General features: G+C 70.0%; 53 protein-coding genes (2 of these 53 running past the window's edge). 25 read left to right on the forward strand and 28 right to left on the reverse strand.

Features of this window, described 5'->3' with window-relative positions; translation table 11 throughout:
- On the forward strand, positions 1-79 hold the 3' end of the coding sequence (locus ACAM42_RS31530) for a tripartite tricarboxylate transporter substrate binding protein (RefSeq protein ID WP_095747757.1). 881 nt of this gene lie to the left of the window's left edge; the window shows 79 of its 960 coding nt (coding positions 882-960); the start codon falls outside the window, past its left edge; its stop codon occupies positions 77-79.
- 48 nt (positions 80-127) lie between these two features.
- On the opposite strand, the gene ACAM42_RS31535 is transcribed toward ACAM42_RS31530, so the two are convergent.
- Both ACAM42_RS31535 and ACAM42_RS31540 read right to left on the reverse strand, forming a co-directional pair.
- Positions 128-1,063, reverse strand: coding sequence for a hypothetical protein (locus ACAM42_RS31535; protein WP_143599183.1), 936 nt, complete (start codon positions 1,061-1,063; stop codon positions 128-130).
- A 207-nt stretch (positions 1,064-1,270) separates the two neighbouring features.
- Positions 1,271-1,963 carry an ArsR/SmtB family transcription factor gene (locus ACAM42_RS31540; protein WP_369630493.1) on the reverse strand — a complete coding sequence of 231 codons (693 nt, stop codon included), beginning with the start codon at positions 1,961-1,963 and terminating at the stop codon, positions 1,271-1,273.
- 83 nt (positions 1,964-2,046) lie between these two features.
- Here ACAM42_RS31540 and ACAM42_RS31545 point away from each other — a divergent pair, with 83 nt between their 5' ends.
- Positions 2,047-3,210: a cytochrome P450 gene (locus ACAM42_RS31545; protein ID WP_369630494.1), complete on the forward strand. Its 1,164-nt coding sequence runs from the start codon at positions 2,047-2,049 to the stop codon at positions 3,208-3,210.
- 1 nt (position 3,211) lies between these two features.
- Here the strand turns inward: ACAM42_RS31545 and ACAM42_RS31550 are convergent, their stop codons facing one another.
- A complete protein-coding gene (locus ACAM42_RS31550) occupies positions 3,212-4,177 on the reverse strand; it encodes a pyridoxamine 5'-phosphate oxidase family protein (protein ID WP_369630495.1) in 966 nt (321 codons plus the stop codon).
- Entirely contained in the window at positions 4,174-4,842 is a 669-nt protein-coding gene (locus ACAM42_RS31555) for a glutathione S-transferase family protein (RefSeq protein WP_369630496.1), read from the reverse strand. The genes ACAM42_RS31550 and ACAM42_RS31555 overlap by 4 nt, the downstream gene beginning before the upstream one ends.
- Positions 4,843-4,947: 105 nt before the next feature.
- On the opposite strand from ACAM42_RS31555, the gene ACAM42_RS31560 reads away from it, so the two are divergent.
- From ACAM42_RS31560 to ACAM42_RS31590, 7 genes are all read left to right on the forward strand, one after another.
- Positions 4,948-5,838 carry a LysR family transcriptional regulator gene (locus ACAM42_RS31560; RefSeq protein WP_369630497.1) on the forward strand — a complete coding sequence of 297 codons (891 nt, stop codon included), beginning with the start codon at positions 4,948-4,950 and terminating at the stop codon, positions 5,836-5,838.
- A 38-nt stretch (positions 5,839-5,876) separates the two neighbouring features.
- Complete coding sequence (locus ACAM42_RS31565; protein WP_062481101.1) at positions 5,877-6,842, forward strand: ATP-binding cassette domain-containing protein; 966 nt, start codon at positions 5,877-5,879, stop codon at positions 6,840-6,842.
- 11 nt (positions 6,843-6,853) lie between these two features.
- Positions 6,854-7,702, forward strand: a complete 849-nt coding sequence (locus tag ACAM42_RS31570) for an ABC transporter permease (RefSeq protein WP_369630498.1) — start codon at positions 6,854-6,856, stop codon at positions 7,700-7,702.
- An 833-nt stretch (positions 7,703-8,535) separates the two neighbouring features.
- Entirely contained in the window at positions 8,536-8,988 is a 453-nt protein-coding gene (locus ACAM42_RS31575) for a MarR family winged helix-turn-helix transcriptional regulator (protein ID WP_095950280.1), read from the forward strand.
- Between the two features lie 81 nt (positions 8,989-9,069).
- Positions 9,070-9,495: an organic hydroperoxide resistance protein gene (locus ACAM42_RS31580; RefSeq protein ID WP_062481095.1), complete on the forward strand. Its 426-nt coding sequence runs from the start codon at positions 9,070-9,072 to the stop codon at positions 9,493-9,495.
- A gap of 189 nt (positions 9,496-9,684) precedes the next feature.
- Positions 9,685-10,803 carry a DUF2855 family protein gene (locus ACAM42_RS31585; RefSeq protein ID WP_369630499.1) on the forward strand — a complete coding sequence of 373 codons (1,119 nt, stop codon included), beginning with the start codon at positions 9,685-9,687 and terminating at the stop codon, positions 10,801-10,803.
- Positions 10,804-10,836: 33 nt separating this feature from the next.
- Positions 10,837-11,880 carry a serine/threonine protein kinase gene (locus ACAM42_RS31590; protein WP_369630500.1) on the forward strand — a complete coding sequence of 348 codons (1,044 nt, stop codon included), beginning with the start codon at positions 10,837-10,839 and terminating at the stop codon, positions 11,878-11,880.
- Here the strand turns inward: ACAM42_RS31590 and ACAM42_RS31595 are convergent, their stop codons facing one another.
- Positions 11,881-12,777, reverse strand: a complete 897-nt coding sequence (locus ACAM42_RS31595) for a LysR family transcriptional regulator (protein WP_369630501.1) — start codon at positions 12,775-12,777, stop codon at positions 11,881-11,883. It lies immediately after the preceding gene.
- 90 nt (positions 12,778-12,867) lie between these two features.
- Between ACAM42_RS31595 and ACAM42_RS31600 the strand changes: the two genes are divergently transcribed.
- Genes ACAM42_RS31600 through ACAM42_RS31620 form a run of 5 tightly spaced genes read left to right on the forward strand, consistent with a single transcriptional unit; the run spans position 12,868 to position 18,215 of the window.
- A complete protein-coding gene (locus tag ACAM42_RS31600) occupies positions 12,868-14,577 on the forward strand; it encodes an acyl-CoA dehydrogenase family protein (protein ID WP_062481089.1) in 1,710 nt (569 codons plus the stop codon).
- Positions 14,578-14,611: 34 nt separating this feature from the next.
- On the forward strand, positions 14,612-15,601 hold the full coding sequence (locus tag ACAM42_RS31605) for a Bug family tripartite tricarboxylate transporter substrate binding protein (RefSeq protein WP_369630502.1): 990 nt from the start codon (positions 14,612-14,614) through the stop codon (positions 15,599-15,601).
- A gap of 37 nt (positions 15,602-15,638) precedes the next feature.
- Complete coding sequence (locus ACAM42_RS31610) at positions 15,639-16,607, forward strand: tripartite tricarboxylate transporter substrate binding protein (RefSeq protein ID WP_369630503.1); 969 nt, start codon at positions 15,639-15,641, stop codon at positions 16,605-16,607.
- A gap of 16 nt (positions 16,608-16,623) precedes the next feature.
- On the forward strand, positions 16,624-17,070 hold the full coding sequence (locus tag ACAM42_RS31615) for a PaaI family thioesterase (RefSeq protein WP_369630504.1): 447 nt from the start codon (positions 16,624-16,626) through the stop codon (positions 17,068-17,070).
- Positions 17,067-18,215 carry a CaiB/BaiF CoA transferase family protein gene (locus ACAM42_RS31620; RefSeq protein WP_369630505.1) on the forward strand — a complete coding sequence of 383 codons (1,149 nt, stop codon included), beginning with the start codon at positions 17,067-17,069 and terminating at the stop codon, positions 18,213-18,215. The genes ACAM42_RS31615 and ACAM42_RS31620 overlap by 4 nt, the downstream gene beginning before the upstream one ends.
- A 12-nt stretch (positions 18,216-18,227) precedes the next feature.
- Here the strand turns inward: ACAM42_RS31620 and ACAM42_RS31625 are convergent, their stop codons facing one another.
- From ACAM42_RS31625 to ACAM42_RS31670, 10 genes are all read right to left on the reverse strand, one after another.
- On the reverse strand, positions 18,228-19,217 hold the full coding sequence (locus tag ACAM42_RS31625; protein ID WP_369630506.1) for a Bug family tripartite tricarboxylate transporter substrate binding protein: 990 nt from the start codon (positions 19,215-19,217) through the stop codon (positions 18,228-18,230).
- Positions 19,214-20,428 (reverse strand): VWA domain-containing protein, encoded by a 1,215-nt coding sequence (locus ACAM42_RS31630; RefSeq protein ID WP_369630507.1) that lies wholly within the window; start codon positions 20,426-20,428, stop codon positions 19,214-19,216. The genes ACAM42_RS31625 and ACAM42_RS31630 overlap by 4 nt, the downstream gene beginning before the upstream one ends.
- Entirely contained in the window at positions 20,425-22,773 is a 2,349-nt protein-coding gene (locus ACAM42_RS31635; protein WP_369630508.1) for a DUF5682 family protein, read from the reverse strand. The genes ACAM42_RS31630 and ACAM42_RS31635 overlap by 4 nt, the downstream gene beginning before the upstream one ends.
- A 13-nt stretch (positions 22,774-22,786) precedes the next feature.
- Positions 22,787-23,866, reverse strand: a complete 1,080-nt coding sequence (locus ACAM42_RS31640; RefSeq protein WP_369630509.1) for an AAA family ATPase — start codon at positions 23,864-23,866, stop codon at positions 22,787-22,789.
- A complete protein-coding gene (locus ACAM42_RS31645) occupies positions 23,863-25,425 on the reverse strand; it encodes a DUF5691 domain-containing protein (protein ID WP_369630510.1) in 1,563 nt (520 codons plus the stop codon). Before ACAM42_RS31645 ends, ACAM42_RS31640 begins: the two co-directional genes overlap by 4 nt.
- Positions 25,422-26,771 (reverse strand): SWIM zinc finger domain-containing protein, encoded by a 1,350-nt coding sequence (locus ACAM42_RS31650; protein WP_369630511.1) that lies wholly within the window; start codon positions 26,769-26,771, stop codon positions 25,422-25,424. The genes ACAM42_RS31645 and ACAM42_RS31650 overlap by 4 nt, the downstream gene beginning before the upstream one ends.
- A 58-nt stretch (positions 26,772-26,829) precedes the next feature.
- Positions 26,830-27,396: a hypothetical protein gene (locus tag ACAM42_RS31655; protein ID WP_369630512.1), complete on the reverse strand. Its 567-nt coding sequence runs from the start codon at positions 27,394-27,396 to the stop codon at positions 26,830-26,832.
- Positions 27,393-29,429 (reverse strand): molecular chaperone HtpG, encoded by a 2,037-nt coding sequence (gene htpG / locus ACAM42_RS31660; protein ID WP_369630513.1) that lies wholly within the window; start codon positions 29,427-29,429, stop codon positions 27,393-27,395. Before htpG ends, ACAM42_RS31655 begins: the two co-directional genes overlap by 4 nt.
- A 158-nt stretch (positions 29,430-29,587) precedes the next feature.
- Positions 29,588-30,637, reverse strand: coding sequence for an ABC transporter substrate-binding protein (locus ACAM42_RS31665; RefSeq protein ID WP_253252561.1), 1,050 nt, complete (start codon positions 30,635-30,637; stop codon positions 29,588-29,590).
- A gap of 67 nt (positions 30,638-30,704) precedes the next feature.
- Positions 30,705-31,613 (reverse strand): LysR substrate-binding domain-containing protein, encoded by a 909-nt coding sequence (locus ACAM42_RS31670; RefSeq protein ID WP_369630514.1) that lies wholly within the window; start codon positions 31,611-31,613, stop codon positions 30,705-30,707.
- Between the two features lie 101 nt (positions 31,614-31,714).
- Between ACAM42_RS31670 and ACAM42_RS31675 the strand changes: the two genes are divergently transcribed.
- Complete coding sequence (locus ACAM42_RS31675; RefSeq protein ID WP_369630515.1) at positions 31,715-32,728, forward strand: NAD(P)-dependent alcohol dehydrogenase; 1,014 nt, start codon at positions 31,715-31,717, stop codon at positions 32,726-32,728.
- 188 nt (positions 32,729-32,916) lie between these two features.
- Positions 32,917-33,621, forward strand: coding sequence for an aquaporin Z (gene aqpZ / locus ACAM42_RS31680; RefSeq protein WP_095747097.1), 705 nt, complete (start codon positions 32,917-32,919; stop codon positions 33,619-33,621).
- Positions 33,622-33,645: 24 nt separating this feature from the next.
- Here the strand turns inward: aqpZ and ACAM42_RS31685 are convergent, their stop codons facing one another.
- The 5 genes from ACAM42_RS31685 to ACAM42_RS31705 all read right to left on the reverse strand — a co-directional run bounded on the left by ACAM42_RS31685 (position 33,646) and on the right by ACAM42_RS31705 (position 38,185).
- On the reverse strand, positions 33,646-33,984 hold the full coding sequence (locus ACAM42_RS31685; protein WP_369630516.1) for a hypothetical protein: 339 nt from the start codon (positions 33,982-33,984) through the stop codon (positions 33,646-33,648).
- 142 nt (positions 33,985-34,126) lie between these two features.
- Complete coding sequence (locus ACAM42_RS31690; RefSeq protein WP_369630517.1) at positions 34,127-35,488, reverse strand: sensor histidine kinase; 1,362 nt, start codon at positions 35,486-35,488, stop codon at positions 34,127-34,129.
- Positions 35,485-36,141 (reverse strand): response regulator transcription factor, encoded by a 657-nt coding sequence (locus tag ACAM42_RS31695; protein ID WP_099793665.1) that lies wholly within the window; start codon positions 36,139-36,141, stop codon positions 35,485-35,487. The genes ACAM42_RS31690 and ACAM42_RS31695 overlap by 4 nt, the downstream gene beginning before the upstream one ends.
- A gap of 87 nt (positions 36,142-36,228) precedes the next feature.
- A complete protein-coding gene (locus ACAM42_RS31700) occupies positions 36,229-37,341 on the reverse strand; it encodes a winged helix DNA-binding domain-containing protein (RefSeq protein WP_369630518.1) in 1,113 nt (370 codons plus the stop codon).
- 10 nt (positions 37,342-37,351) lie between these two features.
- Positions 37,352-38,185 (reverse strand): pseudouridine synthase, encoded by an 834-nt coding sequence (locus ACAM42_RS31705; RefSeq protein ID WP_062480682.1) that lies wholly within the window; start codon positions 38,183-38,185, stop codon positions 37,352-37,354.
- A gap of 163 nt (positions 38,186-38,348) precedes the next feature.
- Between ACAM42_RS31705 and ACAM42_RS31710 the strand changes: the two genes are divergently transcribed.
- From ACAM42_RS31710 to ACAM42_RS31735, 6 genes are all read left to right on the forward strand, one after another.
- Positions 38,349-39,425 (forward strand): bifunctional nicotinamide-nucleotide adenylyltransferase/Nudix hydroxylase, encoded by a 1,077-nt coding sequence (locus ACAM42_RS31710; RefSeq protein ID WP_062480685.1) that lies wholly within the window; start codon positions 38,349-38,351, stop codon positions 39,423-39,425.
- Positions 39,426-39,490: 65 nt separating this feature from the next.
- A complete protein-coding gene (locus tag ACAM42_RS31715; protein ID WP_139700490.1) occupies positions 39,491-40,936 on the forward strand; it encodes a nicotinate phosphoribosyltransferase in 1,446 nt (481 codons plus the stop codon).
- Positions 40,937-41,020: 84 nt separating this feature from the next.
- Positions 41,021-42,163: a glycosyltransferase gene (locus ACAM42_RS31720; protein WP_369630519.1), complete on the forward strand. Its 1,143-nt coding sequence runs from the start codon at positions 41,021-41,023 to the stop codon at positions 42,161-42,163.
- Positions 42,160-42,660, forward strand: a complete 501-nt coding sequence (locus ACAM42_RS31725; protein WP_095747101.1) for a hypothetical protein — start codon at positions 42,160-42,162, stop codon at positions 42,658-42,660. The genes ACAM42_RS31720 and ACAM42_RS31725 overlap by 4 nt, the downstream gene beginning before the upstream one ends.
- On the forward strand, positions 42,657-43,196 hold the full coding sequence (locus ACAM42_RS31730; protein ID WP_070063032.1) for a dual specificity protein phosphatase family protein: 540 nt from the start codon (positions 42,657-42,659) through the stop codon (positions 43,194-43,196). The genes ACAM42_RS31725 and ACAM42_RS31730 overlap by 4 nt, the downstream gene beginning before the upstream one ends.
- Positions 43,197-43,285: 89 nt before the next feature.
- Positions 43,286-44,416 (forward strand): zinc-binding dehydrogenase, encoded by a 1,131-nt coding sequence (locus ACAM42_RS31735; RefSeq protein WP_369630520.1) that lies wholly within the window; start codon positions 43,286-43,288, stop codon positions 44,414-44,416.
- A 73-nt stretch (positions 44,417-44,489) separates the two neighbouring features.
- Here the strand turns inward: ACAM42_RS31735 and ACAM42_RS31740 are convergent, their stop codons facing one another.
- Both ACAM42_RS31740 and ACAM42_RS31745 read right to left on the reverse strand, forming a co-directional pair.
- Positions 44,490-45,125, reverse strand: a complete 636-nt coding sequence (locus ACAM42_RS31740; protein WP_369630521.1) for a TetR/AcrR family transcriptional regulator — start codon at positions 45,123-45,125, stop codon at positions 44,490-44,492.
- Between the two features lie 62 nt (positions 45,126-45,187).
- Positions 45,188-46,423 carry a CaiB/BaiF CoA transferase family protein gene (locus ACAM42_RS31745; RefSeq protein WP_369630522.1) on the reverse strand — a complete coding sequence of 412 codons (1,236 nt, stop codon included), beginning with the start codon at positions 46,421-46,423 and terminating at the stop codon, positions 45,188-45,190.
- Between the two features lie 100 nt (positions 46,424-46,523).
- Here ACAM42_RS31745 and ACAM42_RS31750 point away from each other — a divergent pair, with 100 nt between their 5' ends.
- Genes ACAM42_RS31750 through ACAM42_RS31760 form a run of 3 tightly spaced genes read left to right on the forward strand, consistent with a single transcriptional unit; the run spans position 46,524 to position 49,498 of the window.
- Positions 46,524-47,519 (forward strand): Bug family tripartite tricarboxylate transporter substrate binding protein, encoded by a 996-nt coding sequence (locus tag ACAM42_RS31750; RefSeq protein WP_369630523.1) that lies wholly within the window; start codon positions 46,524-46,526, stop codon positions 47,517-47,519.
- Positions 47,516-48,286 (forward strand): enoyl-CoA hydratase/isomerase family protein, encoded by a 771-nt coding sequence (locus ACAM42_RS31755; protein WP_369630524.1) that lies wholly within the window; start codon positions 47,516-47,518, stop codon positions 48,284-48,286. Before ACAM42_RS31750 ends, ACAM42_RS31755 begins: the two co-directional genes overlap by 4 nt.
- 45 nt (positions 48,287-48,331) lie before the next feature.
- Positions 48,332-49,498 (forward strand): acyl-CoA dehydrogenase family protein, encoded by a 1,167-nt coding sequence (locus ACAM42_RS31760; RefSeq protein ID WP_369630525.1) that lies wholly within the window; start codon positions 48,332-48,334, stop codon positions 49,496-49,498.
- A gap of 27 nt (positions 49,499-49,525) precedes the next feature.
- On the opposite strand, the gene kdpE is transcribed toward ACAM42_RS31760, so the two are convergent.
- The 6 genes in view from kdpE to kdpB are tightly spaced (at most 13 nt apart) and all read right to left on the reverse strand, a layout consistent with a single transcriptional unit that may run on beyond the window.
- Positions 49,526-50,227 (reverse strand): two-component system response regulator KdpE, encoded by a 702-nt coding sequence (kdpE, locus tag ACAM42_RS31765; RefSeq protein ID WP_062480698.1) that lies wholly within the window; start codon positions 50,225-50,227, stop codon positions 49,526-49,528.
- Between the two features lie 8 nt (positions 50,228-50,235).
- Positions 50,236-52,980 carry a DUF4118 domain-containing protein gene (locus ACAM42_RS31770; RefSeq protein ID WP_369630526.1) on the reverse strand — a complete coding sequence of 915 codons (2,745 nt, stop codon included), beginning with the start codon at positions 52,978-52,980 and terminating at the stop codon, positions 50,236-50,238.
- Between the two features lie 13 nt (positions 52,981-52,993).
- Positions 52,994-53,125: a hypothetical protein gene (locus ACAM42_RS31775; RefSeq protein WP_255221096.1), complete on the reverse strand. Its 132-nt coding sequence runs from the start codon at positions 53,123-53,125 to the stop codon at positions 52,994-52,996.
- On the reverse strand, positions 53,115-53,471 hold the full coding sequence (locus ACAM42_RS31780; protein ID WP_062473825.1) for a hypothetical protein: 357 nt from the start codon (positions 53,469-53,471) through the stop codon (positions 53,115-53,117). The genes ACAM42_RS31775 and ACAM42_RS31780 overlap by 11 nt, the downstream gene beginning before the upstream one ends.
- 13 nt (positions 53,472-53,484) lie before the next feature.
- A complete protein-coding gene (kdpC, locus tag ACAM42_RS31785) occupies positions 53,485-54,078 on the reverse strand; it encodes a potassium-transporting ATPase subunit KdpC (RefSeq protein ID WP_369630527.1) in 594 nt (197 codons plus the stop codon).
- A 13-nt stretch (positions 54,079-54,091) separates the two neighbouring features.
- Positions 54,092-55,221 carry the 3' portion of a potassium-transporting ATPase subunit KdpB gene (gene kdpB / locus ACAM42_RS31790; RefSeq protein ID WP_369630528.1) on the reverse strand. Its footprint extends 979 nt past the window's final position, so only the last 1,130 of its 2,109 coding nucleotides appear in the window; its start codon lies beyond the right edge, outside the window — the gene reads right to left on this strand; it ends in the stop codon at positions 54,092-54,094.

Consider the following 55,221-nt stretch of genomic DNA (forward strand, 5'->3'; position numbering starts at 1 on the left):
GAAGGACTTCGAGAGCTTTCTCGAACTCGACACCGCCATGGCGGGCCCGCTGATCTATCTGCTCAAGCTGAAGGCCTGAGCCTCGGGCCCGTGTGAGGGACCTTTCCTTCGCGATGCCTTCGCCTGGTCAGCACAGCCACCAGCGGCTGCAGTTCGTGGCAATGCGGAATATCCGCTTCGGTGAGATGCCGCCATTGGCGATGTACTCATAGGATGTCGCACCCTTGGCACCTTCCGCATTGAGCAGGGCCAGGAACTTGGTTTCGTCGCTGCCGCCCGTCGCATCATCGACCACGTAGTAGTAGTAACTCGTCGACGCGTTGTTCACCTTGACGTAGTAAGGGGTACCGCCGTTGAGGAAGAAGGGGATGAAGCCCTTGAGCCCCATCGCGTTGAGCTGGTCCAGCCGCTCCTGCAACGAAGACACACGGGGGGCCGGCGATTCGTAGGTGCAGACATCGCTGGCACCCTCCTGCCGCATCATGCGCGTCTCGAACACACCGCTCGCCAACCGGCAATAGCCTTGCGCACCCGCCGCGTTCAGGCGGCTCAGCGAGCCGCTGACGTCGGCGTCGATGGCGACCTTCATGTACCCATAGGTCGCCGTTTCCGCCGTGGGCTTTCCGTAGAGGGATCGCAGCGTGCCCTCACCGATGACCATGAACAACGCCATCGAGACGAAGCTGGCCGCGGAGTGGCCGTTGGGGGCCACCACCGTGTCCATCGACCAGAGGTAGGCATCGGTCGACGAAGCCCTGGTAAAGATGCCATTGCCTGTGTCGGGATAGAACGAGCCGGTGTAGTAGTAGCCAGCGAACGCCGGGCTGTTCAGCTGGTCCAGCACCAGCCCCCGGAAGCGCGGATCGAAGGGACTGATCTTGTCCTCGACCTTGCCCAGCTTGTAGGTGTAGGTGGTGACCGGGCCGGGCTGAGGACCGGTGATGGGCGCAGGGTCCGTGCCGGGTTGCGTGACAGGCCCGGCGGGAGGCGCCGCTTCCGTTCCGGGGTTTGCGCCCGGATCGCCGCCCGCACCGGATGCCGGCACTGCCGCCCCTGGCGGCATGGCGAGTCCGACGAGTCCACCCCCACTACCTCCGCCGCCGCCTCCACCGCCACATGCGCCTAGAACCACGCAGCACACGGCTGCCCACCACTTGGTTGCCACAGTTCCATCCTCCCGATTTGGTGCAGGATCATAAGTGGGCTGCGGCCCATCCGGTTTGGAGTTTTCCCGGTCAGGACACCGAGCTTCTTCGTGTGTCTCCGGCAGTCAGTTGAACAACTCCGGCATCTCCCGCTGCGCCTTCGGCGTCAGCGTGAGCGCGCGTCCGTCGAGCTCTTGCCGCACCCAGCCGCGCCGCAGCGACAGCTGCAGCCACGCGGCCCCGAGCGCGCCGCCCAGGTGCGGGCGGCGTTCGCTCCAGTCGAGGCAGGCGCAGGCGAAGCGGCGGCGCGAGCGGCGCACGGCGTCGACCTCGACGCCCAGGCTCTCCAGCGCGATGGCGCCGTCGGGCGTGAGTTCGTACGAGCCGCTCGCAAGGCCGCTGAGCCAGCCCTGCGCATGCAGCCGGTCGTGCAGCGCGACGCCCGCGGTGCCGGCCATGTGGTCGTAGCAGGTGCGGGCGCTGCGCAGGCGGCTCGGCGTGTTCGGCTGGAACGCCGCCGCGGGGCGCGGGGCGCCGGCCACCACCATGAGGCTTTCGAGCGCGGCGGCCACGTCGTCGCTGGCCAGGCGGAAGTAGCGATGCTTGCCCTGCACGAGCACCTCGACCAGCCGCTCCTCCTTCAGGCGCGCGAGGTGCGCGCTCGCGGTCGAGGCGGCCACCTCGGCCACGGTGGCCAGTTCGGTGGCGGTGCGGGCGTGGCCGTCCATCAGGCAGTTCAGCATGCGGGCGCGGGCCGGCTCGGCGATGGCGCCGGCGAGGCGGGCGAGCTGGAAGTCGGAAGCGGTGGTGTCGTCCATGCGGGCATCCTAAGGCGGCGGCGCATCCCACACTTCGTTCGCGACCGAAGTGTGCCGGCGCCTGCGAACGCACACTGCACGCCATGACTACCGCTGTACTCGCCCACCCCGCCGATCCGGTCGCCGCCGCCACGCATGCCGACCCGTACCCGTACTACGCCACGCTGCGCGACGGCCCGCCGCTCGCGTGGCACGAGGGCCTGCGCGTGTGGGTCGCAAGCCGCGCCGATGTCGTCATGCAGGTGCTGCAGGCCCACGGCGCGCTGCGCGTGCGCCCCGCCGCCGAGCCCGTGCCGCGCGCGATCGTGGGCAGCCCTGCCGGCGAGGTGTTCGGGCACTTGGTGCGCATGAACGATGGCCCCGCGCACCAGGCGCACCGGCCGGCACTGCAGCGCGCGCTGGCCGGGCTCGACCTGCAGGCGGCGCACGCCGCCGCGCTCGACGTGGCGCGGCAGGTGCCGCCGCAGGCGCCGCTGTCCGAGGCGCTGTTCTCGCTGCCCGTGCGGGCGATGGCGCACCTGCTCGGCTTCGACGGTTCATCACTGCCGCAGGTGGACCGCTGGATGCGCGATTTCGTCGCCTGCCTTTCGCCGCTGTCGAACGCCGACCAGCTGCAGGCAGCGAGCGTGGCGGCCGGCGCGCTGATGAACCGCTTCGAAACCCTGAGCGCGAACGCTTCGCCGCGCGACGGCACGCTGCTGGCGGCGGTGCTGGCCGAAAGCGCGGCGAGCGCGCCGCTCTCGCGCGCGCTGCTGGCGAACCTCGTGGGCCTGCTCTCGCAGACCTGCGATGCCACGGCAGGCCTGCTGGGCAACAGCCTCGTTGCGCTGGCGCGCCAGCCTGCACTGCGCCCGCTGGCTCGCACGCGCGACGGGCTGCTCGCCATCGTGGAGGAGACGGCGCGCCACGACCCGTCGGTGCAGAACACGCGCCGCTTCGCGATCGATCCCGTCGAGATCGCCGGCACCTCGCTGGCGGCGGGCGAAGCGGTGCTGGTGCTGCTGGCCTCGGCGCAGCGCGATCCGGCGTTCAACCCCGAGCCCGACCGCTTCATGCCCGTGCGCGCGCAGCGCCGCGTGCTTGGCTTCGGCCATGGCATGCATGCGTGCCCTGGGCAGGCGCTGGCCTGCACGCTGGCCGCTGCTGGCCTCGAAGCGCTGTTGCGCCGACCCAGCGCCTCCGATCTCGACACGCTCGACTGGCACTACCGCCCGTCGGTCAACGGGCGCATCCCCGTCTTCGACTGAGTCAGTGCGCGGCCCAGCGCCCCGTGCCCGCCAGGTGCGGCGACAACGCGGCCTCGCCCCAGCGCAGCGGCAGCGCGGCCGGACGGCGCAGTGCGCGCGTGACATGAAAGCGCATCAGCCGCTCCGCGCCCTCGAACGCCGCCACTTCAGGCCCCTCCGTGACGATCTTCGCCGTGGCGCTCAGGTGCAGCAGCTCACCGGTGTCGAAATCGACGAACAGCAGGCCCGCGCGCGGATGCGCCTGCAGGTTGCCGAGCGTGTTGAAGAAGCGGTTGCCGTTGAAGTCGGGCACCGTGAGCACGCCGCCCGCATCGACGCGCACGAAGCCCGGCCGTCCGCCGCGGTGCGACACGTCGACGCCGTGCGAGCGCGCATCGGCCGCGTCGCCCGCCGCCACCGCGTCGGGGTACGCCGTGGCGATGAACAGCGTGTCGGACGCGCCGATGAGCCGTTCGGCCGCGAGGTCGAGCGTGTCGAGCCACTGCGCGGCGGGCTCGTTGGCCGGCGGTGCGGCGAACACCGGCTCACGCGCCTGGATGTAGCGCGGGCAGTTGCCGAAGCTTTGCTGCACCTCGACCATGAAGCCCGCCGCATCGAGCGCCTCGACCGTGCCGTTCATGCGGTTGCGCCGCCGCGTGTGCGGCTGGATGCCCAGCAGCCCGAGCGTGGCGCCGGGCGCGAGCTGGGCCGCGAGCGGATCGCCGGCGCCCGGCAGCGCATCGATGCGCAGGTGCGTCGCATCCGGCGAGTGCGCAAAGCCGGCCGGCGCCGCGAGCATGCTGGCCCACGGCTGCAGCTCGGCATCGAGGCTGCCGACCACGAGGAACGGCAGCAGCGAGAAGAACTCGCGGTGCTGGTCGGGCATGTAGTCGCGGATCACGCGCGGGCCCATCGCCTCCATCTGCTCGCGCGAGCCCACGAGCGACTGCAGCGCGCGCTCGCCGGCGTGGAAGGGCGCGGCGATCATGACGCCACCGCCAAGCCTACTGACGAACGCACCATCGGCACGAACCCCGGCGAGGCTTCCACGCGCGCCAGCCAGGCGCGCAGCTGTGGATAGGCGTCGAGCGACACGCTGCCCTCGGGCGCATGGGCCACGTAGGCGTAGTTCGCGATGTCGGCCAGCGTGGCCGACGGGCCCGCGAGGAAGGGCTGCTCGGACAGGCAGGTCTCCATCACCGCGAGCAGCGCGTGCGAGCGCTTGACGGTCTCGGTGCGGTCGGCGTCCACGCCGAACAGCACCATGATGCGCGCCGCCGCCGGGCCGTAGGCCAGCGGGCCGGCCGCCACCGAGAACCAGCGCTGCACGCGCGCCGCGCCCACCGGGTCGCGCGGCATCCAGCGCGCCGGGTCCGGGGCGTAGCGTTCGTTGAGGTACACGAGGATGGCGTTGGAGTCGGCCAGCGTGACCTCGCCGTCCTCGATCACCGGCACCTGGCCGAAGGGGTTGCGCGCCAGGAACTCCGGCGTGCGGTGCTCGCGCTGACGCAGGTTGAGCTCGACGATCTCGAAGGGCAGGCCCAGCACCGAGAGGAAGAAGCGCACGCGGTGCACGTGGCCCGAGATGGCGCTGCCGAAGAGCTGGATGGGCTGGGCGGGCTGACGCTGGGCGGTGGTGGTGTTCTCGGTCATGAGGAGTCCTTCGGGTGGGTATGGCCTCGATTCTTCTCTCTTCCACCAAATGAATGAATAGCCTTTGCCGGATTTGACTGCTGCGTTTTCCGGTTTAATCGCGCCATGGATCGCTTCAAGGCCATGCAGACCTTCGTGCAGATTGCCGACCAGGGCAGCCTGACCCGCGCCGCCGAGGCGCTCGGCAGTTCACTGCCCGCCGTGGTGCGCGCGCTCGCCGCGCTCGAGGCGCACCTGGGCGTGCGCCTGTTTCACCGCACCACGCGGCGCCTGTCGCTCACCGAGGAAGGCCGCCACTACCTGCCGAGCGCGCGCGAGGTGCTGCTCGCGGCCGACGCCGCCGACCAGGCGCTGAAGGCCGAGGCGCGCGAGCCCGCGGGGCAGCTGGTCATCACCGCGCCGGTGCTGTTCGGCCACATGTACGTGGCGCCCGCCATCGTGCGTTTCATGCAGCGCCACGAGAAGGTGCGCTGCAGCGTGCGGCTGCACGACCGCACCGTGAACCTGCTCGAGGAGGGCATCGACGTCGGCATTCGCATCAGCCCGCTCGAAGACTCGTCGCTGGTGGCGCAGACGCTGGGCACCATCCGCCGCGTGGTGGCGGCCAGCCCCGCCTTCCTGGCGCAGCACGGCGTGCCGCGCCATCCGCGCGACCTGGCGGGCGCACCCTGCGTGCGCGGGCGCATCGATGCACCGCCGCAATGGGCGTTCCGCGACGGCGGCAAGACCGTGCACGTGACACCCGACAACCGACTGGAGTTCAACCACCTCGCGCCCGCCATCGAGGCCTGCGCCGCCGGCATGGGCTTCGGCACTTTCTTCTCCTACCAGGTGCTGCCGCATGTGGCACAGGGCCGGCTGCAGCTGGTGCTCGAAGACTACGAGCCCGCGCCCCGGCCCGTGAGCGTGATCTACCCGAACGCGCGGCTGCTGCCGGCGCGCACGCGGGCCTTCATCGACTGGATGAAAACCGAGTTCAGCGGCTTGCGCATGTAGCTGCTGCGCCAATCGGCCGGCTGCGTCAGAATGGCCGCGTGCCATCCCACACCACCCCCTCCTCGCCTTCCTCTTCGTCTTCTTCCCCGTTGTTCCAGGTCCGTGGGCTGCGCAAGCGCTACGGCGAGACCACGGTCGTCGACGACCTCTCGTTCGAGATCGCGCCCGGCGAGTGCCTGGGCGTGATCGGGCCGAACGGCGCGGGCAAGACCACCACCATCCGCATGTGCCTGGGCCTCACCGCGCCCGACGGCGGCAGCATCGAGGCGCTGGGCCTGCAGATGCCGCGCGACGCGCTGGCGATCAAGGCGCAGCTGGGCGTGGTGTCGCAGTTCGACACCCTCGACCCCGACTTCAGCTGCGCCGAGAACCTCGTGGTGTACGGCCGCTACTTCGGCTTCAGCAAAGCGCATGTGCGTGCGCGCGTGCCGCAGCTGCTGGAGTTCGCCGCGCTCTCGCACAAGGCCGACGCCAAGCCCGGCGAGCTGTCGGGCGGCATGCGTCGGCGCCTGTCGCTGGCGCGCGCGCTGGTGAACGACCCCAAGTTGCTGTTGCTCGACGAGCCCACCACCGGGCTTGACCCGCAGGCGCGGCACCTGATGTGGGAGCGGTTGCAGGTGCTGTTGCAGCAGGGCAAGTCGATCCTGTTGACCACGCACTTCATGGACGAAGCCGAGCGCCTGTGTTCGCGGCTGCTGGTGCTCGACCACGGCCGCAAGATCGCCGAGGGCCGTCCGCGTGACCTGATTGCCGAGCATCTGGAGCCTGATGTGGTCGAGGTGTATGGCAATGGGGCGCTGTCGCTGGCCGGGTCGGCCGAGCTGCAGGCGCTGGCTGCGCGCGTGGAGGTGAGCGGGGAGACGGTGTTCTTCTATACGCAGGATGCGCGGCGTCTGCTCGACGCGCTGACGCAGCACGGCGGGCTGCGCACCTTCCATCGGCCGGCCAACCTGGAAGATCTTTTCCTCAAGCTCACCGGTCGGCAGATTCGCCAGGATGGCTAGGCCTTCTTTCTATGAACACAACCACTGCTTCTTCTGCCGTTTCTCCCGAGACGCCTGTGCCGCCTTCACCCTCTGTGTGGCGCGCGCCTGAGCTGTCGATGCGGTGGTGGCCGGTGTTTTTGCGCAACCTGCTGGTGTGGCGCAAGCTGGCGCTGCCTAGCCTGATCGGGAACATCGCGGAGCCGCTGATCTGGCTTGTGGCGTTTGGCTACGGGATGGGCGCTCTCGTTGGGCAGGTGACGGTGGATGGCACGCAGGTGCCCTACATCCTGTTCCTGGCGAGTGGGTCGATCTGCATGAGCGCGATGAATGCGGCGAGCTTCGAGGCGCTGTATTCGGCGTTTTCTCGGATGCATGTGCAGAAGACGTGGGACGGGATCATGAATGCGCCGGTGGGGCTGGATGACATCGTGCTTGCGGAGATGTTGTGGGCGGCGTTCAAGTCGATCTTTACTGTGACTGCGATCTTGTTTGTGATGCTCGGGCTTGGGATCAGTCACAGCCCCAAGTTGATCGTGGCCTGGACGGTGTTGATTGGGTGTGGGATCACGTTTTCTTCTGTGGCGTTGATCTTCAATGCGTTGGCTAAGGGGTATGACTTTTTTACCTATTACTTCACGCTGTTCATGACGCCGATGATGTTTTTGAGTGGGGTGTTTTTTCCGCTGGAGCAGTTGCCTTCTGTTGTGCGTTCTGTGGCTGCCTGGTTGCCTTTGACCAATGCTGTTGCTTTGGTGCGGCCGTTGTTTATGGATCGGTGGCCTGAGGGGTGGTGGGTGCATGCGGGTGTTTTGGTTGTGTATGCGGTTGTTGCTTTCTGGATTGCTTTGGCTTTGACTCGGAAGCGGTTTCGGGGGTGATTTTTAGAGGGTGACCTGGTTTGCTTCCCGAGGCCGGGTCTCGCCCCGGCGGGCGACCTACTTTTCTTTGCTTCGCCAAAGAAACGTAGGCAAAAGAAAGGCGACCCTGCTGTCTGCGTCCCTCCGCTTCGCTACGGGCAACCTGCGGTGCTCGCGTTTCGCGGGGTCTCGCCCAAACTCGCTTCGCTCAAACAAGGGCGAGCCCTGATCCGCGAAACGCTGCGCTCCTCGGCGCATACAGAAGGGATTTGGATACCTACGGGCCATCGCTTCGCTCGGCCAGTGGGCCGCAGCAGGCGCTGCGCGCCTGCTGCGGCGGGGATTGGTCATGGCGTTGGTCCTTGCATGAGCGCATGCGTGTGCGTTCATACAGATGCGGATGTGCCCACCACCACCACGGCCACAGCCACCACGAGCACGAGCACGAGCACGAGCACGAGCACGAGCACGAGCACGAGCACGAGCACGAGCACAAACGCAGGCTTCGGCTGTTGGTAGTTCCCGGGCCGAGCGAAGCGACGGCCCGCCCGGTATCAAAGCCCCTCTGGCTGCGCCGAGGAGCGCAGCGTTTCGCGGATCAGGGCTCGCAGCTGTTTGAGCGAAGCGAGTTCTGCGAGACCCCGCGAAACGCGAGCACCGCAGGTTGCCCGTAGCGAAGCGAAGGGTCGCAGACAGTGGGGTCGCCTTTCTTTGCTTACTTTCTTTGGCGAAGCAAAGAAAGTAAGTCGCCCGCCGGGGCGAGTCCCGGCCTCGGGAAGCAAAACGACCACCACCCCAAGTCACCCAAAACAACTACATTGCACACAATTCAATTGCGAACTACAATTCAATCCATGCCAACGAAACCCAACACAGACGACCTGCTCAAGCTAGACAACCAGCTCTGCTTCGCCGTCTACTCCGCCTCCTTGGCAATGACCCGTCTCTACAAGCCGTTGCTGGAAAAGCTCCAGCTCACTTACCCCCAATACCTCGTGATGCTCGCCCTCTGGGAGCAAGACGGCCCCACCGTCTCCGCCCTAGGCGAGCGTCTCTCTTTGGACTCCGGCACCCTCACCCCGCTGCTAAAGCGCCTAGAAGCCAACGGCTACGTAGCCCGAGTCCGCGACGTCGCAGACGAGCGCCGCGTCCACATCACGCTCACCACCGCAGGCCGCAAGCTCAAGTCCCGTGCCGCCAACGTCCCCGAGTGCCTCATGGCCGCCGCCGAATGCTCCGTCCCCGAGCTGATCGCCCTCACGCAGCAGATCCAGACCCTGCGCGACCGCATCCGCAAAGCCGCCTGACAAACAACCCATCCAGAGTTCTCCCCGGCTTCGTGAGAAGAAGCCCTTTCATCACCACTCCCCTGACCAAAGGAAATCACCATGACCACCAAGCTCGACAAAGTTCTCTACACCGCAGAAGCCCACACCGTCGGCGGCCGTGACGGCGCCGGCAAGTCCAGCGACGGCGCCATCGACGTCAAGCTGAGCTCGCCCGGCTCGGGCAAGCCCGGCACCAACCCCGAGCAGCTGTTCGCGGTCGGCTACGCCGCCTGCTTCATCGGCGCCATGAAGGCCGTCGGCCCGAAGATCAGTGTCAAGGTGCCGGAAGAAGTCGCCATCGACTCGAAGGTCTCCCTCGGCCCGACGAACGGCGGCGCGGCCTACGGCATCTCGGTGCAACTGGCGATCTCGCTGCCCGGCCTGGACGACGCACAGAAGAAGCTGCTGGTCGACACGGCTCACCAGGTCTGCCCCTACTCGAACGCCACCCGCGGCAACATCGACGTGGAACTGACCATCGTCTGATTCCGCCCTGACGGTTTCACGAAAAAAGCGCCCCGGCCCCAAGCCCGGGCGCTTTTTTCATGTCTGTCTCACGGGTGACGCCGAAACGCGCGCCGAGATAGCGCCTTTCACCAAGCTTGGCTAATGTGGTCGCACGTCTCGCCCGTCCCGCCCACCCGTCTTCAACACACACCCGCGGAGATCGACCCCATGAGCACCACCCACCTCCTGATCCGCAAAGACCAGCTGGCCACCACGCGCCTGCACACCGACACCACCGACCGGCCGCTGGCCGACGGCCAGGTGCGCGTGCGCATCGACAGCTTTGCGCTCACCTCCAACAACATCACCTACGCCGCCTTCGGCGATGCGATGAGCTACTGGCAGTTCTTCCCCTCCGAGGAAGAAGGCTGGGGCAGCATCCCGGTGTGGGGCTTCGCCAGCGTGGTGCAGTCGCAGCACCCGGGCGTGGCCGTGGGCGAACGGATCTACGGCTACTGGCCGATGTCCACGAGCGCGGTGCTCAGCCCCGACCGGCTCTCGCCCTCGCGCTTCACCGACGCGGCGGCGCACCGCGCCGAGCTGCCCGCGGTCTACAACCAGTACTTCCGCTGCAACGCCGACCCGCTGTACACCACCGACACCGAAGACCTGCAGGCGCTGCTGCGCCCGCTGTTCATCACCTCGTGGCTGATCGACGACTTCATGGCCGACAACGACTTCTTCGGCGCCACCACCATGCTGCTGTCGAGCGCCTCGAGCAAGACGGCCTACGGCACGGCCTTCCAGCTGCACCAGCGCGACGGCATCGAGGTGCTCGGCCTCACCTCGCCCGCCAACGTGGCCTTCTGCCAGAGCCTGGGCTGCTACGACCGCGTGGTGACCTACGACGCGCTCGACACCATCGCCGCCGACACGCCCTGCGTGTACATCGACTTCGCCGGCAACGGCGAGCTGCGCACCGCGATCCACGAGCGCTTCACGAACCTCAAGTACAGCAGCTCGATCGGCGGCACGCACGTGGAGCAGCTCGCCGCCAAGGGCGCGGGCAAGAGCCTGACCGGGCCGCGCGCCACGCTGTTCTTTGCGCCGGCGCAGATCAAGAAGCGCACCACCGAATGGGGCGCCGACGAGTTCGGCCGGCGCATGGTGGCCGCGTGGCACCGCTTCCTGGCCACGGTGACCGACACCAGCAACCCCTGGCTGCACACCGAGCACCACCACGGCGGCGAGGCGGTGCAGGCCGCCTACGCGCAGGTGCTGGCCGGCAAGGGCGACCCCCGCACGGGCCATATCCTTTCGCTTTACAAACAAGCGGGCGCTCGCTGACCCGCAAGGGGCCCATGTGGCGACAATCGCCGCATGACCCCTTCTTCTGTCGCGCCCGCGAACACCCATCCTTACGAGAGCCTCACGCCTGACGTGGTGCTCGACGCGCTCGCGACACTCGGCCTGCACGGCGATGGCCGCCTCACCGGCCTGAACTCCTATGAAAACCGGGTCTACCAGGTCTACCTGGAAGACCCGAACCCTCATCCTGCGGTGGTGCTCAAGTTCTACCGCCCCGGCCGCTGGAGCGAGGCCGAGATCCTCGAAGAGCACGCCTTCTCGCTCGAACTGGCCGCCGGCGAGGTGCCGGCCGTGCCGCCGCTGGCCTTCGACGGCAAGACGCTGCACCACCACGCCGGCTTTGCCTTCAGCGTGAGCCCCTACCGCGGCGGGCGCGCGCCCGAGCTGGACAACTTCGAGGTGCTCGAATGGGTGGGCCGCTTCCTGGCCCGCATCCACACGGTGGGCAGCGCCAAGCCCTTCGAGGCCCGCCCCGCGCTCGACCTGCAGACCTTCGGCCTGGACTCGCGCGACTGGCTGCTCGAGAACGACAAGATCCCGCTCGACATGCAGCGCGACTGGGAAAAGACCTGCAACGAGGCGCTGGACATGGTCCGCGCCACCGCCCTGGCACTGCAGCCGCCGGCCTCCGACTTCAAGCCCCGCAAGCTGCGCCTGCACGGCGACGTGCACCCCGGCAACATCCTGTGGACGCCCACCGACCGCCCCGGCGGCGGCCCGCACTTCGTCGACCTGGACGACGCGCGCACGGGCTTCGCGGTGCAAGACCTGTGGATGCTGCTGTCGGGCGACCGCGCGCAGCGCACGGCGCAGCTGTCGGGCCTGCTCGACGGCTACGAGCAGTTCCGCGAATTCGACCGCCGCGAGCTGGCGCTCATCGAGCCGCTGCGCACGCTGCGGCTCATCCACTACAGCGCCTGGCTGGCGCGCCGCTGGGAAGACCCGATCTTCCCGATCAACTTCCCGTGGTTCGGCTCCAGCGACTACTGGAAGGGCCAGATCCTCGTGCTGGAAGACCAGTGCGAGCAGATGGCCGAAGAGCCGCTCTACGCGTGATCACTGAACGGCGTTCGCGGCAAGGCTCTGCGCCACGCCTTCGAGCAGCCGCTCGACCAGCACATTGACCGGCCCGGTGCGCCACACGCCGTAAGCCTCCGACTGCGCCACCGCGCGGTCGAGCGGGCGGAACACCGCGCCGCGCAGCGCCGAGTGCCGCATCGCCTGCGGCACCAGCGCCACGCCCATGCCCTGCGACACCAGCGACACCACGGCCAGCCAGTGCCGCACCTCGTGGCGCACCTCGGGCAGGAAACCCGCCTCGGCGCAGATCGACAGGATGCGCTCGTGGTAGTCGGGTGAGGCTTCGCGCGAGAACAGCACGAAGGGCTGCGCACGCAGGTCGGCCGGCGCCAGCACGCGCTTGCGCGCCAGCGCATGGCCCGCGGGCAGGCAGGCCACGAAGGGCTCCGACAACAGCAGCCGGTGCTGCAGCTCGGCCGGCATGCGGCTGGTGTGGACAAAGCCCAGGTCGAGCCGGTCGTGCAGCAGCTCGGCGATCTGCACGCCGGAGTTGAGTTCGCTCAGCGTGATGCGCACCGCCGGATGCCGCGCCTGGAACGCGCGCAGCGCGGGCGGCAGGCCGCGGTAGAGCATGGCACCCACGAAGCCGATGCGCAGCCGGCCCGCCGAACCGGTGGCCACGTCGCGCGCCTCCAGCGCGGCTTCTTCGGCCTGCAGCAGCACGCGCCGCGCCGACACTCGCAACGCCTCGCCCGCCGGCGTGAGCCGCACCTCCTTGCTGTTGCGCTCGAACAGGCGCGCGCCCACCGAGTCTTCGAGCTGGCGGATCGCCACCGACAGCGGCGGCTGCGAAATGGCCAGCCGCCGCGCGGCGCGTCCGAAGTGCAGCTCTTCGGCGAGCACGGAGAAGTAGCGCAGGTGCCGCAGTTCCATGAATAGTCAAATCAAATCGTACGAGACCAAATCAATATTAGACACGGATCGTTGCCAACTCAACAATGCGGCGAACCAGGAGACGCCCGCATGCCCACACCCGCTGCTTCCGCTGCCACAGCCGCCGCGCACCCGATCCCCGATCGCCACGGCCAGAACCTCTTCACCACCGACACCGAGCTGCACACGCTGCTCGCGCTGTACCTGCCCGAGGCCCTGCGCACCCACATGCGCCCGCACTTCGAGCGCCTGGGCGGCCTGGCGGGCGGCCTGCTGGACGACCTGGCCGGCACCGCCGACCGCAACCCGCCCACGCTGAAGCAGCGCACGCGCACCGGCATCGACGAGCAGAAGGTCATCAAGCACCCGGCCTATGTCGAGATGGAGCGCCTGGCGCTCAGCGAGTTCGGCCTGGCCGCCATCTCGCACCGCGACGAGACGCTGGGCTGGGCCGGCAAGATGCCGCCGCTGGTCAAGTACGTGCTGACCTACCTGTTCGTGCAGGCCGAGTTCGGCCTGTGCTGCCCGGTCTCGATGACCGACTCGCTCACGCGCACGCTGAAGAAGTTCGGCGCGCCCGAGCTGGTCGCCAAGTACCTGCCGCGCTTGACCTCGCTCGACTTCGACGAGCTCGCGCAGGGCGCGATGTTCATGACCGAGCAAGCCGCCGGCTCCGACATCGCCGCCACCGCCACCACCGCGCAGCGCCAGGCCGACGGCAGCTGGCGCCTGGCCGGCGACAAGTGGTTCTGCTCCAACCCCGACGCCGGCTTTGCGATGGTGCTGGCGCGCGCCGACGACGCGCCCGCGGGCATGAAGGGCGTGTCGCTGTTCCTGCTGCCGCGCGAGCTCGACGACGGCAGCCTCAACCACTACCGCATCATCCGGCTCAAGGACAAGCTGGGCACGCGCTCGATGGCCAGCGGCGAGATCCGCCTCGAAGGCGCGGTGGCCTACCTCGTGGGCGAGGAAGGCCGCGGCTTCCAGCAGATGGCCGACATGGTCAACAACTCGCGCCTGTCCAACGGCGTGCGTTCCGCCGGCCTGATGCGCCGCGCGGTGGCCGAGGCCGAGTACATCGCCTCCGAGCGCCGTGCCTTCGGCCGCGCGCTCGAGCAGATGCCGCTGATGCAGCGCCAGCTCGACAAACTGCGCGTGCCGTCCGAGCAGGCCCGCACCATGGTCTGCCAGACCGCGCAGGCGCTCGCGCGCTCCGACGCCGGCGAGCCCGATGCGTATGCGCTGCTGCGCATCCTCACGCCGCTCATCAAGTTCCGCGCCTGCCGCGATGCGCGCCAGGTCACGGGCGACGCGATGGAAGTGCGCGGCGGCTGCGGCTACATCGAGGAGTGGAGCGACCCGCGCCTCGTGCGCGACGCGCACCTGGGCTCGATCTGGGAAGGCACCAGCAACATCGTCGCGCTGGACGTGATCCGCGCCGTGAAGCGCGAAGGCTCGCTGCCCGTGCTGCGTGCGCACGTCGAGAAGCTGATCGGCGACGCCACCGAACTCACGCCGGCCTTCGCCGCCGCGCTGCGCGACACCATGGCGCGCGCCTGCGCCCTGGCCGAGACCGCCGCGCGCGAAGGCGGCGACGTGCTCGCGCGCCAGGCCGCCTCGGCGCTGTACCACTGCACGAGTGCCGCCGCGATGGCGTGGGAGGCCTCGGCCGGGGGTTCCGCCGCGCGCCTGCGCTGGGCGCAGCTGGTGCTGCTGCACCGCGTGCTGCCGCGCGATCCGCTGGCGCCCGACGCACTGCCCGCCGACTGGCACGCCGCCCTGGTGCGCACGGCCGCCTGAGCCCCTTTTTCGAGAACAACGGAGACAACCACCCATGCGACAACGACTCAGCCTCATCCTCGGCACCGCCTGCGCCGCGCTGCTGCTGGCAGCCACGCCCGCCGTGCACGCCCAGCCCGGCGCCTTCCCGACCAAGCCCATGACGCTGGTCGTGCCCTTCCCGCCCGGCGGCCCGACCGACGCGATGGCGCGCACGCTCGCCGCCGAGCTGCGCGACAAGCTCGGCCAGCCCATGATCGTGGAGAACCGCGCGGGCGCCGGCGGCAACATCGGCGCCGACTACGTGGCGCGCGCCGAGGCCGACGGCCACACGCTGCTGTTCGGCACCTCGGGCCCGCTGGCCATCAACGTGAGCCTGTACCGCAAGATCAGCTACGACCCGACCAGGAGCTTCGCGCCCGTGATCCAGGTCGGCTACCTGCCGAACATCCTGGTGGTGAACCCGGCCCTGCCGGTGAAGAACGTGGCCGAGCTGGTCGCCTATGCCAAGGCCAACCCGGGCAAGCTCAGCTACGCCTCGTCGGGCAACGGCGCCTCGTCGCACCTGGCGGGCGTGCTGTTCAACTCGGTGGCCGGCACCGACCTGCTGCACGTGCCCTACAAGGGCACGGGCCCGGCGCTCAACGACCTGCTGGGCAACCAGGTCAGCATGACCTTCACCGACATCCTCACCGCGCTGCCCTACGTCAAGGCCGGCAAGCTGCGCGCACTCGGCGTGGCCACCTCGGCGCGCTCGCAGGCGCTGCCCGAGGTGCCCACCATCACCGAGCAGCTGCACAAGCCCTACGACGTGAACGTGTTCTTCGGCATCGTTGCGCCCGCCGGCACGCCGGCCGACCGCGTGACCAAACTCAACCACGCGTTCGCCGAGGTGCTCAACTCGCCGAAGGTCAAGCAGATGTTCGCCGCGCAGGGCCTGGAAGCCACGGCGGACACCTCGCCGCAGAAGCTCGCGCAGTTCATCGGCAGCGAAACGGCCAAGTGGAAGGACGTGGTGAAGAAGTCCGGCGCGCAGCTCGACTGACCGCCACGGCTCACAAGAAAAACAAGGAGACAAGAAGATGAAGACGCAACGGCTGTCACGCCTGATCGCCCTCGCCGCGCTGTTCACCGCCGCCGGCGCCGCCACCGCAGAGACCTACCCGCAACGCCCCGTCACGCTGATCGTTCCATATGCCGCGGGCGGCCCCACCGACCAGCACCTGCGCGCCGTGGCAGAAGAAGCCGGTAAGGCCCTAGGCCAGCCCGTGGTGCTCGACAACCGCCCCGGCGCGAGCGGCACCAACGGCGCCGCCGCGCTGGTGCGCGCCGCGCCCGACGGCTACACGCTGGCCGTGCTGCCGGCCTCGGTCTACCGCGAGCCCTTCATCAACAAGGTGGCCTTCGACCCCGCGCGCAGTTTCTCGTACGTGGTGATGCTGTCCGACTACACCTTCGGCCTCGCGGTGAAGGCCGACGCGCCGTGGAAGACCTGGCAGGACTTCGCGGCCGACGCCGCGCGCCGCCCGGGCAAGCTCAACGTGGGCGCCACCGGCGCCGTGGGCACGCCGCGCATCGTGATGGACGAGGCCGCCGAGATGGCGAAGGTCCAGCTCAACATGGTGCCCTTCAAGGGCGACGCCGAAGTGACCAACGCCATCCTCGGCGGCCACATCGACGCCGCGCCGCTGTCGGGCGTGGCCGTGCCGCACATCGACGCGGGCAAGATGCGCTACCTCGTGATGCTCACGCCGCAACGCGTCAAGCGCTACCCGCAGGTGCCCACGTTGCGCGAACAGGGCGTGGACGCGGTCATCGATTCGCCCTACGGCATCGCCGGCCCCGCCGGCATGGACCCGGCGCGCGTGAAGACCGTGCACGACGCCTTCCGCAAGGCGCTGGCATCGCCCGCCGGCCTGCGCGTGCTGGAGCAGCTGAACCAGCAGGCCAACGCGATGGACCCCGAGCAGTACCGCCGCTACGCGCTGGCCACCACCGCGCGCGAGAAGGAGCGCGTGGCGCGCCTGCGCCAGCGCGGCCTGCTCGACTGATCACGGAGTGCGCCGCATGCAGGACCCCGCTTTCACCAACGAGCCGCCCGGCGTGCTGTTCGGCCTGCCCATGCCGATGGCGCGCGCCTTCGCGCTGCGCGGCGAGGCCATCGGCGACGAGCGCGCACGCGTGCGCATGCCCTACAGCGCCAACCACACCAACAGCCGCGGCGACGTGCACGGCGGCGCGATCGCCGTGCTGTTCGACTGCGCGCTCTCCAGCGCCGTGCGCTCCCACGCGCCCACGGCCTTCGGCGTGGTCACCGTCGACATCACGGTGCACTACACCGCGCCCTGCGCCGGCGACGTGATCGCCACCGCCGTGTGCGAGCGGCGCGGCCGTGCGATGTGCTTCGCGCGCGGCGAGGCGCGCAACGCCGACGGCGAGCTGCTCGCGCTGGCCACCGGCACCTTCAAGCTGGTGCCGCGCACCGCTCCCTCTTCTTCCGAGTCCACCCCATGACCACCGCTTCCCCTTCGACCGGCGCCCTCGCGGGCATCCGCGTGCTCGACATCTCGCGCATCCTCGGCGGCCCCTACTGCGGCCAGATCCTCGGCGACCACGGCGCCGACGTGCTCAAGGTCGAGCCGCCGCAGGGCGACGACACGCGCACCTGGGGCCCGCCCTTCAAGGAAGGCGTGGCCTCGTACTACCACGGGCTGAACCGCAACAAGCGCGTGCAGCACCTGGACTTCTCGACCGAGGAAGGCCGCGAGGCGCTGCTGGCGCTGGTGGCCGAGGCCGACGTGCTGATCGAGAACTTCAAGACCGGCACGATGGAACGCTGGGGCATCGGTTACGAGGCGCTGTCGCAGCGCTTTCCGCGCCTCGTGTGGTGCCGCGTGTCGGGCTTCGGCGCCGACGGCCCGCTGGGCGCGCTGCCGGGCTACGACGCCGCCGTGCAGGCCATGACCGGCATCATGAGCATCAACGGCGAGGCCGACGGCGGCCCGCTGCGCGTGGGCCTGCCGGTGGTCGACATGGTGACGGGGCTGAACGCGGTGATCGGCGTGCTGCTCGCGCTGCAAGAGCGCCACCGCAGCGGACGCGGCCAGTTCGTGGAGGCGGCGCTGTACGACAGCGGTCTCTCGCTGCTGCACCCGCACGCGGCCAACTGGTTCATGGACGGCACGGCGCCGCGCCGCACGGGCAACGCGCACCCCAACATCTACCCCTACGACGCGCTGGCCACGGGCACCGACCCGATCTTCGTGGCCGTGGGCAACGACCGCCAGTTCGCGAGCTTCTGCCGCTGCATCGGCCTGCCCGCGCTGGCCGACGACCCGCTGTACCGCACCGCCGGCGCACGCTCGGTGAACCGCGACGGCCTCAAGCAGCAGCTTGAAGCCGCCCTCGCCGCCTTCGACGGCCGCACGCTGGTCGACCAACTGATGGCCGCCGGCGTGCCCGCCGCGCCGGTGCTGCCGGTGGCGGCGGCGTTGCAGCACCCGCACACGCTGCACCGCGAGATGGTGGTGGAGATGGAAGGCGGCTACCGCGGCATCGGCGCGCCGGTGAAGCTCAGCCGCACGCCGGCCAGCTACCGCCATGCGCCGCTGACGCCGGGCGACGCCTTCCTGCCGAGCGACGACAGCGCGGAGCGCTGATCTGTCGCGCGCTCAGTCGAGCGAGAGCTTGAGCGCGCGGATCAGCGGATGCCAGCGCGCCGACTCGCGCGCCAGCAGCGTTTCGAACTCGGCCGGCGTGCCGCCCACCGGCTCGACGCCGGCCTCGGCCAGGCGGCGCTGCACCACCGGGTTGTGCAGCGCACTGGCCACCGTGCGCTGCAGCCGCGCCACCACCTCGAGCGGCGTGCCCGCGGGCGCCACGAGGCCATGGAAGATCGCGGCCTCGACCTTCGGCAGGCCCAGTTCCGCGAAGGTCGGCACGCCCGGCCATTGCGCCAGGCGCGCAGGGTTCGCCACCGCCAGCACGCGCAGCCGGCCGCCCTGGATGAAGCGGCGCGCCGTGGCGAGCTCGCCCATCGCGAACGGCAACTGGCCGCCCGCCACCTCGACCAGCGCGGGCCCGGCGCTGCGGTAGGGCACGTGCACCATCTCCAGCCCGGCCTCGCGCGCCAGCAGCGCCATCGCGAGGTGCTGCGCGCTGCCGTTGCCGGCCGAGGCAAAACTGAAGCGGCCCGGAAAGGCGCGCGCGTCCTCGATGAAGGCACGCGCATCGCGCACGCCGCTGGCCGGGCCGACCAGCAGCACCATCGGCAGCCGCACCAGTTGCGTGACCGGCGTGAAATCGCGCGACGGGCTGTAGCTCAGGCTGCGGTACAGCGCCGGGTTGAACACCCACATGCCGTTGTCGGCCGACAGCACGGTGTGGCCGTCGGCCGGTGCGCGCGCGGCCTCGAGGGCGGCGAGCGCGGTGTTGCCGCCAGGGCGGTTCTCGATCTGCACCGGCTGGCCCGTGTCGATGGTGAGCTGGGCACCGATGGCGCGCGCGACGACGTCGGCGATCGCGCCCGTCGGGAACGGCACGATCCAGCGGATCGGCCGCGCGGTGTCGTCGGGCTGTTGTGCCCAGGCGGTGCCCGCCGCCAGCCCCAGGAATGCGGCCAGCCGCCGCCGTTTCAGGTCCGGCAGGCGGCGCGGCGTCACGGCGCGGCCCGGCTGGTCTTCAGGCCCTGCCCCGCGGCCCAGGTCGACACGTCCTCGCGCTTGATGGCCGCGGCCATGAGGCCGGGGAACGCATCGGGCGTGCAGGCGAACGAGGGCACGCCCAGCGCAGCGAGCTTGGCGGCCAGGTCGCGGTCGTACGAGGGCGCGCCCTCGTCGCTGAGCGCCAGCAGCGCGATGAACTGCACGCCGGCCTCCACCAGCTGGTGGGCGCGGCGCAGCAGGCCGTCTTCCACGCCGCCTTCGTACAGGTCGGAGATGAGGATCAGGATGGTGTTGCGCGGCTCGCGCACCAGCGTCTGGCAGTAGCCCACGGCGCCGTTGATGTCGGTGCCGCCGCCCAGCTGCACGCCGAACAGCAGGTCGACCGGGTCCTGCAGCTGCTCGGTCATGTCGACCACGGCAGTGTCGAACACCACCAGCTTGGTCGACACCGCCGGCAGGCTCGCCATCACCGCGCCGAAGATGCTCGAATAGACCACCGACGCGGCCATGGAGCCGCTCTGGTCGATGCACAGGATCACTTCGCGCTGCGGCTGGCGCGCCTTGCGCCCGTAGCCCACCAGCGTCTGCGGCACCACGGTGCGGTACTCGGGCTGCCAGTGGCGCAGGTTGGCGCGGATGGTGCGGTGCCAGTCGATCTCCGAATGGCGCGGGCGGCGGTTGCGCTGGCTGCGGTTGAGCGCGCCGCTCACGGCGCTGCGCATCGGCTCCTCGAGCTTCTTCATGAGCTCGTCGACCACCTTGCGCACCACGGCGCGCGCCGTGTCCTTGGTGCCGGCCGGGATCACGCTCGCCAGCGCCACGAGGTTGGCCACCAGGTGCACGTCGGGCTGCGCGTTCTCGAGCATCTCGGGCTGCAGCAGCATCTGGCGCAGGTTCAGGCGCTCCATCGCGTCGCGCTGCATCACCTGCACCACCTGGCTCGGAAAGTACTTGCGGATGTCGCCGAGCCAGCGTGCCACGCTGGGCGCCGAATCGCCCCGGCCGCCGCGCTGCCCGCCCTGGCCCAGGCCGCGCCGGCCATCGGCTTCGTAGAGCGCGGCGAGTGCCTGGTCGATCTCGCGCACGCGGCCTTCGATGGCGCCGCAACTCGCGTTGGCTTCGCTGCCGAGCACGAGGCGCCAGCGTTGCAGGCGGTCGGTGGGCGGCAGGGTTTCTTCGTCGTCGGTGGGCGTTGGATTCGCGCTCATGCCTTCACTCCCAGCAGTTCCCGCAGCAGCGGCAGCGCGAGCACCGCGCGTGATTCGTCCCAGTCGGTGGCGGCCACGGCGGACGGCAAGGTGCCGCCGACCGCGCCGCGCTTGGCGCGTTCGCCGAGCGCGCGCCGGTCGGCGCCCGAGAAGTCCGCGAAGCTGCGCCGCACCAGCGGCAGCACCTGCACGAAGTGTTCTTCGCCGAGCCCCGCGAGCCAGCCGTCGACCAGCGACCACACGGCATCGTCGTGCAGCAGCACCATCGCGTTGCGGTTGAGAAAGCCCTCGAGCCAGGCCGCCGCATCGGTGGGCGGCGCGCCGGCCGAGAGGTTGCGCGCGAGTTGCTGCGAGGCGCCGTCGCTGTCGATCTGCGCGTCGTCGAGCAGCAGCCGGCAGCTCACGCCGCGCAGCAGCGGCGCGCCGGTTTCGCCGAAGGCGATGGCGCGCAATGCGTTGCGCCAGGCGGTGGTCGTTTCTTCGCCGTCGCGCAGGCGCACCGCGTCGTGCGCGCCGATGAGGCGGGTGCGCAGCGACTCGGCGGCTTCGGCGTCGAGCGCGCCGCACGCGATCGGCAGGCCGATGGCGCCGCGCACGATGAGGCTGTCGAGCACGTGCGAGAGCAGCGCGCTGTCGGTCTGGCGCACGCTGCCGTAGCGGAACACGTTGGCCAGCGGCGGCACGGCGCCGATGAGCTGCACGGCGTCGCCGGTGAGCGCGGCGCGGTCTTCGAGCGCGCGGGTCACGGCCTGCACGGCCACGGGCAGGTCGGCCAGCAGCACGGTGTCGACCTGCTCGGCCAGTGCGGTGAGCGAGGTCTCGGCCGCGAGCCCTTCCATCACGCGCGCGCTCGCGGCGTGCGCCACGGTCGCGCCGAAGCGGCTGGCCTCGATGACGCGCAGCGCGAACTCGGGCTGCCACTGCAGCTGCCACACCTCGTGGAAGGTGCCTCGGCTCGCGCGCTGGCCGGCGGTGACCTCGCCCCACGGCAGGTCGAGCAGGCGCAGGCGGTGCAGCAGATGGCTGCGCGCCAGGTCGTTGGGCTGGCGCAGGTCGAGGTCGAGCGTCTTCGCGGTGGCCTCGGGCTTCAGGCGCAGGCTCTTCTGCGCCTGTTCGAGGTCGCGCTGCAGCGGCACGGTGGGCACGTCGGCCGGCACCTGGCCCATGCGGTCGCCGACCGTGAGGCGCTCGCGGATGAGCGTGAGCGGCGCCTGCTCGCCCATGCAGATCACGCTGCGCACGGCCTCGTCGAGCTCGGGCAGGCCGGGCGCGGGGCGCTCGCGCAACGCGGCCAGCGTGTCGGCCAGGCGCGTGGCCTCGATGAGGTGGGCGGAGGAGCAGTCGAGGTCGTGCTCGCGCAGCAAGCGTGCGACGCGTGCGAGCCAGCCGGTGCTGCGCCCCGCCACCTCGTGCCCCTGCTGCCACAGGTGCTCGTACCAGCCCGGCGAATCGATGCCCGCGCCGTAGCCGCTGGCGCTCGTGAGATGCCGATAGGTCCACGGCACCCAGGTCGCGAGCACCTTGAGCTTGGGCGAGCCCTTGAGCAGCGCGGCATCGGCCTTGGCGGTGGCCGCGCCCTGCAGCGCGGGCACGTGCCAGGCACCGCAGACGACGGCGATGCGCTGGTGGCCGGCCTTGACGGCCTCGCGGATCGATTGCCGCATGAAGGCTTCGCGCCGCTGCTCGCGTTCCATCGCGCGCACGCCGCGCCGGTCTTCGGGCGTTTCGGCGCGCACGGCCGTCATGGCCTCGGCGATGGCGCCGAACAGGTCTTCGCCGTCGCCGCGTTCCTCGACCATGTGGTTCCACCAGCTCTCGCCGTCGGCATAGCCGGCGGCGTGGGCGAGCCAGTCGAAGGGGTCGTCGGGCAGCGTGTTGGCGGCCTGTTCTTCCTCGGGAGCTTCGACGGTTTCGGTGACGGGCACCGTGTCGGTCTCGTCATCGCCGAGCGGTGTTTCTTCAGGCTCTGCGGCCTTGGCCTCATCGGCCGTGCGCGCAGCCTGCTCGATTGCCATGCGGTGCGCCTGCGGCAGGTCGATGAAGCGCGTGGGCACGCCGCGCGCGGCGCCCCACTGCAGCGCCTGCCATTCGGGCGAGAAGGTGGCGAAGGGATAGAACGCGGCCAGGCCGGTGTCCTCGCTCGCGTGGATCAGCACCGCCACCGGCGGTTGCAGGTCGGCATGCGCCAGGAAGGACAGCAGCGGCTCGGCCTCGGGCGGGCCCTCGACGAGGATGCAGTCGGGCTGCAGCGACTCGAAGGCGCGCAGCAGGCTGCGCGCACAGCCAGGGCCGTGGTGGCGGATGCCGAAATAGTGCAGCGGCGAAGGCGCCGCGCTCGTGCTCATGCGCCGGCTCGCGTCAGAGTTGTTCGCGGCAGGCGCGGTAGAGGTCCTTCCAGTCGGCCCGCTCCTTGACGACGGTCTCCAGGTATTCCTTCCACACCACCTGGTCCTGCACCGGGTCCTTGATGACCGCGCCGATCAGGCCCGAGGCCACGTCGGCCGAGCGCAGCACGCCGTCGCCGAAGTGGCCGGCCAGCGCCATGCCGCTGTTGATGACCGAGATGGCTTCGGCGGTCGAGAGCGTGGAGGTGGGCGACTTGATGCGCGTCTTGCCGTCTTCGGTCTGGCCGTTGCGCAGCTCGCGGAAGATCTGCACCACGCGGCGCACTTCCTGCAGCGCGGGCGGTTCGGCCGGCAGCGCGAGCGCGCGGCCCAGTTCGCCGACGCGCTTGACGACGATCTGCACTTCCTCGGCCTCGCTCAACGGCACGGGCAGCACCACGGTGTTGAAGCGGCGCTTGAGCGCGCTCGACAGTTCGTTCACGCCCTTGTCGCGGTTGTTGGCGGTGGCAATCACCGAGAAGCCGCGCGTGGCCTGCACCTCGGTGCCGAGCTCGGGCACGGGCAGCGTCTTTTCCGAGAGCACGGTGATCAGTGAGTCTTGCACGTCGGCCGGGATGCGCGTGAGTTCTTCGACGCGCGCGATCTTGCCCAGGCGCATGGCGTGCACCAGCGGGCTCGGCACCAGCGCCTTTTCAGACGGGCCATGGGCCAGCAGCTCGGCGTAGTTCCAGCCGTAGCGCAGCTGTTCTTCGCTGGTGCCGGCGGTGCCCTGGATCAGCATGGTCGAGTCGCCGCTCACGGCGGCGGCCAGGTGCTCCGACACCCACGACTTGGCGGTGCCCGGCACGCCGTACAGCAGCAGCGCGCGGTCGGTGGCGAGCGTGGACACGGCGATTTCCATCAGGCGCGAATTGCCGATGTACTTGGGGCTGACCTCGAAGCCGTTGGCCAGCTTGCCGCCCATCAGGTAGGTGAGCACGGCCCAGGGCGAGAGCTTCCAGTTGGCCGGGCGCTGGCGGTCGTCGACCTTCTGGAGCGCTTCGAGTTCTTCGGCGAATTGCTGTTCGGCATGCTGGCGCAGGACATTGCTCATGGACGGCCTTGGGAAGAGGTTGAAAGTGAAGAAGAAGAGGAAGAAGAAGGAAGCGTGGCGACCAGCCGGCGCGCGCGCACGATGCGCGCGGTGTCGGCCAGTGCGTTGGCGAGGCCGGGGCTTTCCTCGGCCGCGCGCGGCAGGTCGGCCAGCAGCGCCAGCGCATCGAGGTGCAGCAGCGCGGCGGCGGTGCCGAGCACCTGGCGCAGCACGTAGTCGTTGACGAGGTCGCCGCGCTCGACGCGCATGCGCAGCGCCTGGGCGATGCGCAGCGACAGCGCGGCCGAGGGCGTGTCGCCGGGCGCGCAGGCCTGGTCGGCGAACGCGACGACGTCCTGCACGCCCTGCCCCGCATCGCCGAGTTGCGTCGCCCAGTGGCGCTCGCGGCGCTCGCGCGGCAGCAGCGCCAGCAGCGGGCCCACGCCGCCGCGGTGGGCGCGCGGGCGGTCGAGCAGCGCGTCGCACCAGTCGAAATCCGGCGCGGCCAGCACGGCCTCGTTCCAGCCGCGCAGCAGCGCGTCGTGCCAGTCGCCCTTGGCGGCCCAGTCGAGCAATGCAGCGGGCGTCAGGCCGGTGCGCGCGGTCCACCAGGAAAGCGGCATCTGGCGCACGAGCTGGTAGAGCCACCACGCGCGCTCGCCGAGGCTGTCGTGCGTGGGGCGCGTGGCGTCGATGGCGTCGTCCTTCCAGCGCGGGTCGGCGGCTTCGGGGGCGTTCAGTTGCCACGTCGCGCCTTGCGATGAGAGCAACGGCGCAAGGAAGGCCTCGACGCGCCGCACGTGCGCGCTGGCCGGCAGGCGCTGCAGCAGCTCGACCACGGTCTGGCGCACATCGCGCGCGCGGTCTTTCAGCTGGGCTTCGAGCAGCGCTTCGTCGTCGGGGCCAAGGTTCTCGGCCAGTGCACCGAGCAGCACGGCGCGTTCCTTGGCGGGCAGCTGCGGCAGCTCGGCGGCGAGGCGTTCGCGCGCGCCGGCCGGGTCGTCGCGGCGTTGCTCGGCCAGCACGGCGCGGCGCTGGTCGATGCTGCCTTCGTCCCAGCGGGTCTGCGTGTCGGCCTGCGCGCTGGCGCCGACGGCGTAGCGCCAGTCGTCGTTGCGCGCGGACAGCCAGCGCCCGCGCTCGCCGAGTGCGAGCACGACGGCGGGACGCAGTGCGGTGTCGCGGCGGCCGGCATCGAGCGCGGCGGGCAGCAGGCTCGGTGGCAGGCGCCAGCCAGCGGTCGAGAGCACGGCCAGCACTTCGTGCTGCAGGCGCTGCGGGCCGGCGGCGAGTGCATCGGCGATCACGGCGAGCAAGGCGGGGTCGCCGAGCGCGGGAGAGGAATCGTTGGCGGCAGGCGGTGCGTCGTCGGCGGGCAAGCCCGGCGCGACAAAACCCGCGCGACGCCCCACGGCCACGGCGCCCGCGACGCGCAGCAGCACGCCCTGCGCGGTGTCCGTGGGTTGTTGCAGCGCTTGCAGCAGCGCGCCGAAGTCGCCGGCCATGCCGTCGGCCGCCGGCACGGGTTGGCGTGCGGTACCGACGAGGGCCGTCTGCAGCAAGGTGTTCCAGTGGCTCATGTCCGCGCTCCGCTCAAGGTCCAGACGGGCGCACACGCGCCCTCGGCGGCCCACGCCGTGAGCGGCGCGAACTGTTCGCCGTCCCATTCGCCGAACACGCGCAGCGGCGCACCGCCCGAATGCGCCAGCAGCTGCCAGGCTTCGGTCGCCGCCAGTTGCATCGGCAGGGCCTGCGACGCGGCGCCCAGGCGCAGCCACCACTGGTCGCCATGCCGCGCGGGCACGGCATCGGCCCACACCAGGGGCAGCAGCGGCTGCCACGGGTTGGCCGCGATCTGTTGCGCCATGCGCAGCCATTCACCGGCTTCGTCGGAGGCGGCGACCGGTGCGGCGGTCGACGCGGCCTCGGCCGGCAGCTCGGCCACCACCGCGCGCTGCGAGGCATGGCCGGGATAGAAGCACAGCACGGCCGCGCGTTCGCTGCCGCTGACCCAGCCGGTCTCGAAGCCGCGCCCGCCGTGCGAGTAGTCGAGCAGCAGCGCGCGGCGTCCGCTCGCGCGGCCCTGCAGCCACACATGGCGCTCGACCAGCTTGGTGTCGCGCTCGTCCAGGCACTGGCCCAGCACGAGCCAGTGGTCGCTCACGCGTTCGCCGTCGGCCAGCAGCGCCTCGCGGTCCTGCGGCCAGCCGAGCGCGGCGCGCAGGTCGGCGCGCGTGGCGGGCGAGAGGCTGTCGCGGCGCGGCACCGCATCGACGATCAGTTGCAGCCGGCCCAGCCGGTCGAGCAGCCGCGCGGGCCAGCCTTCGCCGGCACCGATCAGTTCGGCCGCCTGCGTGATGCGCTGGCCGAGCCCCGGCGCCTGCGCATCGACCATGCGCGCGGCCATGGCGGCCCAGCCTTCGGCCTGCTCGCTGCCGAGCGCGGCCAGGCCGCGCTGGGTCTGGTCGTCGAGCCAGCGCGCGAGCTCCTGCACGCCGGCCTCGATGCGCTTCCAGCGCTGCGCGTCGCGCTTGGCGGCCGCGGCGGGATCGGGCGCGGCCGCCGGTTCGGCGGCGCGGGCTTCTTTCTTCTCGGCCTTCTCGCGGCGCGAGGCGAGCCAGTCGGCCACCCACGGCGGCGGCGCGCCGGCGGTGAAGCTGGCTTCGCTCTGTGCGCGCAGCAGCATCAGCGCCAGGCCGTGCTTGCAGGGGAATTTGCGGCTCGGGCAGGAGCAGCGGAACACCGGGCCCGACAGGTCGACCTGCGTCTGGTACGGCTTGCTGCCGCTGCCCTGGCATTCGCCCCAGACGGCGTCGTCGGAATGCGCGAGCGTGGGCCACTTGGCGGGCGCGAGCAGGCCTTTGGCGGCCTTCGCGGAGGCGTCGTCCGGCGCGAGCGCGAGGACGGCTTCGGTACTGAGACTCATGGAAAGGGCAGCCTCGCGCCGGGCCGCGGCGCGGTCAGGGGTGGGAGGGGCGCGACCATCAGGGCGCGATGGGGTTGCCGGGCGTGCCTGCTTCGCCGGCCACGACCGCTGTTTTGGCAGCGGGGGCGCGGTAGGACACGCGGGCCGCCGGCACGGGTGCGGCGGCGATCGGTGGCGACGGCTGCGGCGCCGAAGCCATCGGCCGCGTGACGCCTGCCTTGGTAACGGTGACAGGGGTGGCAGCCGGTGCGCCGGCAGGCACCACCACCGCAGGCGTCGCCTGCCCGGGCGCTGGCGCCGCCGTCTCGTACGGGTTGTGCAGCACCACGCTCTTGCCGACGCCTACGCCGGTACCGATCGGGCCGACACCCACGCCCACACCGACGCTGGCCGAGCCAGTGACGGCGCCGTTGTCGTGCAGCGCCACGCCCGCGCCGAGCGGGCCCCAGCCGGTGTTCAGGCCGACGGAGAAGTTGCCGTCCTTGGTGGCACCGAGCCCGAGCGAGAGCCCGGGCACCAGCGGAATGCCGATGTGATAGTGCGAACAGCCGCCCACCAGAAGCAACAGCAGCAGCGCCGAAGTGGCAGCCGCTGCGCGACGAACGATGCGCGGCCGGGCGTTCACACCAGCAGCGCGTTGACGCGCCTCACGTAGGCAGCCGGGTCGGCCGGCAGGCCGCCTTCGGCCAGCAGGGCCTGGTCGAACAGGATGTTCGCGAGGTCGTCGAAATGCGCGGAGCCTTCGAGCTTCTTCACCAGCGGGTGTTCGGCGTTGACTTCGAGCACGGGCTTGAGGTCGGGCGCGGGCTGGCCGGCCTGCTTGAGCATGCGCGCGAGCTGCGTGCTCATGCCGCCGTCTTCCACCACGAGGCAGGCGGGCGAGTCGACCAGGCGCGTGGTCACGCGCACGTCTTCGGCCTTGTCCTTGAGCGCTTCCTTCAGCTTCTCGAGCAGCGGCTTGAACGACTCGGCGGCTTCCTCGGCGGCCTTCTTCTCGGCCTCGTCCTGCAGCTTGCCCAGGTCGACCGCGCCCTTGGCCACGCTCTGCAGCGGCGTGCCGTCGAACTCGTTGAGGTAGTTCAGCGCCCACTCGTCGACGCGGTCGGTCATGAGCAGCACCTCGATGCCCTTCTTCTTGAAGACTTCGAGCTGCGGGCTGTTCTTGGCGGCGGCGAGGTTGTCGGCCGTGATGTAGTAGATGGCGTCCTGGCCCTCCTTCATGCGCGCCTTGTAGTCGGCGAAGCTCACGCTCGCGACGTCGCTCGTGGTGGAGGCAAAGCGCAGCAGCTTGGCGATGCGGTCGCGGTTGCCCATGTCCTCGCCCAGGCCTTCCTTCAGCACCGCGCCGAACTCGGCGTAGAACTTGGCGAACTTGCCCGATTCGTCGGCGTACTCGGCGGCGGCTTCGGCGGCGGGGGTGGTGTTCTTGTCGACCACATCGGTCACGCCTTCGGTCGGCTCGGGGGCGGGCACCGATTCGCCCGAGCCCACGTCGACCTTGCCTTCGCCGCTCTCGGGCGCGGTCTTCTGCTTCTTCGCGAGGTCTTCGAGCATCGACAGCACGCGCTTGGTGCTGCCTTCGCGGATGGCCTTCACGTCGCGGCTTTCCTGCAGCAGCTCGCGGCTCACGTTCAGCGGCAGGTCGGCCGAGTCGATCACGCCCTTCACGAAGCGCAGGTAGTTGGGCAACAGCGCCTCGGCGTCGTCCATGATGAAGACGCGCTTGACGTACAGCTTGACGCCGGCGCTCTTGTCGCGGTTCCACAGGTCGAACGGGGCCTTGGACGGGATGTACAGCAGCTGCGTGTACTCGGTGCTGCCTTCGACGCGGTTGTGGCTCCAGGCCAGCGGCGCCTCGAAGTCGTGGCTGATGCTCTTGTAGAACTCTTCGTACTGCTCGGCGGTGATGTCCTTCTTGGGGCGGCTCCACAGGGCGTTGGCCTTGTTCACCGTTTCCCACTCGCCGGTCTTCGCCATGTCGCCGGGCTGGTCGTTCTCGCCGTCTTTCCACTCTTCCTTTTCCATCAGGATGGGCAGGGAGATGTGGTCGGAGTACTTGCCGACGATCTGCTTGAGCTTCCAGGCGTTGAGGTATTCGTCGGCGTCGTCGCGCAGGTGCAGCGTGATGCTGGTGCCGCGCGCGGCGCGCGTGATGTCGGCCACCTCGAAGTCGCCGGCGCCGCCGCTCACCCAGCGCACGCCCTGGTCGGCGGGCAGGCCCGCGCGGCGCGACTCGACCGTGATCTTGTCGGCCACGATGAAGCCCGAATAGAAGCCCACGCCGAACTGGCCGATGAGCTGTGCGTCGGCCTTCTGGTCGCCGCTGAGGCGGCTCATGAAGTCTTTGGTACCACTCTTGGCGATGGTGCCGAGGTTGTCGATGGCTTCCTGGCGCGACAGGCCGATGCCCTTGTCGGTGATGGTGAGGGTGCGCGCGGCCTTGTCGAAGGTCAGGCGCACGTCGAGATCGGGCTGGTCTTCGTAGAGCGCGGGGTGGTCGAGCGCCTCGAAGCGCAGCTTGTCGCACGCGTCGGACGCGTTCGAGATCAGCTCGCGCAGGAAGATTTCCTTGTTGGAGTACAGCGCATGCGTGACGAGGTGCAGCAGTTGCGCGACTTCAGCCTGGAACGGGAGTTTGGTATTGGAGGAATCAGCCATGGGAAAGAAAGGGATCGAAGCCAAAAAATTCTAAGGCGAGCCGCCCGTGGCGGGCGGCGGCCTTGCCAACTTTATGAACTGGGGTTGTCGCGCCAAAAAACAACGAGCGCAAGGCCGCGCGAACTTTGTCACACGGCTGTCGGCTCAGCGCCGCGCTTTCAGCGCGGTTGGGATTCGACTTCGCGCGTCCAGCGGTCGATGAGCCGCTTGCGCTCGGCCGCCTTGCCGTACTTCTCGAAGTCGTACTTGATGAGCTTCACGCTCTCCATCGACGGAATGCGCGGATCGGGCTTGAAGGTCTTGTTGGCCGGCGACTGCAGGCTGCCGGCCTTGGCGCCGATGGACTGGCCCGCGGGGCTCATGAGCCAGTCGTAGTAGCGCTTGGCGTTCTCCTTGTTGCGCGCGCCCTTCACGAGCGCGATGCCGCCGATCTCGAAGCCCGTGCCTTCGCAGGGCGCGGCGGTCTTCACCGGAAATTTGTCGTGCCGCCAGCGCTCGAAGCCGAAGATGAAGCTCACGCCGATCGCCACCTCGCCCTTGGCCACGTTGGGCGCCTGGGCCTGGCCGCTGCGCGTGTAGCTGGTGACGTTCTTGTGCAACTTCTTCAGGTAGTCGAACGCCGGTTCTTCGCCCATCTGCTGCACCAGGCCCGCGATGACGGTGTAGGCCGTGCCGCTGGTGGCGGGGTGCGAGATTTCGATCTCGCCCTTGTACTCGGGCTTGATGAGGTCGGCCCAGCACTTGGGCTCGGCGAGCTTCTTTTTCTTCAGCAGCTCGGTGTTGAAGCCGAAGCCCATGGCGCTCGTGTAGAAGCCGCCCACCATGTTCTGCGACATGGCGTACTGGCGCACCGACCAGTCGTGCAGGTCGTTGATGTAGGCCGGGCGGTACGGCTCGAGCAGGCCCTGTTCGGCGGCCTGCAGGAACGGGTCGCCGGTGCCGCCCCACCAGAGGTCGGTCTTGGGGTTGGCGGCTTCGGCGCGCAGCTGCGCACCGATCTCGCCGGTGCCCTTGTGGGCCTGCTGCACCTTGATGCCGGTCTCGCGCGTGAAGGCCGTGGCGGCCGCCTCGCACCAGCCCGCGTCGGTGCTGCACAGCGCGTTGACGGTGCCCTGCGCGGCGGCCTGCGACGCCCCGAGCAGGAGCGCCGTGCCCAGGCAGGCGGTGGCAAGGGCACGCACGGTGTGCCGGGGGGCGAATGAAGGCATGGGCAGGTCTCCTCGTTGTTCGACGTTGTATGACAGCGCAGGATAGCGCCGGCTTGGGTGCCTGAGGTCAGCGCGCCGCCAGCAGCGGCGGCAGGTGCTCCACCAGCCAGTCGATCACCACGCGCGTCTTCAGCGGCAGGTAGCGGCTCGGCGTGCGGATCACGTGCAGCGGAAAACCGAAAGGCTCGGGCTCGTCGAACACCCGAACCAGCGTGCCAGCCGCGAGCGCGTCGGCCGCCAGCCAGGCCGGCAACCGCGCCAGGCCCATGCCGCCGATGGCGGCCTCCAGCAGCACCTCGGCGCTGTCGCAGCGCAGCCGCGAGGGCAGCGCGGCCTCCACCTCCGCGTCGCCCTCGCGAAAGCGCCAGGGCGAGACCTGCCCGTCGCGGGCGTAGTACACGGCCTCGTGCGGCGCGACCAGTGCCGCAAAGTCGCGCGGATGGCCGCGCTCGGCCAGGTACGCGGGCGCGGCGCACAGCAGCATCCACTGCACGCCGACCGGCCGCGCCACGAGGCCCGCGCTGTCGTCGAGTTCGCCGCTGCGGATGGCCAGGTCGAGCCCCTCTTCCACGAGGTCGACGCGCCGGTCGTTGAACGCCAGCTCCAGCGACAGCTGCGGATGCTGGCGCGCCAGGGCCAGCAGCAGCGGCCCGACCTTGAGCCGCCCCAGCATCGCCGGCATGCTCAGGCGCACGAGGCCGGCGGCCGTGTGGCGCGCGGCGTCGGTGAGCGCCTCGGCCGCCTCCAGCTCGGCCAGCGCACGGCGGCAGCGCTCGTAGTAGCCGTGCCCTTCCTCGGTGAGGCTCTGGCTGCGCGTGGTGCGCAAGAAGAGGCGCGTGTCCAGCCGCGCCTCGAGCCGCGCGATGCTCTTGGCGACGGCCGAGCGGGTGACGTGCAGGCGCTGCGCGGCGAGCGCGAAGCTGCCCGCCTCCACCGCCGCGACGAACTCCTCGATGCCTTGCAGGCGTTGGCTCATTGGATACTTTCAAGCACCATTCTTCGGAAAATTATCCACCACCGGATCGTTTTCATCGTCAATAGCATCGAGGCCGATCTTTTCCGATGGAGCCTTTTCCGATGCATGAACCCGATGTGCTGCGCCGCTGGCAGCTTCCCCGACTGGGCCGCGCCCACCTCGCACAGGCCGAAGCGCCGATGCCCTCGCCGGGCGCGGGCCAGATCCTCGTGCGCGTGGGCGCGGTGGCGCTCAACTACCGCGACCTGCTCATGGTGCGCGACGGCATGGGCATGGCGCTCGAGCTGCCCTTCACGCCCGGCTCGGACATGGCGGGCACGGTGGCGGCCGTGGGCCCGGGCGTACATCGCTTTGCCGTGGGCGACCGCGTGATCAACACCTTCTGGGGCGGCTGGACCGACAGCCACTGGCACGCCGACACCACGCTGCTCGGCGGCCCCGGGCCGGGCATGCTGGCCTCGCACGTGTGCATCGATGCGAACTGGGCCGTGGCCGCGCCCGCCACGCTGAGCCTCGAGGAAGCGAGCACGCTGCCCTGCGCCGGCCTCACGGCGTGGTTCGCGCTGGTGGAGACCGGCGCCCTGCGCGCGGGCGAGACGGTGCTGGTCCACGGCACCGGCGGTGTCGCGCTGTTCGGCCTGCAGCTTGCGCGGCTGCACGGCGCGCAGGCCATCGTGGTGACGGGCAGCGCCGACAAGCAGGCCGCGGCGCGCGCGCTCGGCGCCACGCACGTGCTGGCGCGCGACAGCGACTGGCCCGCCGAAGTGCGCCGGCTCACGCAGGGGCGCGGTGCCGACCATGTGCTCGAACTCTCCAGCGGCCCCGACCTCGACCGCTCGCTGCAGGCCGTGAAGCAGGGCGGGCGCGTGTCGATCATCGGCATGCTCGGCGGCGACACGCTGAGCGCGTCGTTCTACGCGATGGTGCTCGGCCGCGTGACGGTGCAGGGCATCGGCGTCGGCCACCGGCGCGCGCTCGAAGAGCTGGTGCGCGCGGTCGATGCGAACGCGCTCAAGCCGGTGATCGCGGCGCGCTACGGCTTCGACGCACTGCCTGCCGCGCTCGACCACCTGGAACGCGGCGCGTTCGGCAAGGTCGTCGTGACGATGGCATGACGACGATGTGACGCGGCCCCGCCATCGCCCGACCATTTGCAAATGCTGCAGGGCACAAATCCACAGCATTCGTGAACAGTTGCCGCTAAGCGCGCCGGTTTGCTCGACGCCTCCAATTCCCGTTCCTAGAATGCGGCCCGCGTTCGGCTCCCGCCGTGCGTGCTTTCTCAACTTCAGGATGGAGCGTTATGGAACACAGTACCTACAAAAAGTGGTCTGCAGAATTCATTGGTACTTTCTGGCTCACGCTCGGAGGCTGCGGAAGCGCAGTTCTGGCGGCGGCCTTTCCGGGCGTCGGCATCGGCCTGCTCGGCGTCTCGCTGGCCTTCGGTTTGACCGTGGTCACGGGCGCCTATGCGCTCGGTCCGATCTCGGGCGGCCACTTCAACCCGGCCGTGTCGATCGGCCTCGCAGCCGCAGGCCGCTTCAAGGCCGGGCAGCTGCCGGGCTACATCGTGTCGCAGGTGCTGGGCGCCATCGCCGCAGCCGGCGTGCTGTACCTGATCGCCACCGGCAAGCCGGGCGCGGACATCGGCGGCTTTGCCACCAACGGCTACGGCGAGCACTCGCCCGGCAAGTACGGCATGACGGCCGCGCTGATCAGCGAAGTGGTGATGACCGCCGTGTTCCTGATCGTGATCCTGGGTGCCACCGCCAAGCGCGCGGCCGCAGGCTTCGCGGGCATGGCCATCGGCCTGTGCCTGACGCTGATCCACCTGGTGTCGATCCCCGTGACCAACACCTCGGTGAACCCGGCGCGCAGCACCGGCCCGGCGCTGTTCGGCCCGTCGTATGCGGTGTCGGAGCTGTGGCTGTTCTGGGTCGCCCCGATCGTGGGCGCGATCATCGGCGCGGTGATCTACCGCGCACTGCTCAGCAGCAACGACGACTGAGCTTGTAAGTCCCCGGCAGCGGAATCAGCTTCCGCTGCCCGACTTCACCATCGGCAGTGAAGTCGATTGCCCGATGGGCTCGGTGCCCGTCGGGTGCGACGCCGCATAGGCGCCGGCCTGGATGTCGGACACCGGGGTCATCCCATTGATCGCCGGCGCCGACGTCGACTGCCCAATGGGCTCCGTGCCGCTCGGACGTGCCGCCGCCATCGCGCCGGCCTGCACCTCCGGGTTCTCCGGCGAATTCATCTGCAGCGGGTGGAAGTCCGAACCGTCGGTGGTTTCGGCGGAGGCATTGACCGTGCCCAGCGCCGCGAACGCGGCGAAGGAAGCAACGGCGAGAAGCTGGAACGAAGTGCGCATGGTGTGTTCTCCTGAGGGCAGGTTGTCTCCGATCCGGTGCCGTCGCGCGGACCGCGCGCAGCAGGACCTGCAGCCACTCTAGGCAGCCTGACTGAGGCCAGCGTGAGCGAAGAATGAGCCGGGAGTGAGCACCACGCGATGACTACGTCGGCAGCACCACCCGCGCCCTCAGCCCCGGCCCGTCCTCTCGGTTGCGCAACTCGATGCGCAGGCCATGCCGCTCGGCCGCCGTGCGCGCGATCGCCAGGCCCAGCCCGCTGCCGCCCGCCGCCGCGCCCGGCACGCGAAAGAAGCGGTCGAACACGCGCTCCAGTTCGGCCGGCGGAATGCCCGGCCCGTTGTCGAGCACGTCGACCACCGCCTGCCCGTCGACGCGGTGCAGCCGCACATCGACCACGCCGCCTTCGGGCGCATAGCGCAGCGCGTTGTCGATGAGGTTGTCGAACACGCTGCGCAGTTCGGCGGCAGGAGCAGTCACCACCGCATCGGTCAGACCTTCGAAGCCCACGTCGATGCGCCGCGCATCGGCCAACACCATGCGCTGGCCCAGGCTTTCGCGCAGCAGCGCCTCGATGTCGACCCGCTCGCCCGGCGCATCCGAGGGCGGTGCGTCCTGCCGCGACAGCTGCAGCAGCTGCTCGATCAGATGCTGCGCGCGCGTCACGCCGGCCTCCAGCTGGTTGAAGCGCTCGGTGGCTTCGCCGGCCGGCACATGCGCGCGCAGGTTCTCGATCTGCAGGCCGATGGCGGCCATCGGCGTGCGCAGTTCGTGCGCCGCGTCCTGCACGAAGCGCCGCTGCGTGGCGAAGGCGCTGCGCACGCGCGACAGCAGGTGGTTGAAGGCGCCCACCAGCGGCGTGATCTCGTCGGGCACGCGCGCCAGCGACAGCTCGGTGGGGCGGCGCTCGTCCTGCGAGGCCACGTCGCGCGCCACGCCCCGCAGCGAGCGCGAGGCGGCCGACACGATGAGCCACAGCACCAGCAGCGCCGCCGGCAGCAGCAGCGCGATCGGCAGGCCTTCGAGCAGGGCGCGGCGCAGCGCGCGGCGATGGCGGTAGTCCTCGTTCTGCAGCACCTGCACGCGCGGCGCGTCGGCATGCGGCGCGGGCTCGGCCGTGAACACGCGCCAGCGCGAATGCGCGGGCCCTTCGGCGCGCACGTCGCTGAAACCGCTGCCGGGCTGCAGCGGCACCGACAGCGCGGGCCACGAACTCGCGCGCAAGACAGCGCCATCAACGCTCCAGAGCTGCACCACGAAGGCGCCGCGCGAGAAGGCCGCCTCGCCGTCCATCGCGCGCGGGGTCTTGGGCGGGTCGTTGCCCGCGTACGACTCGGCCACCAGCCGCATCTGGTCGTCGAGTGCGTTGTGCACGAGGTTGCCGTAGGCCAGGAAAGAGAACCACGCCGTGAGCACCGCCGCCACCACATGCAGCGTGACCAGCCACAGCAGCAGCTGGGTGCGCAGCGAACGCGGACGCCACCAGCGGCGGGCGGCATCGGTCATGCAGCCACTCGCCAGCCCAGGCCGCGCACGTTGCGGATCGCGTCGGCGCCGAGCTTGCGGCGCATGCCGTGGATCAGCACGTCGATGGCGTTGCTGGTCACTTCGTCGCCCCAGCCGTAGATGCGGTTCTCGAGCTGCTCGCGCGAGAGGATGGCGCCGGGCCGCTCCAGCAGCGCATGCAGCAGCGCGAACTCGCGCGCGGTGAGCGCCTCGCGCACGCCGTTCACGGCCACCTCGCGCGTCGTGAGGTCCAGCTGCAGCGCGGCGGTGCCGATCAGCGAATGCGCGGCGCCGTCGCGGCGGCGCACCACGGCGCGCATGCGCGCGAGCAGCTCGCGGAACTCGAAGGGCTTGAGCAGGTAGTCGTCGGCGCCCAGGTCCAGGCTGTGGATGCGGTCGTCCAGGCCATCGCGCGCGGTGAGCACCAGCACGGGCGTGGCGTCGCCGCGTTCGCGCGCGCGGCGCAGCACCTCGGTGCCGTCCTGGCGGGGCAAGCCCAGGTCGAGCAGCACGCAGGTGTAGCCGCCGTCGCCGAGGGCACTTTGCGCCAGTTCGCCGTCGCGCACCCAGTCGGCCGACCAGCCCGCGCCCTCGAGCGCCTGCTTCAGGCTGCGCCCGATCATTTCGTCGTCTTCCACCAGCAGCACGCGCATCGCGGCGACTCCTTTGCGCGCAAGGTAGCACGCGACCGGGATGATCGTCAGGGGCCCTGCGCCTCGGCGCAGCGTAGGCGCGAAGACTTAGGCGGGGCTTAGGACGCGGACGGCGTGCTGCTCGGTCTCTGTGTCCGCGGCAAAGGCCAGCAGGCGCAGCGCCTCGTCCTCCACGCCACGCCGATCGGTCGCGGACCAGCGCGTGAAAGGCTCCAGCACCACGGTGGCCGCTTGCGTCGCGCGCTCGATCTTCCAGGTGCCCGCCACGAAGCCGTCGAGCAGCACCGTGCCGCGCACGATGCCGTTGATGGTGAACACGCGGGCGCGGTGCGCCTCGTCGAGCACGCGGCGGCGGTCGGCGTGCGAGAGCAGCAGGTTGTCCCACTCCGCGACCAGGCGCGGCGGCGCGGGCGTGTCGGGGTCGGGCCGCGGCGCGCGCGGCAGGTCGAAGAGTTCCTGGCCCTCGTCGCCGGTGAACACGCGCAGCTGCGGCCTCAGCCGATCGGCCACGGCCTTCCAGCCCGTGAGGCCCGACCACGCGCCGGCATCGGCCAGCGTCGCGGGGCCGAAGGCGGCGAGGTAGCGCAGGAGCAGGTCGTCCTGCGTGGCGGCGGCGATCCCGGCGGTGGCATCGCCCAACCAGTCACCGAGCGGCTGCAGCAGTGCGTTCTGGTGCGAGTTCCAGCTGCCCGCGGGCGGCAGGTGGACCAGCGGCACGTTGTTGCGGATGAGCGCGGCGAGCGAGGCCGGCGCGTGGTCTTTCCAGCGCGCGGCGAGCGCCTGGCCGAGGGCGGTGCCGGTGAGCGGTCCGTCGCCGAGCAGCGCACGGCCCGCCTTCACCACGGCCGCGCGGTCGACGCCTTCGAGTGCCCGCGCATGCAGGCCCGACAGGCCGCGCTGGTGCACGGGCTCGAGCAGCGGCCGCCAGGCCCACGCGTCCGGGGCGGTCATCAGGTGCAGGGTGGCGCGCAGCGTCGACATGCGCACAATGCGGCGGCGTTTCAGCGCGTCGGTCAGCTGCGCGCGGTGAAAGCCTTCGAGCCGGCTCCACAGGCCGATGTAGGGCGGGTTGGGCGCCTGCGCCTGCAGCCCGGCCAGCTTCTCGATGGCCTGCACGACCGTCGCCTTGCGCCGCGCCAGCAGCATCTGCCGCGCGAGCGTGGCCCGGTTCAGCGCGCGCCGGCTCAGCACCGCGGCCATGGGCAGGTCGTCAGAATTTCTCGTGCGGCGCCAGGTAGCGCCACTGCCCCACCGGCAGGTTGCCGAGCATCACCTTGCCGATGCGCACGCGCTTCAGGCCCACCACCTTCAGGCCGACCAACTCGCACATGCGGCGGATCTGGCGCTTCTTGCCTTCGGTGAGCACGAAGCGCAGCTGCTCGGGGTTCTGCCATTCGACGCGCGCCGGCTTGAGCGCCTGGCCGTCCAGGCTCAGGCCGTGCCGCAGCCGGGCCAGCATGGCGGGCGGAAACACCGCCTGCACGTTGGTGGTGACCGGGTCGTCGTCGTCCAGGCGCACCAGCTGGCCGGTGGGCGCGGGCTGGTCCAGGCCGTGGTAGGCCACGCGCACGAGGTATTCCTTGTCCATCGTCGAGTCTTCGCCGATGAGCTGGCGCGCGATGCGGCCGTCCTGCGTCATCACGAGCAGGCCGGTGGAGTCGATGTCCAGCCGCCCGCACGGCGCCAGGCCGCGCAGCTGCTGCGGGCCGAAGAAGAAGCGCGCGTTGTCTTCCGACCAGCGGTTCTGCGGCGTGAAGAGCGTGACCGCCGGCTCGTGGCCGTCCTCGGCCTGCCCGCTCACGTAGCCGATCGGCTTGTTGATGAGGATCGTGACCTGGTTCGCCTGCTGCCCCTTGGCGGCCTTGTCGACCTCGATGCGGTCGTTGGGCGTGACCTTCACGCCCATCTCGGCGGGCTTGCCGTTGACGCGCACCCAGCCCTGCGCGATCCAGTCGTCCGCCTCGCGGCGCGAGCACAGGCCGAGTTCGGCCATGCGTTTGTTGAGGCGCACGGGCGCGTGGGGGGAGGTGGAGGGCTCGGTCATGGGGGGGCAAATCCTAGCAAATGCGCCCTGCGAGTATCTGGCCGTTTGCCATCGGCCGCCTGCCCCGTGGGGCCAGGAACGCTTGATCGATGCGTCGCACCGGTGCTATCCTGAATCTAGGCGCAAGTTGATTGCGCCCTTTTTGGGGGATTCCCAAGTGAGCATGCCAAACACACGCAAGTTTCAGTACGCCATCGTCATCGGGCGTTTCCAGCCCGTTCATTTCGGTCACCAGCGACTCATCGAAGAAGGCCTTCGCGCCGCCGATCGGGTCATCGTGGTGGTCGGCTCCGACCGCAAGCCCCGCAGCGTCAAGGACCCCTTCACCTTCGATGAACGCGAACGCATGGTGCGCGCGTGCCTGCGCGGCAGCGAGCAGATGCGCGTGAGCGTCGTCGGCGTCGGCGACTCGCCCTACAACGACCAGATCTGGATCGCGTCGATCCAGTCCGCCGTCGAGCGGCTGATCCAGCAGGATGGCCACGTGCCCGCGGCGCAGGCCAAGGTCGCGCTGGTGGGACACCTGAAGGACAGCTCCAGCTACTACCTCAAGCTCTTCCCGCACTGGGAGTTCGTGGGCCAGCACAGCGTGGAAAGCCTCAACGCCACCGACGTGCGCAACCTCTATTTCGATCCTGAGAACCGCGGCCAGCTCGCACGCGCCGACCTGCCCGACGGCACCGCCGCCTTCCTCGACAAGTTCACCGGCACCGCCGACTATGCCGAGCTCTGCGACGAGCGCGCCTTCCTCGTCGACTACCGCGACAAGTACCGCTATGCGGGCAGCGACTTTCCGCCGATCTACACCACGGTCGATGCCATCGTGGTCGAGGCCGGCCACATCCTCCTGGTGCAGCGCAAGTTCCACCCCGGCAAGGGCACGTGGGCGCTGCCTGGCGGCTTCGTCGGCCAGCACGAGCGGCTGCAGGACGCGGCCATCCGCGAGCTGAAGGAAGAAACCCGCCTCAAGGTGCCCGTGCCCGTGCTCAACGGCAGCATGAAGGCCAGCCACGTGTTCGATGCGCCCGACCGCTCGCAGCGCGGCCGCACGATCACGCACGGCTTCTTCTTCGAGCTGGCCCACAACCAGTGGACGGGCCTGTCGGACGTGCGTGCCGACGACGACGCGGCCGCAGTGCGGTGGGTGCCGATCGCCGAGTTCCTCGGGATGCCGGACCGCATCTACGAGGACCACTACTTCATCGCAAACCATTTTTTGGGTGGCCTGGGCAAGAACTGAACGACCAGGCTTTGTCAGCAAGAACGGGCTCCGGTTGACGGGGCCCACGTGAAAGGAGCTTTCACATGAACCGCAACCTCACCTCCTCGCCCCTGGGCAACAACCTGCTGCTGCGCACCGACTCCTACAAGGTGTCGCACTGGATGCAGTACCCGCCCGGTACGCAGACCGTGCACAGCTACATCGAATCGCGCGGCGGGCTCTTCAGCCATTCGCTGTTCTTCGGCCTGCAGGCGTACCTGCGCGAGTACCTGCAGACGCCGGTGACGCGCAGCGACGTCGAGGAGGCCGCCGCGATGATGGCCGTGCACGGCGAACCCTTCAACCGCGAAGGGTGGCTGCGGCTGATCGAGAAGCACGACGGACTGATGCCCGTGCGCATCCGCGCGGTGCCCGAGGGCAGCGTGCTGCCGGTGCACAACGTGCTCGCGACCATCGAGAACACCGACCCCGAGTTCTTCTGGGTCACGAGCTTTCTCGAAACCGAACTGCTGCGCGCCATCTGGTATCCGACCACGGTGGCCACGCTCTCGGCCGCTGCACGCACCACGTTGCTGCGCTACCTCGAAGCGACCTGCGACGACCCGCAAGGCCAGATCGCGTTCAGGCTGCACGACTTCGGCGCGCGCGGCGTGTCGAGCCTGGAGTCGGCGGCGCTCGGCGGCATGGCCCACCTGGTCAACTTCATGGGCACCGACACGCTGGCCGCCTTGGTGGCGGCGCGTCGTTACTACGACTGCGACGTGGCGGGCTTCTCGATTCCCGCGGCCGAGCACAGCACCATCACGGGCTGGGGCCGCGACCATGAATCCGACGCGTACAGCAACATGGTCGACCAGTTCGCCAAGCCCGGCACGACCTTCGCGGTGGTGAGCGACAGCTACGACATCTTCAATGCCTGCGCGCGCATCTGGGGCGACGAGCTCAAGGCCAAGGTGGTGGCCTCGGGCGCGACGCTGGTGGTGCGGCCCGACTCGGGCGACCCGGCCGAAACCACGCTCAAGGTGGCGCAGATCCTGGCCGAACGCTTCGGCACCACGACGAATGCCAAGGGGTTCCGCGTGCTGAACAACGTGCGCATCATCCAGGGCGACGGCGTGAACCTCGACTCGCTGCGGCTGTGCCTCTCGAACTTCTTCCACAACGGCTTCTCGACCGAGAACATCTCCTTCGGCATGGGCGGCGGATTGCTGCAGCAGGTCAACCGCGACACCATGCAATGGGCGATGAAGTGCTCGGCGATGCAGGTGAACGGCGAGTGGCGCGATGTCTACAAGTCGCCGGTGGGCGATGTGAACAAGGCCTCGAAGAAGGGGCGGCTCGCGCTGGTGCGCAATGCGCGCGGCGAAGTGCAGACGCTGCGCGAAGAAGCGCTGGCGAGCGGCCAGGTCGATCTGCTGCAAACGGTGTTCGAGAACGGCCGCATCGTCGCGAACACCACCTTCGAGGCGATTCGCGAGCGGGCGGCCGCCGGCGTGAATCAGCTCGTCACGTCGCGGGCGCCGCTCTGATGCGGTGATCCTTCCAGCACGGCGCGTGTGCATCGGCCGTGCCACATGGCATGTCCATAATCCGGCGACCAGACCGCCGAATCCATGACCAAACTCCTGATCCTCAGTGTGAGCGCCGGCAACGGCCATGTGCGCGCCGCCCAGGCGCTCGAAGCCACCCTCGCCCAGTCGTTCGCGCCGCACACCGCGGTGCATGTCGACGCCATGGCCCATGTGCCGGCGGGCTTTCGCAAGGTGTACACCGACTGGTACCTGCAGCTGGTGAACCGCGCGCCCGAGCTGTGGTCGTACCTGCACCAGCGCACCGACGTCACGCCGCACCACGCGCCCTCGCAGCGGCTGCGCCGCGGCATCGAGCGCCTGAGCACCGGGGCGCTGGTGCGCGAGATCCGCCGCGCCAAGCCCGACGCCGTGATCTGCACCCACTTCCTGCCGGCCGAGCTGCTGATGCGCGAGCGCAACCGGGGCCGCATCGAGTGCCCCGTGTGGCTGCAGATCACCGACTACGACCTGCACAACATGTGGCTGGTGCCGGGTATGACGGGCTACCTCGCGGCCACGGAAGAAGTCGCCTTCCGGCTGCGCGCGCGCGGCATTCCGCCCGAGCGCGTGCATGTCACGGGCATTCCGGTGATGCCGGCCTTTTCGGAGCCCGATGCGCCCGAGCTCGCGCACGCGGCCTGCACCAGTGCGCTGGGCCTGGACCCTGCGCGACCGGTGCTGCTGATGGCTTCGGGCGGTGCCGGCGTGGGCGACCTGCCGAGCATGGTCGAGCGCGTGCTGGCGCTGGGCGGCGACACGCCGTTCCAGGTCATCGCCGTGGCCGGCCGCAACGCTGAAGCCCATGCGCGGCTGGAGGCGCTGTCGCAGCGCCATCCGGGCCGCGTGGTGGCCGTCGGCTTCACGAACGAGATGCACAAGATGATGGCCGCGGCCGACCTGGTCGTGACCAAGCCCGGCGGCCTCACGGTGTCGGAGTGCCTGGCGCTGGGCAAGCCGATGCTGCTGATCTCGCCGATTCCGGGACAGGAAGAACACAACGCCGGCTTCCTCATGGAGGAAAGCGCCGCCTGGCTGGCCTACGACGCCATCGGCCTGGACTACAAGGTCGCGCGCCTCATGGCCGACCCCGCCAAGCTCGCGGCCATGGCCGCGCGCAGCCGCGCGCTGGGCAAGCCGCAGGCCGCGCGCGCGGTGCTGCAGCGCGTGCTGGGCCTCGGCGCATGAGCGGCGCAGCCGTGGAGCCGCGGCCCCCCATCGGCCGCACGCTGGTCTACCTCGCGTGGGTCGTGACGATGGCGTTCTTCTTCGCCAACGCCGAGATCCAGATCGAAGGCGGCGCCGGCTGGGCCACCTCGCTGCCCACCTGGCGCATCGAGAACAACATCTGGCTCGACCTGTTCTGGGGCGGGCGCGCGATGACGGGGTACCACGCCTGGGTGTTCACCTTCATGATGCTGGTGTTCTTCTCGCCGCTGGCCTTCCAGGGGCGCTGGACGCTGCGCGACTGGGGGCTGGCGCTCGCGGGGCTGATCGTGTTCTGGGTCTGCGAAGACTTCCTGTGGTTTCTCATCAACCCGGCCTTCGGCTTCGAGAACTTCAATCCCGTGAAGGCCTTCTGGCACAAGCACTGGCTGTGGGGCGCGCCGGTCGACTACTGGGGCGGGCTCGCGGTGGCGCTGCTGATCCTGGTGCGTCGCCACTGGCCGCGCCGCGCACGATGAAGCAAGACACCGCCGACCTGCGCCCCGACCACTGGGCCGATCCGCTCGACGCCCTGCAGGTCGAGAACCTGCACCGCATCACGCCCACGCTGTACCGCAGCGCGCAGCCGCGCCGCGCCAATGTGGCGGCGCTGCAGTCGCTGGGCATCCGCACCGTCGTGAGCCTGCGTTCCTTCAACGACGACCGAAAGGTGTTTGCGGGCAGCGGCATCCGGCTGGTGCGCGTGCCGATCAACACCTGGGCCATCGACGACGCCAAGGTGCTGCGCGCGCTGGTCGCGATGCGCGAGGCCGAAAAGCAGGGGCCGGTGCTCATCCACTGCATGCACGGCGCCGACCGCACGGGCGTGGTGGCGGCCGTCTACCGCATGGCCGTGCAGGACTGGGACAAGGACAGCGCGCGCCAGGAGATGCTGCGCGGCGGCTATGGGTACCACACGCTGTGGCGCAACATCCCGCGCTACATCGAGCGGCTCGATCCGCTGCGGATGCGCCATGCGCTGGCCCATGCCCCGGTGATCCCCATGGTGTCTTGAAGGCGCCAGCAGGCGCGCGCACCCGCTCCTATACTGGCCGCCCCGTGGCCGATGGCCATCTCCGAACGACCTTTCACAGGGGCTTTCCCATGGCACTCCAACTGCGCTCCCTCGTCCGTTCCAACGGCGAACTCGAACTCTCCCTGCACGACGACCCGATGCCCGAACCGCAGGCCCACGAGGTGGTGATCCGCGTCGAGGCCTCGCCGATGAACCCGTCGGACCTGGGCCTGCTCTTCGGCGCCGCCGACATGAGCACCGCCGTGGCCTCCGGCACCGCCGACCGCCCCGTCGTCACCGCCACGGTGCCCGAACGCGCGCGCGCCTCGATGGCGGCGCGGCTCGACCAGTCGATGCCGGTGGGCAACGAAGGTGCGGGCGTGGTGGTCAAGGCCGGTTCGTCGCCGGCTGCACAGGCGCTGCTGGGCAAGACCGTGGCGGCCATCGGCGGCGCGATGTACTCGCAGTACCGCGCGGTGCCCGTGCAGATGTGCCTCGAGCTGCCGGCGGGCACCACGCCGGCCGAGGGCGCGTCGTGCTTCGTGAACCCGCTGACCTCGCTGGGCATGGTCGAGACCATGAAGCGCGAAGGCCACAAGGCGCTGGTGCACACGGCGGCCGCGTCCAACCTGGGCCAGATGCTCAACAAGATCTGCCAGAAGGACGGCATCGACCTCGTCAACATCGTGCGCAAGCCCGAGCAGGAAGCGCTGCTGCGCGGCATCGGCGCGAAGTACGTCTGCAATGCGAGCTCGCCGGACTTCCTCGAGCAGCTGACCGACGCGCTGGTCGCCACCGGCGCCACGCTGGCCTTCGACGCCACCGGCGGCGGCAAGCTGGCCGGCCAGATCCTCGGCTGCATGGAAGCGGCGCTGAACCGCACGGCCAAGGAATACAGCCGCTACGGCTCGACCACGCACAAGCAGGTCTACATCTACGGCGGCCTGGACCGCAGCCCGACCGAGTTCGTGCGCAACTTCGGCATGGCCTGGGGCATGGGCGGCTGGCTGCTGTTCCCGTTCCTGCAGAAGCTGGGCGATGAAGGCACGCAGCGGCTGCGTTCGCGCGTGATCGCGGAACTGAAGACGACGTTTGCCAGCCACTACACGCGGGAGGTGTCGCTGGTCGAGGCGCTGCAACTGGATGCGATCGGGGTGTATGGGAAGCAGGCGACCGGGGAGAAATTCCTGCTGAATCCGAACAAGGGGCTGGCGGGCTGACACCTGCCTGGGCGCAAGGCCAGCGGCCCGGCCCGCAACCCGGCGTTCGACTCGATGCAGCCGGCGCGGCCCCTCACCTCGGCCGCGAATTGCGGCTGCGGGCCCCCTGCCATGCGTCGGGGTCTTGCGCGAAGCTTTGAACAATCATCGTCGACAGCTCTTTTTGCACCGCGCGCAAATCGACCGTCGATTCTTTCAGCAGCGCCTGCAGCATCACGCCACGCAGCGCCCCCAGCACGATGACAGCAGCTGTGGCGGGATCGACGCCCTTTCGCATTTCGCCTGCAGCGATGGCGGCCCGGAAGTGCAACGCCAGGAAGTCGATCACGCTCTGGTTGTAGCGCCCCAGGCTTTCGCCGGTTTCGGAATCGTCGGTGGTGGCCTCGGCCATCAGCACCAGCAAGGCGCGGGTGTTGGTCCATCCGCCATCGGCGCGTCCCAGGTACACGTCCACGAAGGAAAGCAACGATGCCATGCCCTCGTCGGCCGGTGGGCTGCGCTCGAGCTCGTGCATGAAGTTCTGGTTGATGTAGGCAGCCAGCGCACGCAGCAGCGCAGGCTTGCTTCCGAAATGATGCGCCGCCAGGCCCCGGCTGTAGCCAGCCGCCTCGCCCACTTCGGCCAGCGTCATCCCGACCCACCCCTTGCGCGACACGATCTCGCGGGCCGCTTCCAGCAGGCGTGCCTCAGCGGCTGCGCGGCGCTCCATCTGCGTTCGGCGAGGGAGCGTGGTGTTCGGCGATTTGGCGGCAGTCCTCATGGGCCCGAAGTCTAACGACGCGATGCGGCATCCTTGACCACGCCGGCGCTGAGCAGCCGGTCGATCCGGTCGCCGGCATAGCCCAGCTCCCCGAGGATCTCGTTCGAGTGCTGCCCGAGCAGCGGCGCACCGCTGCGGATCTGCGCCGGCGTGGCGCCGAACAGCGTGGCCGGCCGCGTGGTCCGCAGGGCGCCTTCCGAGGGATGGTCCATCGGCTGGAACATGCCGACCGCTTTCAGGTGCGGGTGCTCGGGCAGGTCGTCGATGCGCCAGATCTGCGTGGCGGGAATGTCGAGCTCTTCGCAGATCGCGACCCACGCGGCGGTGCTGCGCGTCGGTGTCAGGCTGTGGAGCTCGCGATAGAGCTCGCGAACGCTCGCGTTGAGCTTGTGCCGGTCCGACAGGTCGTAGGCACCCGCCAGGTCTTCCCGTCCCACGCGGCGGAACAGCGCGAGCCACTGCTGCGGGCTGTACGGCAGCATGGCGATGTAGCCGTCCGACGTCGGCGCCGGCTTGCGCCCGCCGCTCACCACGCGCCCATAGCCCGCGGGTGCGGTCGACGGATCGAAGGCGAGCCCGCCCATGTGCTCCACCATGGTGAACTCGACCATCGTCTCGAGCATGGGCACTTCGACGTACTGGCCGTTTCCGGTGCGCTCGCGATGGAACAGTGCCGCAAGCACCGCATTGACGACCACGATGCCGGTGGTCTTGTCGGCCATCAGCGTGGGCACGTAGTCGGCCGTTCCCGTGGACTGCCACATCAGCCCCGCGACACCGCTGGCGGCCTGAATGATGTCGTCGAACGCCGGCTTGGCATGGTCCGGGCCGTCCTGGCCGAAGCCGGTGGCCGCGCAGTAGACGATGTCGGGACGTACCGCCCGCAGCGCGGCGTAGCCCAGGCCCAGGCGTTCGATGGCCGGAACGCGCATGTTGTGCACGAAGACATCGGCGTCCGCCGCGAGTTCGAGCAGGATCTGCCGGCCTTCGGCGCTCTTGAGGTCGACCGCCAGGGAGCGCTTGTTGCGATTGATGGCCAGGAAGATCGAACTCATGCCGGCGTGGCGCGACACACCGTTGGCGCGCATCAGATCGCCTTCGATCGGCTCGACCTTGATGACCTCGGCGCCATAGTCGCCCAGGATCTGCGTGGCAACGGGTCCGAGCACGACCGATGTGAGGTCGAGCACGCGAACGCCCTTGAGCGGTCCGCTCGCCGCTGGTGTCGTGGGGGGCCGTTTTTCCATGAAGGTTCTCTGCTGATGTGGTGAAGGTCATCTTATCAACTTGCTTGTCGATCAACAAGTAACTTCATAGAATCCGGCCTCCACCACAGGAGACACGTTCATGAACCCTTTGTCGAAGATGCTGCGCGCCGCGGCGTTCACGGCCGCGCTGGCATCCGCCGCGGCACCGTTCGCGCAGGCCCAGCCACAACAGGCCGCCGCGACCTATCCGTCCAAGCCGATCCATTTCGTCGTGCCTTTTCCGCCCGGCTCCGGCACCGACGTCGGCGCACGCTTCTTCGCACGAAAGCTGAGCGAGCTGGCAGGACAGCCGGTGATTGTCGAGAACCGCGCGGGCGCCAACGGCTTCATCGCCGTGAAGGCCGTGACCTCCGCGCCTGCCGACGGCTACACCCTGCTGATGGGCAGCAATTCGACGCTGGCCACCAACGTGGCGCTGTTCAAGCAACTGCCGTACGACCCGGTGAAGGACCTGGCCCCGGTCTCGACCCTCATGCGCTCGCCCATCGTGCTCATCGTGCCGGCCAACTCGCCCTACAAGACACTCAAGGACCTGATCGATGCGGCGCGCGCCAAGCCCGGGCAGCGCACCTATGCATCGGGGTCGGCCGCCTACCAGCTCATGGGCGAACTGTTCGCCGACAAGGCCGGCATCCAGCTGCTCAACGTGCCCTACAAGGGCGCGCCCGATGCAGTCAACGCCACGCTCTCCGGGCAGACCGATCTGGGCTTTTCCGACATCACCGCCACCATGGAGTTGCTGCGCGGCGGCAAGATCCGCGCACTCGCCATTGCGGCCGACCAGCGCCTTGCCGGCCTGCCCGATGTGCCCACCGCGCAGGAACAGGGCATCGGCGGCTTCAGCGCCGACACGTGGACGGGCGTCGCCGTGGCGGCCAACACGCCCAAGCCGGTGGTCGACAAGCTGTCGGACATGTTCGTGAAGATCCTCGCCATGCCCGAGACGCGAGAGTTCTACGCCAGGCAGAACGTGATCACGATGAAAGGCGGCCAGGACGAGCTGCGCGACTTCCAGCGCGAACAGATCGCCGTCTGGAAGCGCATCGCGGCGGCCGCAAGGATCGAACTCCAATGACCGATTCGCCCTCCATTTCCCAAAGCCGCGACGCCCATGTCGTCACGCTGACCCTGCGGCGCGGCCCTCACAACTTCGTCGACGCCACCACGATGCGCGACCTGGCCGATCGCCTGGCCGCGCTCGACGACGATGCGGACTGCCGCGCCATCGTGCTCGCGGCCGAAGGCAAGTCGTTCTGTGCCGGCGCCGACTTCTCGGGCGTTCCCTCGGGCGGCCAGGCCGTCGACCCCGCCGACTTCTACACCCACGCCATGCGGCTCTTCGACGCCCGAAAGCCGCTGGTCGCAGCGGTGCAAGGCGCAGCGGTGGGCGCGGGCGTCGGGCTTGCGCTGGTGGCCGACTTTCGCGTGAGCTGTGCGCAGGCGCGGTTCAGCGTCAACTTCAACCGGCTGGGCTTTCACCCCGGCTTCGGTCTGAGCCACACATTGCCTCGCCTGATCGGCATGCAGCAGGCCTCGATGCTGTTCTACACGGGCCGCCGCATCGACGGCACCGAAGCGCTGGCCATCGGCTTGGTCGACGAGCTGGTGACGGCCGACGAGGTGCTGGCCCGCGCCCAGGCGCTCGCCCAGGAGATCGCCGGGTCGGCGCCGCTCGCGGTACAGAGCACGCGCGCCACCTTGCGCGCCGGCTGCGCGCACGACGTGCGCGCAATCAACCAACGGGAGCTGGCCGAGCAACAGGTGCAATTCCTGAGCGAAGACTTCCGTGAAGGCGTCAAGGCCATGGCCGAGCGCCGCACACCGCGCTTCACAGGTCGCTGAGCGACCACTCGATCAGCTTTGCACAGACAACGACGGAGTACCTGAATGAATTTCGAACTCGACCCCGAATACCAGACGCTCAAGGAGCTCGTCGCCAGCTTCGTGCGCGAAGACCTGCTGCCGCTGGAACCGGCCCTGCTGAAACGGGAGGCTGCCGGTGAACCCTGGGAGCTCTCGGCCGATGAGCACGCGCGGCTGGACACCGTGTCGAAGGCCCGTGGCCTGTGGGGCCTCGATGCGCCCGCCGAAATGGAGGGCCTCGACCTGCCGGTGGTGGCGATGGTCGGGGTGAACGAGGAATTCGGCAAGACCATCACGCCCTACGAGCTACCCCCCGACTCGCCCAACCTGCGGATGCTGCTGACCGCCGCCAACGACGCGCAGCGCGCCGCCTACCTGGCCCCTTACGCACGCGGAGAGACGGTTTCGGCCATCGCCATTTCGGAGCCCGGCGCGGGCGCCGACCCTTCGGCGATGTCGACGCGCGCCGTGCGCGACGGCGACGACTGGGTTCTCAATGGCCGCAAGATCTGGATCAGCCGCGCCGCACGCGCGGACTGGACCATCGTCATGGCCGTCACGGACAAGACCAAGCCGGGCCGTCCGGGCATCTCGGCGTTCATCGTCGACCGCCAGACCCCGGGCTTTCGTGTCGAGCGTCGCATCCCCATGATCGGCGGCGTCTCGACCTACGAGGTGCTACTCGAAGACTGTCGCGTGCCGCATGCACGCCTGCTCGGCCAGGAAGGCCAGGGGTTCGCGCCGATGCAGGCGCGCCTGTCGAGCCGGCGCCTGCAGATGGCCGCGTGGTGCGTCGGCCGCGCCCAGCGCGCGCTCGACATGATGTGCGAGTACGCACCGCAGCGCAGCACCTTCGGCGCCTCGCTCGCCGAACGCCAGACGGTGCAATGGTGGATTGCCGACGCGGCCACGCGCATTCACGCCTGTCGACTCATGACCTACGAAGCAGCCGCGCGCATCGATCGTGGCGACGAGGCGCGCAGCCAGGTCTCCATGGTCAAGGTGTTCGCCACCGAGATGGCGGGGAAAGTGATCGACCACGCGATGCAGATGTTCGGCGCCATGGGCATGACCAAGGAAATGCCACTGCATCAGATGGCCAACGAAGCGCGCCTGATGCGGATCTACGAAGGTCCGAGCGAAGTGCACCGCTGGGTCGTGGCGCGCGAACTGCTCGGCCTGAAGCGCTGACGGGAGGCCGGCACTCGCCGGCCATGCCTAGACGACCAGCCGGTACCCCACCGCCGTCTCCGTCAACAGATGCTTCGGCTGCGCCGGATCGGCCTCCAGCTTCTGCCGCAGATGGCCCATGTAGATGCGCAGGTAGTGGCTCTGGTCCGTGTGCGACGGGCCCCACACCTCGCGCAGCAGTTGCCGCTGCGTCAGCACGCGGCCGGCGTTGGCCACCAGCACCGACAGCAGGCGGTACTCGGTCGGCGTGAGGTGCACCTCGGCGCCGGCGCGGCGCACGATGCGTGCGGCGCGGTCCAGTTCGATCTCGCCGAAGCGGAACACGGCCTCGGCGGCCGGCTCGTCGCCGTTGCCACCGGCGGCGCGTGGCCGGCGCAGGTTGGCGCGCACGCGGGCGAGCAGTTCGCCGGTGCCGAAAGGCTTGGTGAGGTAGTCGTCGGCACCGGCGTCGAGCGCGGCGATCTTGTCGGCTTCGTCGGTGCGGGCCGAGAGCACGATGATCGGCACCTGCGACCAGCCGCGCACATCGCGAATCAGCGACACGCCGTCGCCGTCAGGCAGGCCCAGGTCGAGCACCAGCAGGTCGGGTTGGCGCGTGCCGGCGGCCGCCAGGCCGTCGCGCAGGGTGCCGGCCTCGTGCACCTGCCAGCCTTCGGCCTCGAGCGCGCCGCGCACGAAGCGGCGGATCTGCGGCTCGTCTTCGATCACGATGGCGGTGGGGGATGGCATGGCGGATTTCAGAGCGGGGCTTCAGCGGGTTCGGGTGGCTCGCGGCGCGGCAAGGTGACGGTGAATTCTGCACCGCCGTCGCGCGCGTTCGCCGCGCTGATCTCGCCGCCGTGCGCGCTCACCACGGCGCGGCAGATGGCCAGGCCGAGGCCGACGCCGGGCGTGGCGGATTCGGCCTCGCCGCGCGTGAACTTGTCGAACAGGGTCTGCTCGCGGCCGTGCAGCGCGGCGGGCAGGCCGGGGCCGTGGTCGCGCACGGTGAGAACCAGCGCGGCGGGCTCGGCGCGCGCGCCGACCTCGATGGGTGCGGCGCCGTACTTGGCGGCGTTCTCCAGCAGGTTGACGAGCACGCGCTCGATCAGCACGGCGTCGAACTCGACCAGCGGCAGCTCCGGGTCCCACGCGGTCTGCACGGTCATGCCGCGCAGCGCGGGGCGGGCGGCGCGGATGGCGGCGCCCACCACCTCTTCGACCGACTGCCAGTCGCGCCGCAGGTTGACCGCGCCGCCGGCCACGCCGCTTTCGAGGCGCGCCATGTCAAGCAGGTTGCTGACAAGCGCATGCAGCGCATGCGCCTGCGTGACGATGGCGCGCGCGGCCTCGCCGTGCTCTTCGGGCGGCAGGGTCTGCAGCGATTCGGCCAGCGCAATGAGCGCGGTGAGCGGCGTGCGCACGTCGTGCGAGATGGCACCGAGCAGCGCGTTGCGCAGGCGCTCCGATTCCATCTCGACCACGGCGCGCTGCGCGACTTCGACGTAGTGCACACGCTCCAGCGCGATGGCGATCTGGCGCGCGAGGGTGTCCAGTTGCTGCGCCTGCTCGGGAATCAGCAGCCAGCGCGGCCGGGCCGGGCACAGCGCGAGCACGCCGCGCACGCGCATGGGCGCGCGCAGCGGCACGTAGTGCCAGGGCTGGGCGGCGAGCGTGGCGGTGGCGAGGCCGGCGGGCTGGCCGTGGCGGAAGGCCCAGTCGGCCACCTGCGCGTCGAAGCCGGGCGGCGGGTCGGCGGGGGGCACGAGCTGGTCGGCCGCGTCGGTGACCAGCACGCGCGCATGGCCGCCGAAATGGGCCTGCACGGCGGCGGCGCCGAGCGCGACGACCTGGGTGCTTTCGAGCGCGGCCGAGAGTTCGCGCGTGAGCTCGAACAGCGAACGCGCGCGGCGCTCGCGGCTGGTCGACACGCCGGCCGCGAAGCGCAGCCCGGCCGTGAGCTGGCCCACCAGCAGGCCCACGCCGAGCATCACGGCGAAGGTCAGCAGGTACTGCACGTCGCTGACCGCGAAGGACAGGCGCGGCGCGACGAAGAAGTAGTCGAAGGCCGCCACGTTGAGCATGGCCGCGAGCGCCGACGGCCCGCGCCCGAAGCGCATCGCCACGCCCACCACGCCGAGCAGGAACAGCATGACGATGTTGGACAGCTCCAGCACGCCCGTGAGCGGCGTGCACAGCAGCGTGAGCGCGATGCTGGTGGCCGCGGCCCAGGCGTAGCCGGGCCAGCGCGACTGCGCGCGCTCATCGTCGTCGTCGGCCTGCGTGGCAACCAGCGTCGCCTGCGACAGGCGGCGCGCGCTGTCGGCGCGGCCCACTTCGAGGATGTCGAGCGCCGGTGCCCGCTGCGCCAGCGCGCGCGCCAGCGGCACCGCAGACGCACCCCACCAGCGCCGCCAGCCGCGCACGGACTCCGCGCGCCCGATGACCAGCGTCGCGCAGTTCAGGCGCCGCGCCTGCTCGGACAGTTGCTCGGCCACGTCGGCGCCGGTGAGCACGGCCGTGGCCGCGCCCAGCTCTTCCGCCAGCTTGAGCACGGCGAGGATGCGATCGCGCTGAGCGGCATCGAGGCGCTGCAGCCGTGGCGTCTCGACGTACGCGGCATGCCAGCGCACGTTGAGCTGGCCCGCGAGCCGCGCGGCGGTGCGCACGGTCTGCGCCGCGCCCTCGTGCGGGCCGACGCAGGCCAGGATCGCGCCCGAGGTGTTCCAGGCCTGCAGCGCCGCGCCGCCCTGCCCGTTGCCGCCGGGGCCCGACTGTTCGACGCGCCAGCCGCGCACGTCGTCCTCGACATGCTCCGCGGTGCGGCGCAGGGCGATCTCGCGCAGCGCGATCAGGTTGCCCTTGCGGAAGAAATTCTGTGCGGCGCGCTCGGCCTGTTGCGGCAGGTAGACCTTGCCGGCCGCGAGCCGCGCCGTGAGTTCGTCGGGCGTGACGTCGACCAGCACCACCTCGTCGGCCTCGTCGAGCACGGTGTCGGGCACGGTCTCGTGCACGCGCACGCCGGTGATGGCGCCGACGGTGCCGTTGAGGCTTTCCAGGTGCTGCACGTTGAGTGCCGACCACACCTCGATGCCGGCGGCCAGCAGCTCCTGCACGTCCTGCCAGCGCTTGGCGTGGCGCGAACCCGGCGCGTTGGTGTGGGCGAGTTCGTCGACCAGCAGCACCGCGGGCCTGCGCGCCAGGGCGGCGTCGAGGTCGAACTCGGCGAGCGTGCGGCCGCGGTAAGGCACCTCGCGCAGCGGCAGCGTGTCGAGCCCCGCGAGCAGTGCGGCGGTCTCGCTGCGGCCGTGCGTTTCGACCACGCCGATGAGCACGTCGCGCCCGGCCTCGCGCTCGCGCCGGGCGGCGCTGAGCATGGCCCAGGTCTTGCCCACGCCGGCGCTGGCGCCGAAGTAGATGCGCAGCTTGCCGCGCAGCGCGCGCGCCTCGTCGCTGCGCAGTTGCGCGAGCAGGGCGTCGGGGTCGGGGCGGGTCTCGGGCATGGGGGAGTGCAGATTAGCGCATCGGCCCGTTCTTGCGCCGCCGTTCATGCCGGCGTGCGGTGCGCGACAGCACCCACCAGGCGAAGCCCAGCGGCACGAACAGCGCCGCCATGGCCAGCAGCGCGTGCAACAGGTCAGTGACCATGGCGCAGGCCGCAGCGCGCGAGGTGATCGCGCCAGCTCATGAGCCGGCCGATCTCACCCGAAGGCACGCATTCGATGAGGCGGTGCAGCACCTCGGCATAGCGCGCGGTCGGAAAGCGGATCATCAGCCGCACGCAGGGCGCGTCGCTTTCCTGCGAGCTGCAGGCATGCAGCAGCGGCTCGCAGCGCACCACGCCGGCCTCGGCGCAGGCGGCGATGCTGCGGCGCACGCGCAGCGCGTCGGCGCAGCAGACGGTGACGTCGAGCACATGGAACTGCGTCGTGCGCGGCGCGATCGGACTTCGCACGACGGCGACAGGATGTTCACGGTAGGCGGCATAGGCCATGGTTGTTTTCTCCTCAACGCACCGTCGAAGAAGCATCGAGCGCCAGGTTCAGCGCCAGCACGTTGACACGCGATTCGCCCAGCACGCCCCACAACGGCGACTGGGTGTTCTTCGCGATCAACGCGTTCACCTGATCGATCGGCACGCCGCGTTCGCGCGCCACGCGGGCGGCCTGGTAGTGGGCGGCGGCGGGGCTGATGTCGGGGTCGAGCCCGCTGGCCGAGGCCGTGACGAGGTCCACCGGCACCGGCGCGGTGTTGCCCGGGTCGGCCGCGCGCAGCGCTTCGACGCGCGCCTTCACTGCATCGGCCAGCGCGGGGTTCAGCGGGCCCTGGTTGGAGCCGCCCGAGGCGCTCGCGTTGTAGGGCTGCGGCGCGGTGGCCGACGGGCGGCCCCAGAAGTGCTTCGGGTCGCTGAAGTTCTGGCCGATGAGCGCGGAGCCGACGGGCTTGCCGTCGCGCATCACCAGGCTGCCCGCCGCCTGCGCGGGGAACAGCGCCTGCGCGGCGCCGGTGACGGCCGCCGGGTAGAGCAGGCCGGTGAATGCGCTCAGCAGTGCGAAGAGCACGAGCGCGGGGCGAACGATGCTGCTGTTGTTGTTTTTCATGGTGAAGAACTCCTCAGACCAGATGGACTGCAACCAGCAGCCAGTCGATCAACTTGATGCCGATGAAGGGAACGAGCAACCCGCCCAGGCCGTAGATGGCGAGGTTGCGACGCAGCAGCGCGGCGGCGCCCACCGGCCGGTAGCGCACGCCCTTGAGCGCGAGCGGAATCAGGAACACGATGACGAGCGCGTTGAAGATCACCGCCGACAAGATGGCCGACGACGGGCTGGCCAGGCGCATCACGTTGAGCGCACCGAGCTGCGGGTAGGTCGACACGAAGATCGCCGGAATGATCGCGAAGTACTTCGCCACGTCGTTCGCGATCGAGAAGGTGGTGAGCGAGCCGCGCGTCATGAGCAGCGCCTTGCCGGTCTCCACCACCTCGAGCAGCTTGGTCGGGTTGGAGTCGAGGTCGACCATGTTGCCGGCCTCCTTCGCGGCCTGCGTGCCGCTGCCCATGGCCACGGCCACGTCGGCCTGCGCGAGCGCGGGGGCGTCGTTGGTGCCGTCGCCGGTCATCGCGACCAGACGGCCTTCGGCCTGGTACTTGCGGATCAGCGCGAGCTTGTCTTCGGGCGTGGCCTCGGCCAGGAAGTCGTCCACGCCGGCCTCGGCCGCGATGGCGGCGGCCGTGAGCTTGTTGTCGCCCGTGATCATCACGGTCTTGATGCCCATGCGGCGCAGCTCGGCAAAGCGGTCGCGAATGCCGGTCTTGACGATGTCCTTGAGCTCGACCACGCCAAGCACGCGGTTGCCTTCGGCCACGGCCAGCGGCGTGCTGCCGCGGCGTGCCGTTTCTTCGGCGGCGCGCAGCATCTCGGCCGGCACGCTGCCGCCCAGCGATTCGACATGGCGGCGCACCGCGTCGACCGCGCCCTTGCGCAGCACGATGGCGTCGACGTCCAGGCTGTTCGGCGCGGCCGGCAGGTCGACGCCGCTCATGCGGGTCTGCGCGGTGAAGGGCACGAAGCGCGCGCCTTCGACCGACGCCGCTTCGAGGCCGTCGCGGCGTGCCAGCTCGACGATGCTGCGGCCCTCGGGCGTTTCGTCGGCCAGCGAGGCGAGCATGGCGGCGCGCGCGAGGCGGCCCTTGGGCACGCCGGGCGCGGGCAGGAAGGCGCTGGCCTGGCGGTTGCCGTGCG

This window comes from Variovorax sp. V35 (assembly GCF_041154465.1).
In the GTDB taxonomy this organism is placed as follows: domain Bacteria; phylum Pseudomonadota; class Gammaproteobacteria; order Burkholderiales; family Burkholderiaceae_C; genus Variovorax; species Variovorax boronicumulans.

Bases quoted from the DNA above. Each gene is read 5' to 3' on its own strand.
- ACAM42_RS31535 (WP_143599183.1), bottom strand. From the start codon at position 1,063: ATGCCGCCAGGGGCGGCAGTGCCGGCATCCGGTGCGGGCGGCGATCCG.
- ACAM42_RS31540 (WP_369630493.1), bottom strand. From the start codon at position 1,963: ATGGACGACACCACCGCTTCCGACTTCCAGCTCGCCCGCCTCGCCGGC.
- ACAM42_RS31545 (WP_369630494.1), top strand. From the start codon at position 2,047: ATGACTACCGCTGTACTCGCCCACCCCGCCGATCCGGTCGCCGCCGCC.
- ACAM42_RS31550 (WP_369630495.1), bottom strand. From the start codon at position 4,177: ATGATCGCCGCGCCCTTCCACGCCGGCGAGCGCGCGCTGCAGTCGCTC.
- ACAM42_RS31555 (WP_369630496.1), bottom strand. From the start codon at position 4,842: ATGACCGAGAACACCACCACCGCCCAGCGTCAGCCCGCCCAGCCCATC.
- ACAM42_RS31560 (WP_369630497.1), top strand. From the start codon at position 4,948: ATGGATCGCTTCAAGGCCATGCAGACCTTCGTGCAGATTGCCGACCAG.
- ACAM42_RS31570 (WP_369630498.1), top strand. From the start codon at position 6,854: ATGAACACAACCACTGCTTCTTCTGCCGTTTCTCCCGAGACGCCTGTG.
- ACAM42_RS31575 (WP_095950280.1), top strand. From the start codon at position 8,536: ATGCCAACGAAACCCAACACAGACGACCTGCTCAAGCTAGACAACCAG.
- ACAM42_RS31580 (WP_062481095.1), top strand. From the start codon at position 9,070: ATGACCACCAAGCTCGACAAAGTTCTCTACACCGCAGAAGCCCACACC.
- ACAM42_RS31585 (WP_369630499.1), top strand. From the start codon at position 9,685: ATGAGCACCACCCACCTCCTGATCCGCAAAGACCAGCTGGCCACCACG.
- ACAM42_RS31590 (WP_369630500.1), top strand. From the start codon at position 10,837: ATGACCCCTTCTTCTGTCGCGCCCGCGAACACCCATCCTTACGAGAGC.
- ACAM42_RS31595 (WP_369630501.1), bottom strand. From the start codon at position 12,777: ATGGAACTGCGGCACCTGCGCTACTTCTCCGTGCTCGCCGAAGAGCTG.
- ACAM42_RS31600 (WP_062481089.1), top strand. From the start codon at position 12,868: ATGCCCACACCCGCTGCTTCCGCTGCCACAGCCGCCGCGCACCCGATC.
- ACAM42_RS31605 (WP_369630502.1), top strand. From the start codon at position 14,612: ATGCGACAACGACTCAGCCTCATCCTCGGCACCGCCTGCGCCGCGCTG.
- ACAM42_RS31610 (WP_369630503.1), top strand. From the start codon at position 15,639: ATGAAGACGCAACGGCTGTCACGCCTGATCGCCCTCGCCGCGCTGTTC.
- ACAM42_RS31615 (WP_369630504.1), top strand. From the start codon at position 16,624: ATGCAGGACCCCGCTTTCACCAACGAGCCGCCCGGCGTGCTGTTCGGC.
- ACAM42_RS31620 (WP_369630505.1), top strand. From the start codon at position 17,067: ATGACCACCGCTTCCCCTTCGACCGGCGCCCTCGCGGGCATCCGCGTG.
- ACAM42_RS31630 (WP_369630507.1), bottom strand. From the start codon at position 20,428: ATGAGCGCGAATCCAACGCCCACCGACGACGAAGAAACCCTGCCGCCC.
- ACAM42_RS31635 (WP_369630508.1), bottom strand. From the start codon at position 22,773: ATGAGCACGAGCGCGGCGCCTTCGCCGCTGCACTATTTCGGCATCCGC.
- ACAM42_RS31640 (WP_369630509.1), bottom strand. From the start codon at position 23,866: ATGAGCAATGTCCTGCGCCAGCATGCCGAACAGCAATTCGCCGAAGAA.
- ACAM42_RS31645 (WP_369630510.1), bottom strand. From the start codon at position 25,425: ATGAGCCACTGGAACACCTTGCTGCAGACGGCCCTCGTCGGTACCGCA.
- ACAM42_RS31650 (WP_369630511.1), bottom strand. From the start codon at position 26,771: ATGAGTCTCAGTACCGAAGCCGTCCTCGCGCTCGCGCCGGACGACGCC.
- htpG (WP_369630513.1), bottom strand. From the start codon at position 29,429: ATGGCTGATTCCTCCAATACCAAACTCCCGTTCCAGGCTGAAGTCGCG.
- ACAM42_RS31665 (WP_253252561.1), bottom strand. From the start codon at position 30,637: ATGCCTTCATTCGCCCCCCGGCACACCGTGCGTGCCCTTGCCACCGCC.
- ACAM42_RS31670 (WP_369630514.1), bottom strand. From the start codon at position 31,613: ATGAGCCAACGCCTGCAAGGCATCGAGGAGTTCGTCGCGGCGGTGGAG.
- ACAM42_RS31675 (WP_369630515.1), top strand. From the start codon at position 31,715: ATGCATGAACCCGATGTGCTGCGCCGCTGGCAGCTTCCCCGACTGGGC.
- aqpZ (WP_095747097.1), top strand. From the start codon at position 32,917: ATGGAACACAGTACCTACAAAAAGTGGTCTGCAGAATTCATTGGTACT.
- ACAM42_RS31685 (WP_369630516.1), bottom strand. From the start codon at position 33,984: ATGCGCACTTCGTTCCAGCTTCTCGCCGTTGCTTCCTTCGCCGCGTTC.
- ACAM42_RS31690 (WP_369630517.1), bottom strand. From the start codon at position 35,488: ATGACCGATGCCGCCCGCCGCTGGTGGCGTCCGCGTTCGCTGCGCACC.
- ACAM42_RS31695 (WP_099793665.1), bottom strand. From the start codon at position 36,141: ATGCGCGTGCTGCTGGTGGAAGACGACGAAATGATCGGGCGCAGCCTG.
- ACAM42_RS31700 (WP_369630518.1), bottom strand. From the start codon at position 37,341: ATGGCCGCGGTGCTGAGCCGGCGCGCGCTGAACCGGGCCACGCTCGCG.
- ACAM42_RS31705 (WP_062480682.1), bottom strand. From the start codon at position 38,185: ATGACCGAGCCCTCCACCTCCCCCCACGCGCCCGTGCGCCTCAACAAA.
- ACAM42_RS31710 (WP_062480685.1), top strand. From the start codon at position 38,349: ATGCCAAACACACGCAAGTTTCAGTACGCCATCGTCATCGGGCGTTTC.
- ACAM42_RS31715 (WP_139700490.1), top strand. From the start codon at position 39,491: ATGAACCGCAACCTCACCTCCTCGCCCCTGGGCAACAACCTGCTGCTG.
- ACAM42_RS31720 (WP_369630519.1), top strand. From the start codon at position 41,021: ATGACCAAACTCCTGATCCTCAGTGTGAGCGCCGGCAACGGCCATGTG.
- ACAM42_RS31725 (WP_095747101.1), top strand. From the start codon at position 42,160: ATGAGCGGCGCAGCCGTGGAGCCGCGGCCCCCCATCGGCCGCACGCTG.
- ACAM42_RS31730 (WP_070063032.1), top strand. From the start codon at position 42,657: ATGAAGCAAGACACCGCCGACCTGCGCCCCGACCACTGGGCCGATCCG.
- ACAM42_RS31735 (WP_369630520.1), top strand. From the start codon at position 43,286: ATGGCACTCCAACTGCGCTCCCTCGTCCGTTCCAACGGCGAACTCGAA.
- ACAM42_RS31740 (WP_369630521.1), bottom strand. From the start codon at position 45,125: ATGGAGCGCCGCGCAGCCGCTGAGGCACGCCTGCTGGAAGCGGCCCGC.
- ACAM42_RS31745 (WP_369630522.1), bottom strand. From the start codon at position 46,423: ATGGAAAAACGGCCCCCCACGACACCAGCGGCGAGCGGACCGCTCAAG.
- ACAM42_RS31750 (WP_369630523.1), top strand. From the start codon at position 46,524: ATGAACCCTTTGTCGAAGATGCTGCGCGCCGCGGCGTTCACGGCCGCG.
- ACAM42_RS31755 (WP_369630524.1), top strand. From the start codon at position 47,516: ATGACCGATTCGCCCTCCATTTCCCAAAGCCGCGACGCCCATGTCGTC.
- ACAM42_RS31760 (WP_369630525.1), top strand. From the start codon at position 48,332: ATGAATTTCGAACTCGACCCCGAATACCAGACGCTCAAGGAGCTCGTC.
- kdpE (WP_062480698.1), bottom strand. From the start codon at position 50,227: ATGCCATCCCCCACCGCCATCGTGATCGAAGACGAGCCGCAGATCCGC.
- ACAM42_RS31770 (WP_369630526.1), bottom strand. From the start codon at position 52,980: ATGCCCGAGACCCGCCCCGACCCCGACGCCCTGCTCGCGCAACTGCGC.
- ACAM42_RS31775 (WP_255221096.1), bottom strand. From the start codon at position 53,125: ATGGTCACTGACCTGTTGCACGCGCTGCTGGCCATGGCGGCGCTGTTC.
- ACAM42_RS31780 (WP_062473825.1), bottom strand. From the start codon at position 53,471: ATGGCCTATGCCGCCTACCGTGAACATCCTGTCGCCGTCGTGCGAAGT.
- kdpC (WP_369630527.1), bottom strand. From the start codon at position 54,078: ATGAAAAACAACAACAGCAGCATCGTTCGCCCCGCGCTCGTGCTCTTC.